This is a genomic window from Novosphingobium sp. IK01 (genome assembly GCF_033242265.1).
GTDB lineage: Bacteria > Pseudomonadota > Alphaproteobacteria > Sphingomonadales > Sphingomonadaceae > Novosphingobium > Novosphingobium pituita.
The window spans coordinates 2,532,501-2,589,600 of record NZ_BTFW01000001.1 but is presented as its reverse complement, the minus strand read 5'-3'; the positions used below and the strand labels follow the sequence as shown (position 1 = coordinate 2,589,600).

Annotated in this window: 47 protein-coding genes, 3 tRNA genes and 2 rRNA genes (2 of these 52 only partly in view); 21 read left to right on the top strand and 31 right to left on the bottom strand. The window is 66.9% G+C overall.

Annotated features, from left to right (window positions below):
- The 3 genes from SBI20_RS11905 to SBI20_RS11895 form a co-directional block, all read left to right on the top strand.
- Positions 1 to 120 carry the 3' portion of a NepR family anti-sigma factor gene (locus SBI20_RS11905; RefSeq protein ID WP_317975231.1) on the top strand. Its footprint begins 39 nt before the window's first position, so the window shows 120 of its 159 coding nt (coding positions 40-159); its start codon lies off the left edge, out of view; its stop codon occupies positions 118 to 120.
- Positions 113 to 787 carry a sigma-70 family RNA polymerase sigma factor gene (locus SBI20_RS11900; RefSeq protein WP_317975230.1) on the top strand — a complete coding sequence of 225 codons (675 nt, stop codon included), beginning with the start codon at positions 113 to 115 and terminating at the stop codon, positions 785 to 787. The genes SBI20_RS11905 and SBI20_RS11900 overlap by 8 nt, the downstream gene beginning before the upstream one ends.
- 164 nt (positions 788 to 951) lie before the next feature.
- A complete protein-coding gene (locus SBI20_RS11895; protein WP_317975229.1) occupies positions 952 to 2,202 on the top strand; it encodes an AI-2E family transporter in 1,251 nt (416 codons plus the stop codon).
- Between the two features lie 110 nt (positions 2,203 to 2,312).
- Here the strand turns inward: SBI20_RS11895 and SBI20_RS11890 are convergent, their stop codons facing one another.
- Positions 2,313 to 2,927 (bottom strand): superoxide dismutase, encoded by a 615-nt coding sequence (locus SBI20_RS11890; RefSeq protein ID WP_317975228.1) that lies wholly within the window; start codon positions 2,925 to 2,927, stop codon positions 2,313 to 2,315.
- Between the two features lie 145 nt (positions 2,928 to 3,072).
- Positions 3,073 to 4,305 (bottom strand): dicarboxylate/amino acid:cation symporter, encoded by a 1,233-nt coding sequence (locus SBI20_RS11885; protein ID WP_317975227.1) that lies wholly within the window; start codon positions 4,303 to 4,305, stop codon positions 3,073 to 3,075.
- A gap of 206 nt (positions 4,306 to 4,511) precedes the next feature.
- On the opposite strand from SBI20_RS11885, the gene glmM reads away from it, so the two are divergent.
- The 3 genes from glmM (at position 4,512) to SBI20_RS11870 (ending at position 7,512) form a co-directional block, all read left to right on the top strand.
- Entirely contained in the window at positions 4,512 to 5,852 is a 1,341-nt protein-coding gene (gene glmM / locus SBI20_RS11880; protein WP_317975226.1) for a phosphoglucosamine mutase, read from the top strand.
- A gap of 168 nt (positions 5,853 to 6,020) precedes the next feature.
- The gene (locus SBI20_RS11875) at positions 6,021 to 6,245 is read left to right on the top strand and encodes a DUF1272 domain-containing protein (RefSeq protein WP_317975225.1); all 225 of its coding nucleotides are present in this window, start codon (positions 6,021 to 6,023) and stop codon (positions 6,243 to 6,245) included.
- A gap of 25 nt (positions 6,246 to 6,270) precedes the next feature.
- Complete coding sequence (locus tag SBI20_RS11870) at positions 6,271 to 7,512, top strand: DUF3422 domain-containing protein (protein ID WP_317975224.1); 1,242 nt, start codon at positions 6,271 to 6,273, stop codon at positions 7,510 to 7,512.
- 185 nt (positions 7,513 to 7,697) lie between these two features.
- Here SBI20_RS11870 and SBI20_RS11865 read toward each other — a convergent pair whose 3' ends face one another.
- On the bottom strand, positions 7,698 to 9,836 hold the full coding sequence (locus SBI20_RS11865; protein ID WP_317975223.1) for an acetate--CoA ligase family protein: 2,139 nt from the start codon (positions 9,834 to 9,836) through the stop codon (positions 7,698 to 7,700).
- Positions 9,837 to 9,981: 145 nt separating this feature from the next.
- Between SBI20_RS11865 and SBI20_RS11860 the strand changes: the two genes are divergently transcribed.
- Positions 9,982 to 10,055 (top strand) — tRNA-Gly (locus SBI20_RS11860).
- 373 nt (positions 10,056 to 10,428) lie between these two features.
- Positions 10,429 to 12,147 carry a methyl-accepting chemotaxis protein gene (locus tag SBI20_RS11855; RefSeq protein WP_317975222.1) on the top strand — a complete coding sequence of 573 codons (1,719 nt, stop codon included), beginning with the start codon at positions 10,429 to 10,431 and terminating at the stop codon, positions 12,145 to 12,147.
- Positions 12,148 to 12,187: 40 nt separating this feature from the next.
- Here SBI20_RS11855 and SBI20_RS11850 read toward each other — a convergent pair whose 3' ends face one another.
- The 12 genes from SBI20_RS11850 to SBI20_RS11795 form a co-directional block, all read right to left on the bottom strand.
- Positions 12,188 to 15,595, bottom strand: a complete 3,408-nt coding sequence (locus tag SBI20_RS11850; RefSeq protein ID WP_317975221.1) for a glycosyltransferase — start codon at positions 15,593 to 15,595, stop codon at positions 12,188 to 12,190.
- Between the two features lie 402 nt (positions 15,596 to 15,997).
- Positions 15,998 to 18,376: a TonB-dependent receptor gene (locus SBI20_RS11845; RefSeq protein WP_317976121.1), complete on the bottom strand. Its 2,379-nt coding sequence runs from the start codon at positions 18,374 to 18,376 to the stop codon at positions 15,998 to 16,000.
- 354 nt (positions 18,377 to 18,730) lie between these two features.
- The gene (locus tag SBI20_RS11840) at positions 18,731 to 20,773 is read right to left on the bottom strand and encodes a TonB-dependent receptor (RefSeq protein ID WP_317975220.1); all 2,043 of its coding nucleotides are present in this window, start codon (positions 20,771 to 20,773) and stop codon (positions 18,731 to 18,733) included.
- A gap of 286 nt (positions 20,774 to 21,059) precedes the next feature.
- Positions 21,060 to 21,473 (bottom strand): DUF3035 domain-containing protein, encoded by a 414-nt coding sequence (locus SBI20_RS11835; protein WP_317975219.1) that lies wholly within the window; start codon positions 21,471 to 21,473, stop codon positions 21,060 to 21,062.
- Positions 21,473 to 21,994 carry a signal peptidase II gene (gene lspA / locus SBI20_RS11830; RefSeq protein WP_317975218.1) on the bottom strand — a complete coding sequence of 174 codons (522 nt, stop codon included), beginning with the start codon at positions 21,992 to 21,994 and terminating at the stop codon, positions 21,473 to 21,475. The genes SBI20_RS11835 and lspA overlap by 1 nt, the downstream gene beginning before the upstream one ends.
- Entirely contained in the window at positions 21,991 to 24,759 is a 2,769-nt protein-coding gene (ileS, locus tag SBI20_RS11825; RefSeq protein ID WP_317975217.1) for an isoleucine--tRNA ligase, read from the bottom strand. Before ileS ends, lspA begins: the two co-directional genes overlap by 4 nt.
- Positions 24,760 to 24,912: 153 nt before the next feature.
- A complete protein-coding gene (locus tag SBI20_RS11820; RefSeq protein WP_317975216.1) occupies positions 24,913 to 25,842 on the bottom strand; it encodes a bifunctional riboflavin kinase/FAD synthetase in 930 nt (309 codons plus the stop codon).
- Positions 25,839 to 26,387, bottom strand: a complete 549-nt coding sequence (locus tag SBI20_RS11815; protein ID WP_317975215.1) for a dihydrofolate reductase — start codon at positions 26,385 to 26,387, stop codon at positions 25,839 to 25,841. Before SBI20_RS11815 ends, SBI20_RS11820 begins: the two co-directional genes overlap by 4 nt.
- The gene (locus SBI20_RS11810) at positions 26,365 to 27,432 is read right to left on the bottom strand and encodes a 5-(carboxyamino)imidazole ribonucleotide synthase (protein WP_317976120.1); all 1,068 of its coding nucleotides are present in this window, start codon (positions 27,430 to 27,432) and stop codon (positions 26,365 to 26,367) included. The genes SBI20_RS11815 and SBI20_RS11810 overlap by 23 nt, the downstream gene beginning before the upstream one ends.
- On the bottom strand, positions 27,429 to 27,926 hold the full coding sequence (gene purE, locus SBI20_RS11805) for a 5-(carboxyamino)imidazole ribonucleotide mutase (RefSeq protein WP_317975214.1): 498 nt from the start codon (positions 27,924 to 27,926) through the stop codon (positions 27,429 to 27,431). Before purE ends, SBI20_RS11810 begins: the two co-directional genes overlap by 4 nt.
- A gap of 30 nt (positions 27,927 to 27,956) precedes the next feature.
- Complete coding sequence (gene gpmA / locus SBI20_RS11800; RefSeq protein WP_317975213.1) at positions 27,957 to 28,643, bottom strand: 2,3-diphosphoglycerate-dependent phosphoglycerate mutase; 687 nt, start codon at positions 28,641 to 28,643, stop codon at positions 27,957 to 27,959.
- A 107-nt stretch (positions 28,644 to 28,750) separates the two neighbouring features.
- The gene (locus SBI20_RS11795; protein WP_317975212.1) at positions 28,751 to 28,972 is read right to left on the bottom strand and encodes a hypothetical protein; all 222 of its coding nucleotides are present in this window, start codon (positions 28,970 to 28,972) and stop codon (positions 28,751 to 28,753) included.
- Positions 28,973 to 29,122: 150 nt separating this feature from the next.
- On the opposite strand from SBI20_RS11795, the gene SBI20_RS11790 reads away from it, so the two are divergent.
- The 4 genes from SBI20_RS11790 (at position 29,123) to arsB (ending at position 31,317) form a co-directional block, all read left to right on the top strand.
- Positions 29,123 to 29,197 (top strand) — tRNA-Thr (locus SBI20_RS11790).
- Between the two features lie 145 nt (positions 29,198 to 29,342).
- Positions 29,343 to 29,762: an ArsR/SmtB family transcription factor gene (locus SBI20_RS11785; RefSeq protein WP_317975211.1), complete on the top strand. Its 420-nt coding sequence runs from the start codon at positions 29,343 to 29,345 to the stop codon at positions 29,760 to 29,762.
- Positions 29,759 to 30,262, top strand: coding sequence for an arsenate reductase ArsC (locus SBI20_RS11780; RefSeq protein ID WP_317975210.1), 504 nt, complete (start codon positions 29,759 to 29,761; stop codon positions 30,260 to 30,262). The genes SBI20_RS11785 and SBI20_RS11780 overlap by 4 nt, the downstream gene beginning before the upstream one ends.
- Positions 30,262 to 31,317: an ACR3 family arsenite efflux transporter gene (gene arsB, locus SBI20_RS11775; protein ID WP_317975209.1), complete on the top strand. Its 1,056-nt coding sequence runs from the start codon at positions 30,262 to 30,264 to the stop codon at positions 31,315 to 31,317. The genes SBI20_RS11780 and arsB overlap by 1 nt, the downstream gene beginning before the upstream one ends.
- 111 nt (positions 31,318 to 31,428) lie before the next feature.
- On the opposite strand, the gene SBI20_RS11770 is transcribed toward arsB, so the two are convergent.
- The 4 genes from SBI20_RS11770 to SBI20_RS11755 all read right to left on the bottom strand — a co-directional run bounded on the left by SBI20_RS11770 (position 31,429) and on the right by SBI20_RS11755 (position 36,149).
- Entirely contained in the window at positions 31,429 to 31,734 is a 306-nt protein-coding gene (locus SBI20_RS11770) for a GNAT family N-acetyltransferase (RefSeq protein WP_317975208.1), read from the bottom strand.
- Positions 31,735 to 31,794: 60 nt separating this feature from the next.
- Positions 31,795 to 34,110 (bottom strand): CDC48 family AAA ATPase, encoded by a 2,316-nt coding sequence (locus SBI20_RS11765; RefSeq protein ID WP_317975207.1) that lies wholly within the window; start codon positions 34,108 to 34,110, stop codon positions 31,795 to 31,797.
- Positions 34,111 to 34,413: 303 nt separating this feature from the next.
- Positions 34,414 to 35,181, bottom strand: a complete 768-nt coding sequence (locus SBI20_RS11760; protein ID WP_317975206.1) for a methyltransferase — start codon at positions 35,179 to 35,181, stop codon at positions 34,414 to 34,416.
- A 188-nt stretch (positions 35,182 to 35,369) separates the two neighbouring features.
- On the bottom strand, positions 35,370 to 36,149 hold the full coding sequence (locus SBI20_RS11755) for a universal stress protein (protein WP_317975205.1): 780 nt from the start codon (positions 36,147 to 36,149) through the stop codon (positions 35,370 to 35,372).
- A 196-nt stretch (positions 36,150 to 36,345) separates the two neighbouring features.
- Here SBI20_RS11755 and SBI20_RS11750 point away from each other — a divergent pair, with 196 nt between their 5' ends.
- Positions 36,346 to 37,029, top strand: coding sequence for a glutathione S-transferase family protein (locus SBI20_RS11750; protein ID WP_317975204.1), 684 nt, complete (start codon positions 36,346 to 36,348; stop codon positions 37,027 to 37,029).
- A 65-nt stretch (positions 37,030 to 37,094) separates the two neighbouring features.
- Here SBI20_RS11750 and SBI20_RS11745 read toward each other — a convergent pair whose 3' ends face one another.
- Positions 37,095 to 37,484: a DUF983 domain-containing protein gene (locus SBI20_RS11745; RefSeq protein ID WP_317975203.1), complete on the bottom strand. Its 390-nt coding sequence runs from the start codon at positions 37,482 to 37,484 to the stop codon at positions 37,095 to 37,097.
- Between the two features lie 47 nt (positions 37,485 to 37,531).
- A complete protein-coding gene (locus SBI20_RS11740; protein WP_317975202.1) occupies positions 37,532 to 38,857 on the bottom strand; it encodes a hemolysin family protein in 1,326 nt (441 codons plus the stop codon).
- A 223-nt stretch (positions 38,858 to 39,080) separates the two neighbouring features.
- Here SBI20_RS11740 and SBI20_RS11735 point away from each other — a divergent pair, with 223 nt between their 5' ends.
- Positions 39,081 to 39,770 carry an OmpA family protein gene (locus SBI20_RS11735; RefSeq protein WP_317975201.1) on the top strand — a complete coding sequence of 230 codons (690 nt, stop codon included), beginning with the start codon at positions 39,081 to 39,083 and terminating at the stop codon, positions 39,768 to 39,770.
- A 179-nt stretch (positions 39,771 to 39,949) separates the two neighbouring features.
- Positions 39,950 to 40,969, top strand: coding sequence for an aldo/keto reductase (locus tag SBI20_RS11730; RefSeq protein WP_317975200.1), 1,020 nt, complete (start codon positions 39,950 to 39,952; stop codon positions 40,967 to 40,969).
- 16 nt (positions 40,970 to 40,985) lie between these two features.
- Here SBI20_RS11730 and SBI20_RS11725 read toward each other — a convergent pair whose 3' ends face one another.
- Positions 40,986 to 41,879, bottom strand: coding sequence for a 3'(2'),5'-bisphosphate nucleotidase CysQ (locus tag SBI20_RS11725; protein ID WP_317975199.1), 894 nt, complete (start codon positions 41,877 to 41,879; stop codon positions 40,986 to 40,988).
- Positions 41,880 to 42,084: 205 nt separating this feature from the next.
- Between SBI20_RS11725 and sucC the strand changes: the two genes are divergently transcribed.
- Entirely contained in the window at positions 42,085 to 43,299 is a 1,215-nt protein-coding gene (gene sucC, locus SBI20_RS11720) for an ADP-forming succinate--CoA ligase subunit beta (RefSeq protein WP_317975198.1), read from the top strand.
- Between the two features lie 3 nt (positions 43,300 to 43,302).
- Positions 43,303 to 44,187 carry a succinate--CoA ligase subunit alpha gene (sucD, locus tag SBI20_RS11715; RefSeq protein ID WP_317975197.1) on the top strand — a complete coding sequence of 295 codons (885 nt, stop codon included), beginning with the start codon at positions 43,303 to 43,305 and terminating at the stop codon, positions 44,185 to 44,187.
- 178 nt (positions 44,188 to 44,365) lie between these two features.
- Here the strand turns inward: sucD and SBI20_RS11710 are convergent, their stop codons facing one another.
- The 4 genes from SBI20_RS11710 to SBI20_RS11695 form a co-directional block, all read right to left on the bottom strand.
- Positions 44,366 to 46,798 carry a ligase-associated DNA damage response DEXH box helicase gene (locus SBI20_RS11710; protein ID WP_317975196.1) on the bottom strand — a complete coding sequence of 811 codons (2,433 nt, stop codon included), beginning with the start codon at positions 46,796 to 46,798 and terminating at the stop codon, positions 44,366 to 44,368.
- A gap of 109 nt (positions 46,799 to 46,907) precedes the next feature.
- Complete coding sequence (gene pgmG / locus SBI20_RS11705) at positions 46,908 to 48,299, bottom strand: phosphoglucomutase/phosphomannomutase PgmG (protein ID WP_317976119.1); 1,392 nt, start codon at positions 48,297 to 48,299, stop codon at positions 46,908 to 46,910.
- Between the two features lie 269 nt (positions 48,300 to 48,568).
- A complete protein-coding gene (locus SBI20_RS11700; protein ID WP_317975195.1) occupies positions 48,569 to 48,889 on the bottom strand; it encodes a DnaJ domain-containing protein in 321 nt (106 codons plus the stop codon).
- Entirely contained in the window at positions 48,886 to 49,734 is an 849-nt protein-coding gene (locus SBI20_RS11695) for a division plane positioning ATPase MipZ (RefSeq protein WP_317975194.1), read from the bottom strand. Before SBI20_RS11695 ends, SBI20_RS11700 begins: the two co-directional genes overlap by 4 nt.
- A 158-nt stretch (positions 49,735 to 49,892) precedes the next feature.
- Between SBI20_RS11695 and panC the strand changes: the two genes are divergently transcribed.
- Genes panC through arsC form a run of 4 tightly spaced genes read left to right on the top strand, consistent with a single transcriptional unit; the run spans position 49,893 to position 53,100 of the window.
- A complete protein-coding gene (panC, locus tag SBI20_RS11690; protein WP_317975193.1) occupies positions 49,893 to 50,747 on the top strand; it encodes a pantoate--beta-alanine ligase in 855 nt (284 codons plus the stop codon).
- Between the two features lie 30 nt (positions 50,748 to 50,777).
- A complete protein-coding gene (gene dacB, locus SBI20_RS11685; RefSeq protein WP_317975192.1) occupies positions 50,778 to 52,211 on the top strand; it encodes a D-alanyl-D-alanine carboxypeptidase/D-alanyl-D-alanine endopeptidase in 1,434 nt (477 codons plus the stop codon).
- A gap of 14 nt (positions 52,212 to 52,225) precedes the next feature.
- A complete protein-coding gene (locus tag SBI20_RS11680) occupies positions 52,226 to 52,735 on the top strand; it encodes a (2Fe-2S)-binding protein (protein WP_317975191.1) in 510 nt (169 codons plus the stop codon).
- Between the two features lie 23 nt (positions 52,736 to 52,758).
- On the top strand, positions 52,759 to 53,100 hold the full coding sequence (gene arsC, locus SBI20_RS11675; protein ID WP_317975190.1) for an arsenate reductase (glutaredoxin): 342 nt from the start codon (positions 52,759 to 52,761) through the stop codon (positions 53,098 to 53,100).
- 16 nt (positions 53,101 to 53,116) lie between these two features.
- Here the strand turns inward: arsC and cueR are convergent, their stop codons facing one another.
- The 5 genes from cueR to SBI20_RS11650 all read right to left on the bottom strand — a co-directional run.
- Complete coding sequence (gene cueR, locus SBI20_RS11670; RefSeq protein WP_317975189.1) at positions 53,117 to 53,503, bottom strand: Cu(I)-responsive transcriptional regulator; 387 nt, start codon at positions 53,501 to 53,503, stop codon at positions 53,117 to 53,119.
- Positions 53,500 to 55,872: a heavy metal translocating P-type ATPase gene (locus SBI20_RS11665; RefSeq protein WP_317975188.1), complete on the bottom strand. Its 2,373-nt coding sequence runs from the start codon at positions 55,870 to 55,872 to the stop codon at positions 53,500 to 53,502. Before SBI20_RS11665 ends, cueR begins: the two co-directional genes overlap by 4 nt.
- A gap of 169 nt (positions 55,873 to 56,041) precedes the next feature.
- Positions 56,042 to 56,118 (bottom strand) — tRNA-Met (locus SBI20_RS11660).
- 94 nt (positions 56,119 to 56,212) lie between these two features.
- A 5S ribosomal RNA gene (gene rrf, locus SBI20_RS11655) occupies positions 56,213 to 56,327 on the bottom strand.
- A 113-nt stretch (positions 56,328 to 56,440) separates the two neighbouring features.
- Positions 56,441 to 57,100: ribosomal RNA gene (locus SBI20_RS11650) — 23S ribosomal RNA — on the bottom strand (it continues 2,131 nt past the right edge of the window).

The window sequence follows — 57,100 nt, the reverse complement described above, 5'->3', positions numbered from 1 at the left end:
GGCAAGTCGCCCGAGTGGGCCGACGGCCTGCGCCGCCTCTACGATTCTGTCGTGGAAGAACCCCTGCCCGACAGCTTCGCCAAGCTGCTCGACCAGCTGGATGACGATGCGCATGGGTAATGCAGCAGCCCCAACACCCACCGACAGCGCGCCGCAGGGCGCGTCCTCCTCCGGCACCACCCCATCCGCCGCCCCGGCCCGCGCGCCCCGCAGCGCGCACGATGCCATCGCCTTCAAGCGCGAGCTGACCGGCGTGATCCCGCACTTGCGCGCCTTTGCCCGCGGTCTGTGCGGTCGCCCCGACCTGGCCGACGACCTCGTGCAGGAAACCCTGCTCAAGGCCTGGGCCGCGCAGGAACGGTTCGAACCGGGCACCTCGATGCGCGCATGGACATTCGTGATCCTGCGCAACGCCTACCTCACCGACATGCGCCGCAACCGCTTCCGCGCCGACTACGACGAGACCGTGGCCGAACGCGTGCTGGTCGCCCCGGCCGGACAGGAAGGTCCGCTGCACCTCTCGGACATGCACCGAGCGCTGCTCACCCTCCCCCCCGAACGGCGCGAGGCGCTGCTGCTGGTGGGCGCAGGCGGCTTTTCCTACGAGGAAGCCGCGCAGATCTGCCAGTGTGCGGTGGGCACGATCAAGAGCCGCGTGGGCCGCGCCCGTGCCACGCTGTCCCAGATGATCGATGCCGGCCAGATTCCCCGGCGCAGCACCGACGATTCGGTGGCCCATGATGCCATCATGGACGAACTCGACGCCACCGTGCAGCTGGACCGCTGAAAACCTCCGCCGCCAACCGCCTGGGCGCGCCTGTGCAATGCGGCATCAGTCCCGCCGCAAAACACAGGCATACCGCCGCTGTGCCCCTGCCCGCCTCTTGATTGCGCCCCCTGGCACGCGCAAGACGGAACAAGGCGAATCACCGCCTTTGCAGGCCTCCGCCCGTGTCGAGAAACGCCCCCGATCCCGCTCCGGCCCTGCCCGAAATCAACGACCCTTGCGTGCAGACCCAGCAGGCGCGCCTGCAATCGGCCATCGTGCTGATCCTCGGGCTGGGGCTTTTGTGCGCGCTGCCCTTCGTGCTCTCGATCGGCTCGGTGGTGTTCCTGCCCCCGGTCACGGCGGTGGTGCTCACGATCATCCTCGCCCCGGCGGCTGATCGCATGGTGCGGCTGGGCATGCCCAACATGCTCGCCTCGTTCCTCGCGCTGCTGCTGATGGTGGCGGTCGTCGTCGTGGCGCTCACGCTGATCCTCCAGCCGGCCTATGTCATGGTCGACCAGGTGCCCGCGATGGTTCGCCGGGTGGCCTTGCGCTTTGCCGAACTGCGCAACAACCTGGCCTGGATGAACGAGCTGAACCGCCAGATCGCCCGCGTCACCGGCACCCCGACCACGCGCGAGGTGGTGGTGGCCACGCCTTCGGTGATCGAGCAGGTCGCCTTTGCCACGCCCAGCGTCCTGCTCGAAGTGCTGCTCACCTTCCTGCTGACGTTCTTCATGATCGAATCGCGCATCCGCACCAAGCGGCGCCTGCTGTTCGACCGCCAGAGCTTTGGCGCCTCGGTGCGGATCGCGCGGGTCATCCGCGCCGTGCAGGACCGCGTGGCCTCCTACATCCTCACTGTCGCCCAGATCAATCTGGGGGTCGGGCTGATCGTGGCAGGCGGTGCCTGGGCCTTCGGCTTTGCCGCGCCGATCATGTGGGGCGGGCTGGCCTTCGCGCTCAACTTCCTGCCCTATCTCGGCCCGCTCACGATGGCCGGGCTGATCGCGCTGGTGGGGGTCGGCACGTCGAGCACGGTGGCCGTGGGCGTGCTGCCCGCGCTGGCCTTCCTCGCGCTCCACGCGACCGAGGCCAATTTCGTCACCCCTTCGATCCTGGGCGCGCGGCTCACGCTCAACCCGGTCTCGATCCTCATCTCGATCAGCTATTTCACGTGGATCTGGGGCACGCTGGGCGCGCTGCTCTCGGTGCCGATCCTGCTCACGCTGACCGCGCTGGTCGACCACCTCGGGCGGCCCAACCTCGTGGGCTTCCTGTTTGGCGAACCGCTGTTCCAGCCCGGCCAGATCGCGCAGGACGACCTGCTCGATCCCGAAGACCCCGGCGCCAGCCCGCCCCCGCCCCCCGACACTCCGCCCGCCGACAACGACACGGCCCCCGAAGTGGTCATCCAGCCGATCCGGGCCTGACCGATCAGCGCCTGAACGCACACCGGCCACAAAAAAGGCAGGCGCCCTTGCCAGGTCGCCTGCCTTTTTGGGGATGATCCGGGCCCGCAAGCCGGGCCCGGAAAACCGGATCAGGCCGGGTAGGCCCAGACCGAGCCGCGACCGAAGTTCTCGGCAGCGAAAGCCCAGTTCAGGTGCTTTTCGATCACGCCCTTCAGGTAGTCGGGGCGCAGGTTCTTGTAATCGACGTAATAGGCGTGTTCCCACAGGTCGATCACGAGCAGCGGGGTGCCGCCCAGATCCGAGAAGGTGGCCGCGTCGTGGGTCTGTTCGACCACGAGCTTGCCGTCCTTGGCCACCAGCCACACCCAGCCCGAAGCAAAGTGCGCGGCGCCCTGCGCGGCCAGTTCGGCCTTGAGCGCGTCGAGCGTGCCGAACGAGGCTTCGATGGCGGCGGCCAGTTCACCGGTGGGCTCGGTCGTTTGCGCGGTCAGGCTGTGCCAGTAGAAACCGTGGTTCCAGGTCTGGGCCGAGTTGTTGAACAGGCCCTTGTCGCCCTTGGCCTGCGCAGCCGCGACGATTTCTTCCAGGCTCTTGCCAGCCAGGTCGGTGCCTTCGATGGCCGCGTTGGTCTTGTCGACATAGGCCTTGTGGTGCTTGCCGTGGTGGGTCTGCAAGGTCACCGCCGAGATGGTGGGGTCCAGCGCGCTATCGGCATAGGGCAGCGGAAGAAGGGAAATCGCCATGGTCGCTCCATTTCGAATGTGGCTGTTGGCAATGCCAACTGCAATGCCAACCAACGTCCCAAAGGGCCATCGGTTGCCGTGGGCCTATCCCCTTTTGCCCCGATTGCCAGTGAATTTTTCTGATCGTGAAAAAAGGGATAACTGATCAATCCTCGCGCGCGGCCACCACGGCGGTCACGGCTACGTCCATCGTCACGTTGCCCAGCGTACGCATCAGATCGGGCAGCATTTCCACCGCCACGAGCAGCGCCAGCGGCTCGACCGGAACCCCCATCGTCAGCGCAATCGGCCCGATCGAACTGACGAAGCTGATCGTGCCGGGCAGGCTCACCGCGCCAAAGCTCATCACCGAGGCCACTGCAAACCCGGCCAGCATGTGCCCGCCATCGACCGGTATGCCCAGCCAGTGCGCGACATAGATCGCCACGGCAAAATTCATCGCCGGCCCCGTCGCCCGGAACAGCGCGACGGCCAGCGGCAACACGAATTCGCTGCTCGCATCGCGCAGGCCCAGCGTGCGGCAGGCTGTCAGCATCGCGGGAAGCGAAGCGAGCGAGGATTGCGTCGAAAGCGCCAGAGCCTGTGCGGGCAGGATCGCGCGGGCAAAAGCCCCCGGCCTGAGCCGCCCGCCCAGCACCGCCAGCGGATAGGCTGCCAGCAGGACCACGCTCCCCGTCAGCGCCACGATCATCACATAGTGCGCCAGCGCCCCGATCGCCGCCGTCCCGCTGCGCGCGGCGAGCGCCAGGCTCAGCGCAAAGACCCCCACCGGCCCGCACCACAAAATCCAGCCGATCACCACCAGCATTGCCCCAGCCACGGCTTCGAAAAACAGCGTCAGGCTACGCCGTTGCGCCGCGCCCAGCCGCGTGGCCGCCACCGCAAAGACCGCCGTGAACAGGATCACCGGCAAAATCGCATCGTCCACCGCCGAGGCCAGCACATTGACCGGCACCATCGAGGCCACGAAATCGGCCAAACCGGGCATCGGGCCATGACCAGCCGCCCCCGCCCCGACATGCATCAACAGGGCCGCCCCGGCTCCTTGCGGAATCGGAAACAGCGCGAGCAATGCGGGCGTAACCAGCCCGGCCATCGCCGAACCGCCCACCAGCACCGCCATGAACCACCCCAGCGCCCGCCGCGCCATGGCCCCGGCCCGCGCCGCGGCCATCATCTGCACGATCCCCGAAAACAGCAGGCCGACCACCAGGGGCAGGATCGTCGCCCGCAGCGCACGCAGCCACAGGTCGCCCACCGGCTGGGCCACGGCCAGCACCGCGGGCAACGCCGAAGGCCGAACCAGCGCAAGCCCCAGGCCCAGACCAAGCCCGGCCACCAGCGCGACAAAGATCCACAGCGCGGGAACCCTGGTCATCGCGGGAAGCCCGGAGTCGGCCTGACTCGAATCAGCCTGACTCGAAACAGCCCCGCCGGAATGGGAAGAAGACGGCCCTTGCGAAGAATCTGGAAGGGATGACGGATCGGTAATCGGATGGTTCATGCCATGGTGAGAATAATGGTGTAGGGAGCAAGCGCAATGCACGCCGCACGGGCGCTGCGAAAAGGGACAAGATCTTCGCGATGGGACGCAAATTCTTCGGCACCGACGGTATCCGGGGCCGGACCAATGCCGGGGTGATGACCGCGGCAACCGCCATGAAGGTAGGCCAGGCCGCCGGCACTTATTTCCAGCGTGGCGAACACCGCCATCGCGTGGTGATCGGCAAGGACACGCGCCTGTCGGGCTACATGCTCGAAAACGCGATGACCGCGGGCTTTACCAGCGTGGGGATGGATGTCGTCCTGCTCGGGCCGATGCCCACCCCGGCCGTCGCCCTGCTCACGCGCGAGATGCGCGCCGACGTGGGCGTGATGATCTCGGCCAGCCACAACCCGTTCGAGGACAACGGCATCAAGCTGTTCGGCCCCGACGGCTTCAAGCTTTCCGATGAAGACGAACTGGCCATCGAGGCCATGCTCGAAGAAGAGCTTCCCCTCGCCCCGGCCACCGACGTTGGCCGCGCCCGCCGCATCGAGGACGCGCGCGGACGCTATATCCACGCGGTCAAGGCCTCGCTCCCGCACAACCTGCGCCTCGACGGCCTGCGCATCGTGGTCGATTGCGCCCATGGCGCGGCCTATCAGGTCGCCCCTTCGGCGCTGTGGGAACTGGGCGCCGAAGTGATCGCCATCGGCGTCGAACCCAATGGCCGCAACATCAACATGGGTGTCGGCTCGACCCATCTGGAAGCCATCAAGGCCAAAGTGCGCGAAGTGCGCGCCGATGTCGGCATTGCCCTCGATGGCGACGCCGACCGCCTGATCGTCGTCGACGAAAAGGGCCAGACGGTCGATGGCGACCAGATCATGGCGCTGATCGGGAGCCAGATGGCCAAGCGCGGCGCGCTCACGGGCGGCGGGGTGGTGGCCACGGTCATGTCGAACCTGGGCCTCGAACGCTTCCTGCGCAGCAAGGGCCTCGACCTCGTGCGGACGGCCGTGGGCGACCGCCACGTCCTCGAAAAGATGCGCGAGGGCGGCTACAACGTGGGCGGCGAGCAATCAGGCCACATGATCCTGACCGACCACGCCACGACCGGCGATGGCACCATCGCCGCGCTGCAAGTGCTGGCAGCGCTGGTGTCGAGCGGCAAGCCTGCCAGCCAGACGCTCCACCTGTTCGATCCGGTGCCCCAGTTGCTCAAGAACGTGCGCTTTGCCGGGGGCAAGCCGCTCGAAGCCGAAAGCGTCCAGGCCGCCATCGCCCAGGCCGAGGAACGCCTGGCCGGACACGGCCGCCTCGTCATCCGCCCTTCGGGCACCGAACCAGTGATCCGCGTCATGGCCGAAGGCGACGACGCGCAGGAAGTCGAACAAGTGGTCGACGCCATCTGCGACGCCGTCCGCAAAGCCGCGGCGTAATTCTCAAGATCCGAAACTGTCGTTTCGGATCGTTCGGCACCGGCCCGCTCCCCCACCCGGCCTCCCTACGATAGTACCCTATGGGAGGCCGGGTGGGGGAGCGGGCCGGTGCCGAACCGAAATTCGCCCCAAGGCGAATTTCGACCAGACGAGCGAAGGATAAAAGCAATGCTGGAAATGCGCCCCGATTGCGAACACTGCGGCACCGAGCTTCCCGCCGAAGCCCCCGGCGCCTTCATCTGTTCGATGGAATGCACCTTCTGCGCCGAATGCGCCGAAGACCTCGACGACCGCTGCCCCAATTGCCAGGGCGAACTGATGGACCGCCCCACCCGCGCCAAGGCTCTCCACGCCCAGCATCTCCCCTCGACAGAGCGCCGCTTCCGTCCCTAAAATCAGGCGTCGAGAGGGAAAGTACATGCACGAACACGAATGGCGCCGACAGATCGTCAGCGAGATGCACTTGCGTCGCTGGCCCCAGATTCACGCACCGATGCTGGTGGTCCAGCTCGTGCGCCTGGTCGACAATACCGATCGCGACGCCGAATGGGCCGCATGGCGCGCCATGCCCGAAGGCGGCATGGTCCGCCGTGCCTATCGCCGCCATGTCTCGGGCAACCTTGCCGGCGGGATCGACTTCACGTGGGAACGCCACAGCGAGGCGAGCACCCACACCCTGTTCGCCCCCGCCGACGCTGGCGAAGCCCTCGAAGCGGCCGTCGCCTGGATGGAAAGCCTGCCCGGCGCCACCTTGCGCGCCACCCGCATCGCCATCGTCCCCGACGATGAAGCCGCCGCCCAGATGCTTCCGGCCATGGCCTTCGACCACGAGGAACTCGTCTCGTGCCACGTGGCCGGCCCCATGCGCATCTGGTCCGATTTCCGCATCGGCGACCAGGGCTATGGCCAATTGCTGATCGCGGCCAACGGCCTCGACGGCGGCCCGCTCAGCCGCGCGGTCCAGCGCATGCAGGAACTGGGCAACTACCGCAACCTCGCGCTGATCGGCCTTCCGGTCGCCCGCGCGGCCTGGCCCCGCCTCGACGAAGCCGAATCGGGCCTGCGGGAGCTGGGCGAAAGCCTCAACCGCGCCGATGTGCGCGACGACGACCTGATGACGCAACTTTCCGCGCTCAGCCTCGAAATCGCCGCCGTCGCCAGCTCGACCGACTATCGCATGGGGGCAACTGCCGCCTATGCCCTGCTGGTCGACGAACGCCTCCACGAACTGGCCCCCACCCCGATCCCCGGCTTCATCTCGCTGTCGGAATTCACCCAGCGGCGCTTCCTGCCCGCCGTGCGCACCTGCGCGGCCTTTTCAGCCCGCGAACGGCAGGTCGCCGCCCGCGCCAGCCAGTTCACCTCGCTGCTGCGCACCCGGATCGAGACCCGCATCGAAAACCAGAACGGGGCCCTGCTCGCCTCGCTCGAACGCAGCGCCACCCACCAGTTGCGCCTGCAACACCTCGTCGAAGGGCTCTCGGTCGTCGGCATCAGCTACTACGCGACGGCCCTGATCGGCCACGTCCTCGAAGGCGGGGAAAGCCTCGTCCACTTCGACGCCCGGCTGGCCATCGGCGTGCTCACCCCGATCGTGATCGCGGCGACATGGCTGGGGCTGGGCCGCGCACGCAAGCGGCTGCTCGAAGGCGGGCATTGAGTGTGATAGTATTTTTATAAGAAGTATAAATGCAGGGGCCAATGCCCCTGCACCCCGTTAGCTTTGGCTGGCGCTGCGTTTGCGGCAAAGGCACCCTTCCCGACAAACGTCTGGATGGAGGCAAGACGCCTGCCCCCTTGCGCATGGGGAGCAGGAGTCCCGGGGTCGAAGGGGCAATGGCCCCTTCATTTTTCCCTTTCTTTTCCTTCCACCAGCATCAGGGCATCGAGCGCCACTACGCCCTCCCCTCTGGGATGGAGGATCACCGGATTGAGGTCGATCTCGCGGATAGAAGGCTCGGCCCGCAAGACCTGCCCCACTTTCACGATCAGCGCCGCCAGCGCGGGCACGTCGAGCGCGGGCGCTCCGCGATAGCCGGCCAGCAGGGCCGCGCTCGCAAGCTGCATCAGTTCGGCCTCGACCGCCTCCTGTGTCAGGTCGGCGGTCAGAAGCCGCACGTCCTGGAGGATCTCGGCGGTCACCCCGCCAAATCCGGCCAGGATCACCGGCCCCCATTCGGGATCGTTGCGCGCGCCCACGATCATTTCGAGGCCGCGCTTGCCCATGCCCTCGATCAGCACGCCATCGAGCGCGATTGTCCCGTCATAGGCGGCCACATTCGCGTGGATGCGGCTCCAGGCCTCATGCACGGCGGCGCCATCGGCAAGGTTCAGGATCACCCCGCCCGCGTCGCTCTTGTGACCGAGCGCGGCGGCCTGCGCCTTCATCGCCACCGGATAGCCGACCGCCTCGGCGGCGGCGACCGCCGCCTGCGCGCTCGCCGCGAACTGCCCGCGCGGGAACGCCACACCGGCAGGCCCCAGCAGCGCCTTGGCCCTGTATTCGGGGATCACCCCCATTTCGTCCGCCAATCCGGGCAGCCCGAGCGGCGGCGCCTCGGCAACGCCATGGTCGCGCGCCGCCCAGTGGGTCAGCCGGGTGATCGCCCGCAAGGCGCGCTCGGTCGTCGGGAACCAGGGAATGCCCGCCGCGCGCAAGGCGGCGATGCGTTCGGGGGGAACCGGCGCCCCTTCGTCGAGCCCGGCAAAGATCAGCGGCTTGGTCAGGGTCTTGCCCTCGACGGCAGCGAGGATCGCGGGATACTTGATCGCGCAGGTCACCGCCTCGGCCTGGATGATCCCGGCCATGACCGTGCCCACGCGCGGATCGTCGAGCAGGGCTTCGAGCGTGCGGGTATAAATCTCGGGCTCCGACAACCCTTGCGCGGTAATGTCGAGCGGGTTGGACACCGGCACGAACGGCGGCAGGGCCGCGCGCAGGGCGGGCGAATCCGCATCGTGCAGCGACGCAAGGGGGAGCCGGAGTTCCTCGGCCAGATCGAGCGTGAGCGCCTTGAACGCCCCCGATTCCCCCAGCACCGCCGTTTGCCCCGAGGGCAGGATCGGGCAGCGCGCGGCGATCTCGGCAATGTCGGCCAGTTCTTCGAGGGTTTCGGCAAAGATCACCCCGGCCCGTGCGACCATCGCGCGCATCAGCTTGTAATCGCCGGCCATGGCCCCGGTATGCGTGGCCGCCGATTCCCGCGCCGCGCTCGACTTGCCCGGATGGAGCAGAACGACCGGCTTGCCCGCCGCATGGGCCCGCCGGGCCGCCGCCAGAAACGCCTGCGGCTTGCGGAACTGCTCGACGATCATGGCAATGGCATGGGTGTGGGGATCATCGACCAGCCAGTCGACGAAATCCTCCACCCCGCTGGCCGCCTCGTTGCCGGTCGAAACCGAGTAGGACACCCCGCATTCCCGCGCGAGCAGCGTCGTGCCCAGCACCGCCGCCATGGCCCCCGACTGCGAGACGATCCCCACCGCGCGCCGTCCGGCAGGCGGCACCGCATCGACCTCGACGAACGTGAGCGGAATGCGGTCGACATAATTGACCATGCCCAGACAGTTGGGTCCTTCGACCACCATCCCCGCCCCGGCGGCCAGCCGCGCGATCTCGCGCTGTTCGGCAAGCCCTTCCTCGCCCCCTTCGGCAAATCCCGCCGAAAAGATCACCACGCCGCCCACCTTGCGCGCGGCCAGCCCCCGCACCGCATCGAGCACCCCGGCCCGCGGAATCGCGAGGACCGCCACGTCCACCCCCTCGGGCAGCGCCTCGACGCTGGCATAGCACTTGCGGCCACCGATCTCGTCGCGCCGGGGGTTTACCGGATAGATTGCCCCGGCAAAGCCATTGCGCTCCAGATTGCCCAGCAAAGCCGCCCCCAGCGCCCCCGGCTTGTCCGAAGCACCAATGATTGCAACCGATTGTGGGCGCAGAAAGCGAGCAATCGCGTGGCGCGAAAGAGCGCATTGAACAGCCATGACATCCTCCGTGTTTTGCTATGTTGTATAGCAATCATTTTTGGGCGACAAGAGCCGCCATGGCACGCCTGCGCCATCCACATCTTTTCGCAAACATGAGAGGTTGACGAGCCCGCCCGCCCCGTGGCAAGCGCAGAGCCAGCGGGCGGGTATAGCTTAGTGGTAAAGCCCTAGCCTTCCAAGCTAGTTATGCGGGTTCGATTCCCGCTACCCGCTCCATCTCTGGCGCCACCTGCCGCATCCTCCCCTGTAGAAATCGGCGCTGGCTGCACCCAGCTCTTCCGGCAGCCTTCCCCCACTTGGAATATCACCGGCCCAACTGCGCGGCCTATGTAAATGCGCTTATAAGGCAATGGCACAAAGCTTTATGCTGCGGTTCTATGCCCGCGCTGAAGCCTGGTCCGAACCTTCGGAAGAGGCGGTCTGGCAGGTCTTTTGGGCCACCACGGCAACAGCGGTTCGCCACGATGACTGCGGCATCGCCCGGCTCAGCCTTGCCATGGTGATGCCCCCTCGCCAACCCGCCGCCGTATTTCGGATCGGGCTCCTGAACCCATAGCATCGAGAATGGTCAGTGAGCATTCGGCGCAAAATGAACGGCCTGACGATCCTGTCAGGGATCAGCCTGATTTTCATTTCCTGCTTCAGCATCTGGACGCTGGGCATGATCATGGAAAAGGATATTGCCGATTCTACCAAGCATACGGTGGAAACCGCGTATGGAATATTGGGCCATTACCAGAAGCTGGAACAGCAAGGCACGCTGAGCCACGAGGCCGCCCGGCACCAGGCGCTGGAAGCCATCCGCACGCTGCGCTTCAACACGAGCGACTATTTCTGGGTCACCGATCTTGATGGCCGGATGGCCATGCACCCGCTCAAGCCCGCACTGGAAGGCACCGATGTCCGTTCGCTGACCGACAGCAACGGGAACCGCATGTTCGCCGACATGATCGCAGTGGTCAAAGCCAGGGGGGCGGGCTTTGTCGAATACCACTGGGACAAGCCCGATGGCACCAGGGGCGCGCCGAAGATCAGCTATGTCCGCGGATTTGCGCCATGGAACGTGCTGATCGGCACGGGCGTTTACAAGGACGACATCCGCGATGCCCTGCTCAGGCAGACAGGGCTGCTGGCCGTGCTGGCCATCGCGATTATCGGCGGCGTGCTGCTGGTATCGCGCCGCATCGCCGCCAGCGTTGCCACCCCGATCGAGGACCTGACCCGGCGCATGGCCGGGCTGGCCGGGGGTGACACGCAAAGCCCGGTCCCCAATCTGGACCGGCAGGACGAAATCGGCGGCATGTCCCAGGCACTGGAGGTGTTTCGCCAGGCCGCCATCGCGCAAAAGACGGCAGAGCATGACCTGCACACCGCCATCGACACCGTGGGCCAGCACCTGCATGCGCTGGCCAATGGCAATCTGGGAGCCCGGATGCATTACATCCCGCCCGCCTATTCCGTGCTGCTCGACCATTACAACCGCGCGGTCGAGGGGCTCAACACGGCGCTGGGCGTGGTGCACAGCAACACCGCCGCCATTACCGAGGCCGCTACCGGCATCCGCGATGGCTCGGTCGATCTGGCCCAGCGCACCGAACAGGAAGCTGCCGCACTGGAACGCACCGCGCGCGATCTGGCCGATGTGACGCGAGAAGTGCGCATGGCCGCCCAAAGCGCGGCCAATGCCGGATCGCTGGTGGAAAGCACCGTCACGGCAGTTCAGGAATCGGGCATCGTGATGGAACAGGCGGTCGAAGCGATGAAGACCATCGCCCAGTCCTCGGAAAACATCCGCCAGATCATCGCGCTGATCGACGGGATTGCCTTCCAGACCAACCTGCTGGCGCTGAACGCCGGGGTCGAGGCCGCCCGTGCGGGCGAAGCCGGGCGCGGATTTGCCGTGGTGGCAGACGAAGTGCGCGCGCTGGCCCTGCGCAGCGCCCGTGCCGCCAAGGACGTGGAAACCCAGATCATGACCTCGGTGGCACAAGTGCAGTCCGGGGTGGGGCTGGTCGCCAATGTCGAGAACCGGCTGGGCCATATCTCGGATCAGGTGGAGGAGCTGGGGACGCTGGTGATCTCCATTTCCGAGAGTTCGCAGCGCCAGGCCGCCAGCGTCGACCAGATCAACCGCGCCATGCAGGGGCTGGAACAGACCACCCAGCACAACACCGCCATGGCCGAGGAAGCCACTGCGGCCTGTGTCAGCATGGCCCGCAATGCCTCGATGCTGCGCAGCGAGGTGGAGAAATTTGACCTCGGCACGACGGACTCGCGCTTTTGTGCGCCTGTGCAGCAGGCCGCCTGACCGGCCCTGAGCGGCCCCCTGAATGGTCGGGGGCGCCCGATCAGGCGCCCGGACGCCCGCCCGTCCCCGCTCCGGCGCCCGGCGTGCTCACGCGGCCGGTGCGTTCGAGCTTGCCCCAGCCGATGCCAAGGCCTGCCAGCGCCGCGCTCACGGCGCGGATGACCACGCCGTACATGAGCTGGCGATAGACGAAGCGCTGGCTGAGCAGGAGCAGTGCGGGCAACCGCTTTTCGCGCACGTCGAGGCGGAAGGCGACGAGGCCGCAGGCCAGATCGATCAGGGTGAAGCCCAGCCAGTAGGCGCCCATGCGCAAGACATCCGTCTCGGTCTGGGCCCAGCCGTGCTGGAGCACGCGCACGATGGTGCCCACAATCGAGATGCCCAGCGCCAGATCGATCAGCGGCGAGGCGATGGCAAAGGCGATCTGGAACAGCCAGGCCTGCGGCATGCCCACGAAGGCAAGGCCCGAGGGGCGCTGGCGGGCCATGATCACCCGGTGCTTCCACAGGCACTGAAGCGTGCCGAAGGCCCAGCGGAAACGCTGCTTGCCCAGCGCGCGCAGGGTTTCTGGGGCCTCGGTCCAGGCCACGGCGTCCTCGTCGTAGGCGATCTTCCAGCCTTCGCGCTGGATCGCGATGGTCAGGTCCTGATCCTCGGCCAGCGTGTCTTCCGGGTAGCCGCCCACGTCATTAAGCGCCTCGCGGCGCCATGCCCCCACCGCGCCGGGCACGACCATGATCGCGTCGAAGCGGGTGAGCGCGCGGCGTTCGATGTTCTGCGCGGTCACATATTCGACCGCCTGCCAGCGGGTGACGAGGTTGACCCGGTTGCCGACTTTGGCATTGCCCGCCACCGCGCCGATTTCGGGCTTCTCGAACCAGCGCACGAGCTTGCCGATGGTCTGCGGCTCGAACTGGGTATCGGCGTCGAGGGCGACGATGATTTCCCCGTCGGCAGCGGCAAGGGCGCGGTTGAGCGCGCTGGCCTTGCCCCCGTTGGTCAGGGTCATCAGCCGCACGCGCGGCTCCTGTCCGAAGGCCTGCGCGACGATGGCGCTCGTGCGGTCCTTCGAGCCGTCGTCGGCGACAATCACGTCGAGTTCGGGATAATCACTGGCCAGGATGCGGTGGACCGAAGCCTCGATCACGCGCTCCTCGTTGTAGGCCGGGATGATCACCGTCACGCGCGGAAGATAGGGGGGCAGATCGGCCGCCCGGTTGATCCACGGCAGATCCTTGCGCCGCTGCGGGAACAGCGCCAGCCCGGTCAGGCCGACCGCGCGCAAGGTGCCCAGCGCGATGGCGAAGAAGAACGTCCAGTTGAGCGTCGAAAGGGCTGCGGCCAGGACCGCGAAGATGCCGATGTCGGCGCGCACGGCGACCAGATCCCAGCCGCTGACTTCGGGCATGACATCGTCGCGGCGCATCCCTGCCAGCGTCGAGACCGGCACGAAGCGATAGCCCTTGGCCTGCAACTGCTCGATGATCCGGGGCAGCGCGGCCACCGTCTGCGACCGCTCGCCCCCGCCATCGTGAAGCAGGATGACATTGGCCGTGCGGTCGGCATTGCTGTTCTCGATGGCACTGACCGCGATCTGCACGACCTGATCGGCCGGGCGGCGCATCCAGTCGCCCGGATCGGCATGGAGCCCGACGATGGTATAGCCCTGCTTCTGGGCGACCAGCGCGGGGTCGAGCTCGTCGGCGGTGGTCGGCTCGGCGTCACCGAAATAGGGCGCGCGGAACAGGCGGGTCGAACGGCCGGTATAGGCCTCGATCAGGCGCTGGGTGGCGTTCAGCTCCAGCTTGATGCCGGTCGGCGTGCTGTTGGCCATGTTGGGATGGGTGTAGCTGTGGTTGCCGATCTCGTCGCCATCGGCGACCATGCGCCGCAACAGGCCGCGATTGCCCACCCCGTTCTCGCCGATGACGAAGAACGTGCCCGGAACATGATACTTTTCGAGGATGGCCAGAATCTGGGGCGTCCACGTCGGATCGGGGCCGTCGTCGAAGGTCAGCGCCACAAGCTTGGGCCGGTCGCCGGTCCGCCGCACGACATAGGGCGTGGGCAGGCTGGCATAGTGTTCGTCGGTGACGATGCTCAGGCCCAGCCCGGTGCGCCGGTCGGTGACCAGGCTGCGCGTGCCGGCGGTGGGGGTCGAATCGATGCGCAGGATCTCGCCATTGCCCTCGACATCGACATTGCTGCTCTGGGTGATCCGCGAAAGGTCGGGCGGGGTCTGTGCGCCGCCGTGCCAGGCCTTGAGCACGTCCCAGAAGCCGGGGTCTTCGGAGCCCAGCCGCCACAGCGCGACCGATCCCACGCCCAGATGGCGCAGCATCTGCATCTGGTTCCAGCTGGTGGCCGCATCCATCATCCACACGTCGTGGCGGATCGCGGGGGTGCCCGCGTCGGCATCGGCATCGTCGGTATAGGCAAAGCCGGTGTTGCCGCTGGCCTTGTCCCACGCGGGCGCCGTGCCGCTGTCGTGGGCAGCCAGCCAGGCTTCTTCGACGGTCAGCGCGTCGGCATGGCCCTGGTGCCAGTCGTAGGCATAGTTGCCCAGCGCCACCACCACCTTGCCCGGCGCCACGCCCTTGAGCGCGTCGGTGACATGGTCGACGAACCAGCCGTTCGAGGCGATCGGTCCGGCCTCCCCGCCCTGCCAGTGTTCGTCATAGGCCATCAGCACGACCTTGTCGGTCACGGCGGCAAAGACGCGCGGGCTCCAGGCCGGGTTGTCGACCGGCAGGGTGATCGCCACCAGCCGGTGCTTGGGGGCAAGGCGCGCATGAAGATCGGCGGCAAACTGGCGCAGCGCGGGCAGGCCTGCATCGGGCAGGTTTTCAAAGTCGATCATCACCCCGGCATCGCCCGAGGTATCGAGCGCGGCGTCGATGGCCTTGACCAGCCCCGCGCGGCGCGCCGGATTGGCCAGCACGCTGGCCGTGCCCGCGCCATCCCAGCCGCTCGGGCTCACGTTCTGGAGCACGGGCACGACAAGCGGGCGATGGATCGACCCGGCCACGATACGGCGCAGGGGCGCATCGTCGGTCACCGTCAGGTGCCCGCCATGGTCGATGGTCATCAGCGTGGGGGCCACCCAGTCGAGCTGGCCGACATGGCGCAGCAACGCACCCGCGCTCTCGTCGCTTTCGGCCTGATAGAAACCGATGGTGATCGGGGCCGCCTGCTGACCGCCACGCAGGACCGCCCGGCGCCCGAGCAGCGCGGCAAGGCGATGCGACAGGCGGCTGACCTGGCTCTTGAGCGGCAGCGGCGCGAGGCGCTCCTGCGCGAACGCCAGCGGTTCGCGCGGGACGATGGTCGCCAGCGTGGTCGCAAAGACCACGCACATCGCGACGAGAACCGCCAGAACAGCAAAAGCAAGGCGCCGCGTCCAGCGACGGCGGCGCCCGGTGGGGTCGAAAAAGATAGGGCGTGACACGGCCAAAGATCCCGGCTGCATGGTCCGGCCCTGCATTGTCCGACCCTGCATGGTCGACAGGGCGCCTCTCGGTGCGCGGACCTCTGGCAGATCAGATGCGATCAGGGAAGAGGGGCGGACGCCTCGGGCGTAGGGGGCGGCAGGTACAGACTTGAAGTTAACACAAGAAACAGGGGTGACGGTGGGCAGCACTTGGCGGAACCGAAACAGGGGACCGTCACGTCACGGATCCAGGGTCGCCCACCGTCGAAAGCGGTCTACGCAAGACCGGCTTCCTCGGGCGTGATCAAAACATTACCGTTTGGCCATGGTCGCCCGGCCTGTGCGCACTCCACGCAAAAAAACGGGCCGCCTCCCAAAGAGACGGCCCGCCAGGATGCAGGGTGGAAACCCGCGTAAGGATCAGAACGAGATCTGGACTTCGCCACCGAACGTACGCGGCGGGTTGAAGTTGCCATAATCACCCAGCGACGAGGCGTTCGCCGCCGAACGACGGTAGATGTAGGTGGTGTCGAACAGGTTGCGCACCCAGAAGCCGAAGGTGGCCTTGGTGTCGCCCTTCATCGGCACCGAAGCGAGCGAGATGCGGCCATTGACCACGAAGCTCGAGTCGGTCTTCACCGGTTCGTTCTGGAAGCTGTACTGCGACGAGGCATAGTTGGCGTCGAGGTGCAGGCGCGCCTCGGCCCCTTCATGACCGATCGGCAGGGCATAGTCGATCGAGCCCGAAGCCGCGTTCTCAGGCGTATAGACGGTGTAGACCTGATAGAGCGCGTTGTTCAGGAACGGGTTCGCCGTCGCCGGAATGTGCGTGTAGGTATAGGCATACGAGCCCGCCAGCGTCAGGCCGGCGACCGGGCGCACGGTGATATCGGCTTCCACACCGCGGATGCGCGACGTGCCGGGCGCGTTGCGGGTTTCTTCGGTGTGGAGGTTGTAGGTCGGGCTGGCCGGGTTGATGTCGACGTTGTCGAAGTCGGTCTGGGTGCCACGGCGATCCATCATGTAGCCGGCCAGGTTCAGGCGGACGTGATGGTCGAAGAGGTCCATCTTGCTGCCGATTTCATACGAACGCACCACTTCGGGCCCGAACGAGCTGAACGTCTGCGAGCGGTCGTTGGCGCCACCGGCGCGGTAGCCGGTCGAGTACTTGGCGTAGACGTTGACGGTGTCGGTCACATCGACGGCAGCCACGAACAGCGGGTCGAAGCGGCTCACGTTCTCGCGGAACAGGAAGTTCGAGGCCTTGCCCTGAACCAGGTAGAGCGTGCCGTGGCGGCGATCACTGGTGTAGCGGCCACCGACGGTGAGGTGGAACTTGTCGGCCAGGAAGTCAGGCGTGAAAGTGACCTGACCGAACGCGGCATAGCTCTTGGCATAGGCCACGCTGGCGCGCTGGAGGAACTGCTGGCCAATCGCCCAGCCCTGGTTGCCCGAAGTGACCGGACCGACGACCGTTTCGCTGTTGATCGTGTAGCCGGTGCCGTCCCCGTTCCAGCGGTTCGACGAAGGCGTCGAGGCCTGTTCCTGGGCGCGTTCGTTGAAGTAGTAGCCACCCAGAACGTAGTCGAACTGCGGGAAGCTGCCGACCAGCTGGAGTTCCTGGCTGAACTGGCGCTGGTTCAGGTAGGAAAGGCTGTAGCGGCTGAAGTTGGTGTTGGGCAGGAACACGGTGCGGTGGGCGCCGCCCGAGTTGTCCCACTGGTCGGTCGAGACGGTGCGCCACGCGGTGATCGAGCGCAAGTCGAGGTGCGGCGCAAGCTGGTAGTGCATGCGCAGCGAGGTGCCTTCGGTGCGGTCGACGCTGGGCTGCTGCGGCACGCCGATGTCGGCCACGCGCATGCGGTCACCCCCGCTCACCACCACCAGCGGCGAAAGCGGCGCGATCATGCCCGAGGGCAGCTTGTTGCCGTTGGCCGCGATCTGGGCCAGCGTGGCAACCGGCAGGTTCTTGGGGTTGTAGTTGATCAGCTGGCTGTAGTTCGGGGTGTTCTCGTCCTTGGCCTTGTCATAGGTCAGGATGGCCGAGAACGCCGGGATCGGCGCCCACTTGGCCGAAACGCGGCCACCGGTGCGGTTGTACTGGTTCCAGCCAGCCTGCCCCGCGAGCGGGTTGAGCACGGTGGGATCCTGGTGCTGGTGCACACCGTCGATCTTGATCGAGATGTTGTGGAATTCGGGAAGGTCGATGTGGCCTTCGACGTTGTGGCTGCCGTAGTTGCCAACGCCGGCGGTCACGCGGCCACCGAACACGCCGCTCGGGTCGCGCGTCACGATCGAAAGCGCGCCGCCTTCGGTGTTGCGGCCGAACAGGGTGCCCTGCGGCCCCTTGAGAACTTCGATGCGCTGCACGTCGAACAGGGCGGCGTTCAGGCCCTGCGAACGGGCGAGGTAGACGCCGTCGATGTAGACACCAACGCCGCTGTCGCGGGCGGTCTGGTTCTGGTCGAAGGGCACGATGCCGCGGATACCGATGGTCAGCGCCGACTGGCGGGCTTCGAAGGTGGCCACGCGCAGCGAGGGGACGCCACCATCGGCCAGGTCGAGCAGGCTCTGGATGTGACGATCAGCGATGATCTTGTCGTCGATCACCGAAATGGCGACCGGCGTCTTCTGAAGGTTGGTTTCACGCTTGGTGGCGGTCACGACGATTTCGTCGAGACGCGAGCCCTGGGCGGCTTCGGGAGCAGCTTCGGAGGCAGCGTCTGCCGCAGCGGCAGGTGCTGCATCAGCAGCCATCGCGATGCCGGCATGGAACAGCGCCACAGCCGGAAGCGGCATGGCGAGAATGGCCCTCTTGAATGTCACGTCTTAACCCTCCGAGACGAGGGAAGGCGATCCGTCTCGCCCCCACCCGATTTTTGGCATCACGTATCGTTTGATGTCCGGTGTCTTCCGATAGGCGGGCCACTATCGGTCGATTATTGCAGCCCAGTGACATCAGGGGTGATTCGCTGTCACAAAACCGGAGGGGTATTCTCGACCCTGCGCGCGCCATGTCACTCACGCACAAGACCATATATAATTTGGAAAAAATTGCCCTTCGCGCCCGACAGGCCCGATACAGAAACGCGCCGGCAGCCCGTTTCCGAACGGGCCACCGACGCGCGGCACTGTCACAATTCCATCGAATTTTTAGAGTGTGGCAACCTTGATCACGAACCGGACCGACCGGCCGGGCATGACCACCAGATCCTTGTTGAGGGCCGTGGCCAGACGCTGGGTATCGTCGGTCAGGTTCTGGCCGATCACCGAGAACTCGACCCCCGGACGGCGCGTGAACGGGCGCCAGGCCAGATTCATGCTCAGCGAATTGTAGCCGGGCGTGGGCGTATCGAAGAGCCCGGCCTTGTCCTGTCGGCCATAGTGGATGAGGGTCATCCCCGCGTCCATCTTGCGGCCTTCCCAGGTGAACCCGCCCCCCACGCGATAGGGCGGGATGCGCGGCACGTTGTTGCCATCGTCGAGCGTGGCGCGGGTATAGTCACCCAGCACCTTGGCCGAGAACGTACCCTCGGCCGTCTTGGTCAGGACCTGCTCGATCTGGCCTTCCAAGCCCCGGAAGTGCGCGCCCTGCTGGCGATAGAACAGCTCGCGCAATTCGCCATCGCCGCCCACCGCGCAGACCCCGGCATCGTCGCAGGTGCGCCCGGTCAGGTCGCCATAGATATAGTTGCGGAACCACGTCGAGTAGATCGAACCGGTCAGGCGGAAACCGCCCTCGTGTACGCGCAGGCTCGCCTCAAGCGAATTGGCGCGCTCGACCTTGAGGTTCGCATCGCCCATCTCGAACGTCTGCGGGCCATCGTGGGCGCCGCGCGCGAACAGTTCGGTAAGCGCGGGCGCGCGGCCCGTGCTCGAAAAGTTGAGGCCCAGCTTGACCCCGGTGATCGGCTCGTAGAGCGCGCCGATGGCCCCGCTCAGCGGCGTGAAATCGCGCGAGGTAAAGCGGTCGTCGGCCGGAGTGCCGGTGATGTGGGCATGTTCGACACGGCCACTGGCCTCGACATGGAAGCGCGAGGCGAGCTGGATCTCGCTGAACAGGTAGCCGGCAATCGATTCGTTGGTGGCCGGCGACAGGTAGTCGGTCGCCTCGCCCAGCCCCTGGAACTTGCGGTTGATATATTCGACGCCCAGCGCCGTGTTGCGCACCGGCCCGAGCGCGTTGAACAGCAGCTCGCCGCGCCCGTTCCATTCCTTGTTCTTGAAGGTAGAGTTGATCGAGCCGTCGGGATTCTTTTCCGAGTGCTTGTAATCGCCATAGGAGCCGTCGAGCGTCAGCGCCTTGAGCAGGCCGGTGCCCAGATCGAAGCTGTTGCGGCTCATCACCTTGGTCTGGCGCATGTCGATGTAGGTGGTGTCGCTCGGCACGCCATATTGCGAATCGTAGTGCGTGACCGCCAGCCCCATGTGGCTCTTGCCATCGCCCAGGAAATAGGACCCGCCCAGCGAGCCGCCCCAGCCGTGGAACCACGAATTCTGCTGGGTGCCGTCGGGCGTGTCGTAGTTGTCGGTCGTGCGCCAGAAGGCATCGGCATGGAGCGCGAACTGCCCGGCCTTGCCATCGACGAGCCCCGCCACTTCGGCGCCCTTGTTGACGGTCGTGTACGACGAGCTGGCCTCTGCCGAGATCGTCTCCTTGGGCAGGCTCATCGGCACGCGGTTGTTGATCGTGTTGACCACGCCGCCGATGGCCTGGCTGCCATAGCGCAACGTGGCCGCCCCGCGCACGACCTCGATCGAGCGGGCCGAGAGCGGATCGATGGGAATGCCGTGGTCAGGCCCGATGTCCGAGACGTCGGAGCTGGAGGTGCCATCTTCGAGCAGGCGGACGCGGGTGGCATCCATGCCGCGAATGATCGGGCGGCTGGCCCCGGTGGCAAAGCCGCTGACCGAGATCCCCGGCGTGTCGCGCAGCGCATCGGCGATGCTGGCGCCGCCCGCGCGCGAGATCTGCTCGGCATCGATGTGGACGGAGATCGTGGGCGTTTCGTCGGTGGTGTGGCCAAAGGGCGTGGCCGTCACCACGATCGGCGCGGCGGCAGGCCCGGTGTGAACCGGCACATCGGAGCCCGCATCAGCAGGCGCCGGGCTGTCGGCCAGAGCAAGGCCGGGAACAGCGGCGACAGCCACCACGACGGCCAGCGACGCACAGCCCCGCATCAAAATCGAACGCATCAAGAAATCTCCTCCATGACCACCCACACTGGCACCCAAACTGGCCCCCGGCGCACCCGCGCCATCCACGCGCCGATGCACCGGGCCAAGCATGGCCCTCGGTCAATTCTGAAATGATATAACGTTTCATTGGGAAGGCGCAAGCGGCCTTTCTCGTGCCCCCATTGAGGCCATCGCGCACATAAACGCACGATGAAGAAAGCCCGCCGGGATCACCGGCGGGCTTTCAGGAAACAAAAGCTGACAAATCGGGCGCGAGGCCCCATCCGGGATCAGCCCAAAAGGGTCAGCCCGGAATCGAGGCGTGCGCTTCGGCGCCATCCCCCTGCGGGGCGGCGAGAATATCGCGGACCTGCGAACCCTTGGCGATGGTCCTGGTCTGCGGATCGCCCACGGTGCTGCGGATGGCAGCCGCCGATGCGCCCGCCTTGCCCAGCGTGTCGGTCTCGATCGCGCTGCGCGGGGCCGGCCCGCCGAACAGGACATCGAGCGCCTGACGCGAGGAATCCACGTCCTGCGGGCGCGGTGCGCCGGGGTTGGGCGGAACCAGCGAAAAATCGGGCGGAACCACCAGCGGGGCCTGACGGCTCACCGCGAATTCGTCGGGACGCGCATGGTTGAACAGCGAACTGTTCGTGCTGCACGCAGCCAGCAGGCTCCCGGCCGAAACGAGAGTGGCGAGGGCAACGGCTTTGCGCATCAATGGGTCTCCGAAGGGCTGGGCATGCCCGATGCGGGCTTTTCGCGCGAAATCAGCGAGCGGGCAAGCAGGATCAGCACGCCCAGAGAGATGGCCACGTCGGCCAGATTGAAAATGAGGAACGGACGCCATTCGCCAAAATGCAGATCGGCATAGTCGATCACATAGCCGCGCATGAACCGGTCATAGATATTGCCCAGCGCCCCGCCCAGCACGAGCGCCAGCGCGAGCAGTTCGCCCTGCACCTTTTCGCGCATCATCCACACGAAGACACCCAGCGCCAGAAGCCCGGTCATCGCCAGCAGCGCCAGCTTGCCCTCGCTCGAACTCGCGCTGAACAGACCGAGCGAAACGCCCAGATTCTGCGTCCAGCGCAAGTTGAAGAACCCGGTCACCGCAATCGGCCCGCGCTCGGCCAGCGCGAGGGGCCCGGCCACCCAGGCCTTGACCCCACGGTCCAGCCCGAACGTGACCAGCGCCAGCGCGAAGCCGATCAGGCGCTCACGGGTCAGCAGGCTCATGCAGCCGCCTCATCCTGCGCGGCCACCACGTCCTCGCAGCGGCCACACAGCGCGCCGTCTTCCGACACTTCGGGCAGGTGGCGCCAGCAACGGCCACACTTGGCGTCCTGCGTGCGCTCGACGCCAAGGCTCTCCCCGCGCACGACGGCGGCAGTGATGAACAGTTCGGCCAGACCGCCCGCGATGCTGGCGGGCGCTTCGGGCGCATCGGCGGGCACCGTCACCCGCGCTTCGAGGCCCGAACCCAGCACCTTTTCGCGGCGCAGCGGCTCGATCGCCTCGTTGACGCTCGTGCGCAGCGCGCGCAGCGCATCCCACTGCGTCCCGTCGACGCTGACGGCGGGAAGCTCGGGCCATTCGAGCAAGTGGACCGAAGCCCCGGCATAACGGCTCTGCCAGACTTCTTCCGCCGTGAAGACCATGACCGGCGCGGCATAGCGCACGAGGGCATGGAACAGCGTGTCGAGCACGGTGCGATAGGCACGGCGCCGGGGATCGGCGGGCGCGTCGCAATAGAGGCTGTCCTTGCGGATATCGAAGAAGAAGGCCGAGAGGTCTTCGTTGCAGAACTCGCTGAGCGCGCGGACATACGTATTGAAATCGAAGTCCGCGACGGCCTGGCGCAGCGTGGCGTCGAGCCCGTTCAGGCGGGCCAGCATGTACTGTTCCAGCTCGGGCATCTCGGCCACGGGCAGGCGCTCGTCCTCGCCAAAGCCGTCGAGCGCGCCCAGCAGATAGCGGAACGTGTTGCGCAGCTTGCGATACTGGTCGGCAACGCCCGCCAGGATCTCCTTGCCGATGCGGTGGTCCTCGGTGAAATCGACCGAGAGCGCCCACAGACGCAAAATGTCGGCACCATAGTCGCGCATGAGGTCGAGCGGGCTGATCGTGTTGCCCAGGCTCTTCGACATCTTCATGCCCTTGGCGTCCATCGTGAAGCCGTGGGTCAGGATGGCGTCATAGGGCGCGCGACCGCGCGTGGCGCAGCTTTCGAGCAGCGAGGACTGGAACCAGCCGCGATGCTGGTCCGAGCCTTCAAGATAGAGGTTGGCAGGCCAGCTCAGCTCGGGCCAGCGGCCCGATTCGAGCACGAAAGCATGGGTCGAACCCGAATCGAACCAGACATCGAGAATGTCGGTCACGCGCTCGTAGTCGTCGAGCTTGTAGGCCTCGCCCAGATAGTCCTGCGCGCGCTCGTCGTCCCACGCGTCGACACCCTCGGCGCGCACGCCCGCGATGATGCGGGCGTTGACTTCGGGGTCAGCCAGATACTGGCCGGTCTGGCGATTGACGAACAGGGTGATCGGCACGCCCCAGGCGCGCTGGCGCGAAAGCACCCAGTCCGGGCGCCCCTCCACCATCGCGCCGATGCGGTTGCGGCCCTTTTCGGGGACGAAGCGCGTATCCGCGATCGCCTTAACGGCCTTTTCGCGCAAGGTGCCGCCCTCGCGGGCCTGATCCATCGGCACGAACCACTGGGGCGTGCAGCGGAAGATCACCTTGGCCTTCGAGCGCCACGAATGCGGGTAGGAATGCTTGTAGTCGGCGCTCGCCGCCAGCAGAGCGCCCACTTCGGCCAGCGCCGAACAGATCGGCCCATCGGGCGCATTGAACTTGGGGTTGATCACGCTGCCCTGACCGCCGAGCCAGCCCCAGTCCTCGCGATACTTGCCATCGCCCATCACGGCGAACTTGGGCTCGATGCCATGGGCCTTGCACAGCGCGAAGTCGTCCTCGCCATGGTCGGGCGCCATGTGGACAAGGCCGGTACCGCTTTCGGTGGTGACGAAATCACCCGCAAGCAGCGGGCGCGGCTCGGCAAAGAAGCCGCCCAGCGCGTGCATCGGATGGCGCGCGATGGTGCCGGCCAGATCCGCGCCCTTGCCCTCCCACAGCGGGGCGGCCAGTTCGACGCCATAGCGCTTGGCCGCTTCGCCCGCGAGCGGGGCGGCGAGCAGCACGCGCTTGTCGCCCACGGCCACCAGCACGTAGTCAACCTCGGGCCCATAGGCGAGCGCCTGGTTGACGGGGATCGTCCACGGGGTCGTCGTCCAGATCACCGCATAGGCGCCGACCAGTTCGGGCACGGCAGACGCGGTGATTTCAAAGGCCACGTCGATCTGGGTGGAAACGATGTCCTCGTATTCCACTTCGGCCTCGGCCAGCGCGGTCTTTTCGACCGGGCTCCACATCACCGGCTTGGCGCCGCGATAGAGCTGGCCGCTCTCGGCAAACTTCAAAAGTTCGCCAACGATGGTCGCCTCGGCCTGAAAATCCATCGTCAGGTACGGGCGATCCCAGGCCGCGTTGATGCCAAGGCGCTTCAACTGCTCGCGCTGCACGTCCACCCACTTCTGGGCATAGGCGCGGCATTCGGCGCGGAATTCCTTGGGGGGAACCTCGTCCTTGTTCTTCTTCTTCTTGCGGTATTCTTCCTCGACCTTCCATTCGATGGGCAGCCCGTGGCAGTCCCAGCCCGGAACATAGGGCGCGTCCTTGCCCAAGAGGGTCTGGGTGCGCACGACCATGTCCTTGAGGATATGGTTGAGGGCATGGCCAATATGCATGTCGCCATTGGCATAGGGCGGGCCATCGTGGAGGATGAACTTTTCACGGCCCGCGCGCGCGGCGCGCACCTGACCGTAAATGTCTTCCTCCTGCCAGCGCGCAAGAATACCCGGCTCCTTCTGGGGGAGTCCGGCCTTCATCGGGAAATCGGTCTTCGGCAGGAAGACGGTGGCTCGATAGTCGCGCTGGTTGGTCATGATCGGCGGGCCTTAGCCCGGCGCGCGGATTCCTGCAAACGCCTGTTGCGTCCGAGCGAAAGGCAAGCGCGACGGGCATGACACCGGCACCAGTTCCCGGGGGTCCGGGGGCGATGGCCCCCGGGATAATATTCTGGTTTTCTTTTTACGCGGTCACACCCCTTCGAGCAGCCGCCGCGCCTCCAGACAATCGCGCGCGATCTGCGCCACGAGCGCGTCCAGACTGTCGAACTTGGCCTCGGGCCGCAGGAAGTGATGGAACACGACCTCGATTTCCTGCCCGTAGAGATTGCCCGAAAAATCAAAGAAATGCGGTTCAAGCAATTCCTTGGGCGGATCAAATGTGGGGCGGATGCCGACATTGGCCGCGCCGAGCAGCTCGCGCCCGTCGGGCAGGCGTCCGGTGACGGCATAGATGCCATAGGCCGGGCGCAGATACTTGCCCATGGCGAGGTTGGCGGTCGGGAAGTTGATCGTCCGGCCCACCTTGTCGCCATGCTGGACCACCCCGCGAATGGCGAAAGGCCGTGTCAGCAGGGCCGTGGCCGTTTCGCAATCGCCCGCCTTGAGCGCCTCGCGCACCCGGCTCGACGAGACGATCCTGTCGTCATAGAGCACGGGACCGACCGCGCGCGCAGCCAGCCCATGGGCCGCGCCGAGCGTACGCAACATCTCGATATTGCCGCCGCGCTTGCGCCCGAAGGTGAAATCCTCGCCGGTCACCACGCCCGCCGCGCCGATCCGGTCGATCAGCAGTTCGCGCACGAAATCCTCCGCGCTGGTGCGGGCCAGCGTATCGTCGAATTCGAAGACCAGCATGCCATCGGCCCCGGCGGCGGCGAACAGTTCCTGCCGCTGGTCGAGCGAGGTCAGGCGGAAGGGCGCCGCCTTGGGATCGAAATGGCTGACCGGATGGGGATCGAACGTGGCGACCAGCGCCAGCCGCCCCTCGCTGCGCGCCCATCGCACGGCCTGTTCCACGACCGCCTGATGGCCGAGATGGAACCCGTCGAAATTGCCGAGCGCCACGATGGCGCCGCGCCAGTTCTCGTTGATGCGCTCGCGTGCAAAGAGCCGGATCATGCCTTGCTGCTTTCTTCCTGCGGGGGGGCCCGTTCCAGCGTGACGAAGGAATAGGCAGGATAGGTAGCCCCGGCAGGATGGTCCTGCCGCGCCACTTCGACCCACTGGGGGCCCGAACCGGATTGGCCCGGATAGGGTGCCTTCACGTCGCCTGCGAAGTCGCCATGCACTTCGGTCAGTTCAAACCGCGTGGCCAGCGGGGCGAACAGGGCCAGTATTTCCGCGCCCCCGATCACGGCGGCGGGCCCCTCGCCCACCAGCGCGAGCGCCTGTTCGACGCTGTGGACCACGTCAGCCCCCGGCGCGGCCCAACCGGCATCACGGGTGAGCACGATATGGCGGCGGCCGGGCAGCAGCCCCGGCAGCGAATCGAACGTCTTGCGCCCCATGATCATCGGCAGGCCCATGGTCAGGGCCTTGAACCGCTTGAGATCAGCGGGGATGTGCCAAGCCAAGTCTCCCTTGTGACCAATCGTGCCGTCCTGCGCACGAGCCACAATCAGGAATAATGAAACCGGCACCTTACCGCACCAGCCGGGTAACATGACCCATCTTGCGACCGGGCCGGGTTTCGGCCTTGCCGTAAAGATGGAGGTGGTTGGCCGGATCGGCGAGCAGGTTGGCCCAGTCGTCGGCCTGATGGCCGATCAGGTTGTCCATCACCGCCCCGCCGGGGCAAACCAGCGCGGTGCTGCCCAGCGGCAGGCCGAGGATCGCGCGGACATGGTTCTCGAACTGGCTGGCAAGCGCGCCCTCGATGCTCCAGTGCCCCGAATTGTGGACGCGCGGCGCCATTTCGTTGAACACCGGGCCCTCGTCGGTCGCGAAGAATTCGAGGGTCAGCACGCCGACATAGTCGAGCGCCTCGGCAACCTTGCGGGCCAGCGCGCGCGCGGGCGCCACTTGCGCCTCGATCGCCGCCGGGGCGGGCACGGTCGAGCGGGCCAGAATGCCGTTCTCGTGGACGTTCTGCGCGCTGTCCCAGAAATCGACGGTGCCATCGGCCTTGCGCACGAGGATCACCGAGAACTCGCCAAAGAAGGTGACGAAGCCCTCGTAGATCAGCGGCACATCGGGAAGCGTCAGCGCGGCGGCGTCCTGCGCCGTCATGATCCGCCACTGGCCCTTGCCATCATAGCCGTCGCGCCGGGTCTTGAGGATGCCGGGCGTGCCGATTTCTGCCACGGCACGGGCCAGATCCTCGGCGCTGTCGACCTGCCTCCACGGCGCGGGCCGTCCACCCAGCCCCTCGACGAACGATTTCTCGTTCACCCGGTCCTGCGCCACTTCGAGCGCGCGCGCCGGCGGGCAGAGCGGCACATGCGCGGTGATCGCCGCGAGCGGCGCTGCCGCCACGTTCTCGAACTCGTAAGTCACCACGCTGACCTGACGGGCGAAGGCGGCCAGCGCCGCCTCGTCGTCATAGGCGCCCTGCGTATAGGCCGCGCTCACTTGCGCCGCGACCGAGCTTTCGCGCGGTTCGGGGGCATAGACATGGGCGCTATAGCCAAGCTGGGCCGCGGCCATGGCCATCATCCGCCCGAGCTGCCCGCCGCCCAGAATGCCGATCACCGCGCCCGGAGCAATCATTGCGGGCACGGCGCCACCGAATCGGTCTGGGCCTGACGGAAGGCGACCAGCCGCCCGGCCAGGTCCGCGTCGCTCGTGGCAAGGATGGAGGCGGCCAGAATGCCCGCATTGATCGCGCCGGGAACGCCGATGGCCAGCGTGCCCACGGGGATGCCGCCGGGCATCTGGACGATCGAGAGCAGGCTGTCCATGCCCTTGAGCGCCTTGGATTCGACCGGAACGCCCAGCACCGGCAGGTGCGTCATCGAGGCGACCATGCCGGGCAGGTGGGCCGCGCCCCCTGCCCCGGCGATCACCACTTTGAAGCCCTGTTCATGGGCGGTCTTGGCGAATTCGACCAGACGGTCGGGCGTGCGATGGGCCGAAACGATGCGGCAGTCGTGCGCCACGCCCAGCTTGTCGAGCACGGCGGCGGCGTTCTTCATCGTTTCCCAGTCGGACTGGCTGCCCATGATGATGGCAACCGGCGCGCCGGACGTCTGGCTTTCACTCATCCCGTTTCCCCTTTTCGAGAAGCCTGCTGCTCAGCGCTCGGACAGGTAGTAGCGCTCGATTTCGGCCAGATTGTCGTCGAGTTCGTAGACGATCGGCTGGCCGGTCGGGATTTCGAGGCCGGTGATCTCGTCGTCGGCAATGCCCGAGATGTGCTTGACCAGCGCGCGCAGCGAATTGCCGTGGGCCGAGACGATCACGGTTTCCCCGGCCTTGAGCGCGGGCACGATCAGCTCTTCATAGGCCGGCAGCGCACGGGCGATGGTGTCCTTGAGGCTTTCGGTCGCGGGCACGGGGATCCCGGCATAGCGCGGGTCGGAGGCCAGATCGAACTCGCTGCCCGCGTCGAGCGGCGGGGGCGGAATGTCGAAGCTGCGGCGCCACACCTTGACCTGCTCGTCGCCATGCTTGGCGGCGGTCTCGGCCTTGTCGAGCCCGGTCAGCCCGCCATAGTGACGCTCGTTGAAGCGCCAGTCCTTGGTTTCGGGAATCCACAGGCGACCGGCCGCTTCGAGCGCCAGATGCAGCGTCTTGATCGCGCGGGTCTGGAGCGAGGTGAAGGCGACCGTGGGCAGCACGCCCTTGTCCTTGAGCAGCTGGCCGGCGGCAAAGGCCTCGGCCGCGCCCTTTTCGGTCACGTCCACGTCCCACCAGCCGGTGAAGCGGTTTTCCAGGTTCCACTGCGATTGGCCGTGACGAATCAGGATCAGACGAGGCATCGAGGCTTCCTGTTGCTAGATGGGAAAACAAGATAAAACACGGAACGGAACGCGAAGGCGGGCCCTAGCGGGCCGGGGCGCGTTTGGAAAGGCAGATCAGGCGCAGATCAGGCCCCATCGCCCTTATCATCGGGCGCCGCATCCGATGCGCCCTCCGTGGCCGAAAGCGCGCGCGCCTGCGCCTTGCGACGGCGCAGATTCTCGCGCAGTCGCTGCGCAAGGCGTTCTTCGCGGCTGGCCTCACGGCTGGCCACACCCTTGGCGTTGGAAGGGGCCACCTCGCCCCCCTGATCGGACGCGGCGGCGGGAAAAGTTTTCGACAGGCTCATGGGGATTGTTCTTTGCCGCGTGAACTTTTTGTCCGCAACCCTGCTTGACATCCCGAAGCCTTGGCGCCAATAGCGCGCCTCCACCGGCGACAACCCGCCGCTGGAACGAAGCCCAACGGTTTTATAACCGGGCTTTCGCGGAAATGGTGTGCTGCTGTAGCTCAGTGGTAGAGCGCATCCTTGGTAAGGCTGAGGTCGGGAGTTCAATCCTCCCCAGCAGCACCATTTCCCCCTCCCCTGAAATTTCGGGCAAGAGCCCATCAGGCCGCCGGGCCCTTTTTGCGCGAATTGTGACAATCCGCGCACATGGCTTGCGCGGGCCTCGCGGCTTCCATATTTCAATAGTTGTTGAACTATGGAAAGATTCGCGATGGCCAGCAGCCCCGCGCCCGATACAGTGTCAGATACGGCGTCAAACACGGCAGGCACAGAAAGCGCGCGCGTCGTGCGGGCGCTCGGTGCGCTGGCGCAGGAGCATCGGCTGGCCGCCTATCGCCAACTGGTTCAGGCCGGGCCGGAAGGCATGGCCGCAGGCGTTCTGGCGCAGCGGCTGGGGCTGGCGGCTTCCTCGCTCAGCTTTCATCTGGCGCAACTGGTCCACGCCGACCTGATCGTCGCGCGCCGACAGGGCCGCTCGATTGTCTACAGCGCCGATTTTACCGCGATGAACGCCCTGATGGGCTTCCTCACCGAAAACTGCTGCGGCGGCGTTTCCTGCGCCCCGGTTCCCGCCTGCCCGCCTGATTCCTCCTGCATGCCAAACTCCTCCTGCATGAAAGACAGGACATGACCGCTCCATTCCGCATTCTGGTGCTCTGCACCGGCAATTCGGCCCGCTCGATTTTGGGCGAGGCGATCCTCGGCCAGCTCGGATATGGGCGCATCGAGGCCTTCAGCGCGGGCAGCAAGCCCAAGGGCGCGCCCCACCCCGGCGCGCTGCGCCTGCTGGCGGCCAAGGGCATCGACACCGCCCCCTTCCGCTCCAAGAGCTGGAACGAATTCACCGTTCCGGGTGCGCCGCCCATCGATCTGGCGATCACCGTGTGCGGCAATGCCGCTGGCGAGGCCTGCCCGGTCTTCCTGGGCGCCCCGTTGAAGGCCCACTGGGGCCTGCCCGACCCGGCCGACGTGACCGGCAGCGATGCCGCAATCGACGCTGCTTTCGCCCGGACCTGGGACTGGCTCGCCCTGCGCGCGCAGGCCCTGCTCGCGCTGCCGTTCGAAACGATGGACCGCGCCGAACTGTCCGCCCACCTCGCCCGCATCGGTGCCATGGAAGGAGCCGCCTGATGGGTACCAACTTGCCCGCGTCCTCACCCCATCTGGCCTTTCTCGACCGTTTCCTGACCGTCTGGATCTTCGCGGCGATGGCCGTGGGGCTTGCGCTCGGGCGGATGGTCCCCGCCGTGCCCCATGCGCTGGCGGCGATGTCTTCAGGGGCGACCAATATCCCCATCGCGGTGGGGCTGATCTGCATGTTGTTCCCGCCGCTGGCCAAAGTGCGCTACGAGGCGCTCGGCCAGGTGTTCCGCGATACCCGCGTGCTGGGGCTCTCGTTCGTGCTGGCCTGGGTGGTGGCGCCCGCCTTCCTGTTCGCGCTCGCCGCGCTGACCCTGCCCGACAAGCCCGCCTACATGACCGGCCTGATCCTGATCGGGATCGCTCCGTGCATCGCGATGGTGCTGGTGTGGAACCAGCTCGCGCGCGGCAGCGCCGAATACGTGACCGGGCTGGTCGCGTTCAATTCGCTGTTCCAGATCGTGTTCTATGCGCCGATGGCGTGGTTCTACCTCGCCGTCGTGCCGCCGCTGTTCGGGCTTCAGGCGCAAGTCGCCCATGTCGATTTCGCGCTCGTTGCCCGCGCGGTGCTGACCTATCTGGGCATTCCTTTCGCCTCGGGCTTCCTGTTCCGCACGGCGATGGTCCGGGCCAAGGGCGTGGACTGGTATGAAAACGTGCTGGTCCCCGCGATCAGCCCGCTCACGCTGCTCGCGCTGCTGTTCACGATCATCGCGATGTTCAGCCTCAAGGGTGATACCATCGTCGCGCTGCCGGGCGACGCGCTGCGCGTGGCGATCCCGCTGGTGATCTTCTTTCTGGTGATGTTCGTGCTCGCCTTCGTGGGCGGGCGGCTGCTGGGGGCAGGCTATGCGCGGACGACGGCGCTCGCCTTCACAGCGGCCTCGAACAATTTCGAGCTGGCCATCGCGGTGGCCGTGGCGGCCTTTGGCCTCGCCTCGCCGGTCGCTTTCGCGGCGGTGATCGGGCCGCTCGTCGAAGTTCCGGTGATGATCGGTCTGGTCAATCTGGCGTTCTGGTTCGAACGCCACTGGTTTGCCGATTGACCGCCCTCGACCGGGAACCGGCTTGATCCGGGGCATGGCCCCGGATCGTCCGGCACCGGCCTGCGCTTCGGGGGGAGCACAGGCTGGTGCCGGGCACAGGCTTCAGGCCGTTCAGGCCGTTTGTGCGAGCAGGTCGCTCCATTCGGGGTGGCGGCGGAACTGCGCTTCGACATAGCTGCACGCCGGGACGATCTTCCACCCGCGCACGCGCGCCTCGCCGATCAGGGCATCGACCAGCAGCCCGGCCACGCCGCGCCCGCCAATGGCCTTGGGCACCAGCGTATGATCGGCCACGATCACGCCGGGCGCGGTTTCCCGCCAGGTCAGTTCGCCCTGCTCGGCCATGCCTTCGACCACGGCGCGAAAGGCGCCCTGGTCACCCCGGTCTTCGAGTGTCACGCTGACAGGTTCGGACACGCGCATTCTCCTTCGATATGATGGCAGCAGGCCGCCCCGCAAGGCCAGCCTGCCGCCTGTTCAGCGATGCTTGCTCTCGCGCGTGGACTGCACCATGCCCGGCGCGAGGAAGCCGACAACCGGGCCGGGTTCGACGGCACGCTTCTTCAGTTCGCCCTTCATCCGGCCATATTCGGCTTCCATTTCCTCGGTCACGGTCGCGCGCGAATCGGCCAGCGCCCCGGCGAAATCGCCTGCCGTAACCGATTGCACATCGCCTCCGGCCCGGCGGATGGCGTTGAGCCCCGCCCGGCGCACCACGTCTTCCAGATCGGCGCCGGTAAAGCGCTCGGTCTGCCGCGCCACGTCCTCAAGGTCCACGTCCGCCGCCAGCGGCATGGCCCCGGTGTGGATTTTCAGGATCCGCACCCGCCCGGCCAGACTGGGCGTGCCGACATAGACCAGTTCATCGAACCGGCCGGGGCGCAGCAGCGCGGGATCGACCAGCGTGGGCCGATTGGTCGCGCCGATCAGCACAACCGATTGCAGCTCTTCCAGCCCGTCCATTTCCGCCAGAATGGTGTTCACCACCCGCGCGGTCACTTGCGGCTCGCCCACCCCGGTCCCGCGCGCGGGCACGAGGCTGTCGATCTCGTCGATGAAGATCACGCAAGGGGCCACCTGCCGCGCGCGCGCGAACAGGCGGGCGATCTGCTGTTCGCTTTCGCCATACCACTTGCTGAGCAGGTCGGACGACTTGATCGCGATGAAGTTGGCCTCGGCCTCCTTGGCGACAGCCTTGGCCAGCAGCGTCTTGCCGGTTCCGGGCGGACCATAGAGCAGGAAGCCCTTGGCCGGGCGGATGCCCAGCCGATGAAACGCCTCGGGCGTCTTGAGCGGCAGCTCGACCCCTTCGCGCAACTTCGCCTGTGCCTCGTCCAACCCGCCGACATCGTCCCAGCCGATCGTCGGCGCCTGCACCATCACCTCGCGCATCGCCGAAGGCTGCACGCGCTTGAGTGCCTCCAGAAAGTCGTCGCGCACCACGCGCAGGCTGTCGAGCACTTCGACAGGGATCGTCTGCCGCTCGAAATCGAGCCTTGGCATGATCCGGCGCACGGCCTCGATGGCTGCCTCGCGCGCCAGCGCGGCCAGATCCGCGCCCACGAAACCGTGGGTCGTGCGGGCCAGCTCGCGCAAGTCGATGTCTTCGGCCAGGGGCATGCCGCGCGTGTGGATGCCCAGAATCTCGCGACGGCCCGGCTCGTCGGGCACGCCCACGACGATCTCGCGGTCGAAGCGACCGGGACGGCGCAACGCCTCGTCGAGCGCGTCGGGCCGGTTGGTCGCGGCGATGACCACCAGATTCGAGCGGCTCTGCAACCCGTCCATCAGCGTGAGCAACTGGGCGACGAGGCGCTTTTCGGCCTCCCCGGTCACCTGGCTGCGCTTGGGCGCGATGGAATCGATTTCATCGATGAAAATGATCGAGGGCGCGTTCTGCGTGGCCTCCTCGAAGACCTCGCGCAGGCGCTTTTCGCTCTCGCCATAGGCCGACCCCATGATCTCGGGGCCGTTGATGGTGAAAAAGCTGGCGTCGCTCTCGTTGGCGACCGCGCGCGCCAAACGCGTCTTGCCGGTCCCCGGCGGGCCATGCAGCAGCACGCCCTTGGGCGGATCGACCCCCAGCCGGGTGAAAATTTCAGGATAGCGCAACGGCAGTTCGACCATCTCGCGCAACTGGCGGATGGTGTCGCCCATGCCGCCCACGTCGTCATAATTGACGTCGGCACGGCTCGAGCGCGGCTCCTCGTATTCGGCGCGCAGTTCGACTTCGGTGTTCTCGTCGATGTGGACCACGCCCTTAGGCGTCGTCGAAACAACGGTCAGACGAATCTGGGTGAGCGCGAAGGCCGGCGCATTGAGCATCTGGCGCAGTTGCGCGGGCATGTCGCCCCGGTTGACCTGCTGCTGCCCCGAAGTCGCCACCAGATCGCCCGTCAGCAGCGGGCGCCCGGCAAAGTTGCGCTTGAGCGCGGCGGCGGGGCCCTGAAGGCGCAAGTCGCGCTGGGCAGGCGCAAAGACCACGCGCTGCGCGGGGCGCGATTCGATCCGGCGCACCTCGACATGCTCTCCCGAGCCGACATCGGCATTGGCACGCTGAAGCCCGTCGAGACGGATCAGTTCGAGACCTTCATCCTCGGGATAGGGGAGCACGGCCCGCGCGGCGGTGCTGCGCTTGCCGATAATCTCGATCACGTCGCCTTCGGCCACGCCCAGACGGCCCATGACCGCGCGGCTGATCCGCGCGATGCCGTGGCCGGATTCCTCCTGCCGTGACCCTGCGACCTGCAAGCGGGCGATCTTCTGATCGCCCAGTGTTGCTGCCTCTGCCATTGCTTCGCTATGCCCTTGGGGGTTCTTCGTGCGAGCGGAATGCCCGCGTCTGACCCAAGTTAGGAAGCACGCCTCCGCTTTTCAAATGCCCGCGTTTCAAAACGGGCGGGGCCAGCGGGCGCAAATGCCCGGATTCAGGACAAAAAAAGGGCCCGGCTGTTGCCAGCCAGGCCTTTGGAAGTTTTGGGAGAGGATGCCTGAAAGGCAGTTTTTCTATGCGCCTGCCCCCGGCTTCTCGCAAGTGCGAAACACAGCGAGAAAATTGCGTTTTTTGCAATTATTCGTCAAATCCCAGCCCGTAACTCAGCCAGGACGGCGGAAACGCAGGACAAAGCGATCGGTCTTGCCCCGCAAGCCGGGGGCGAAGACCACGGCGGTATGGTCGTCATTGCTGCGGCGCAATATGTCGCTCTCGCCATCGAGCACGAACCCTGCGGCGGCCATGTCCGCCTTGACTTGCGCCGGGTCGATCCGGTGTACCGTGCTGCCCACGACCGCCGGATTGCCCGGCAGGCCGACGTGATCGACGATCACCACCATGCCCCCCGGCCTGAGCGCGGCGAACCAGTTGGCCAGAACCTGCGCGACAGGGCGCGCAGGCTCGGTCCCGCCGCGCGTGGCAGGCGCATAGAGATCGTGGAATTCGAGATGGGCGAAGATCGCGTCAAGGCTCGCCGGAGGCAGTGCCATGGCCGCCTCGGGCGCCACCAGCGGGCGCACATTGGCATGGGCCTTGGCCACCACGTCGAGCGTGCCGGGCTTGAGATAGGCCGGATCGGACAGGGCATAGACCGCCCCGCGCGGCCCCACCAGATCGGCGATCAGTTCGGAATAATAGCCGCCGCCAGCGCCCCAGTCGGCCACGACCTGACCGGGCGCGAACCCGGCGAAGGCCAGCACATGGGCCGGATCGCGGCTTTCGTCGAGCTTGCGGCTGGCCTCGCTGCGCGCAGGATCGGCCAGTGCGCGGGCGATCGCCGCAGCCGGGGAAGGCGCCGCAGCCGCCGCAAAAGCCGGGGGCCCGGCCACGAGCGCCAGAGCGCAAACCGCCGCGGATACTGCGCCGGGCACTGCCCCGGACCCTGCCCCGAACAGGGACCGGGAAAGCGAAAACGAACGGAATGAATGTCGATGGAACAAGCGCATGAAACGTGTCTCCCAAGGCGGCGGAGCCCCCGCGCCACCGCCTTGAGAGACACCATGCCAGACCTCGCAGTTACCGCAAGGTCATGGCAACCTGGTACAACGGCAATCCGGCCTCAGTGCGCCAGCAGCAGCGGCAGGGTCGAATTGTCGAGCATCGCGCGCGAGACGCCGCCCAGCAGAAGCTCGCGCAGGCGGCTGCGCCCGAACAGGCCCATCACGATCAGCCCCGCGCCCAGACGGCGCGCGGCATCCGCCAGCGTGGCCGCAATCGGGCCATTGGCGGTGAGCCCGTGGACTTCGGCGTGGATGCCATGGCGCGAGAGGTAGGTCGCCGCATCAAGCGCAGGCAGGGCATCGGGCTTTTCATCGACGGTGAGGATATGGACCGCCCCGGCCTGATGCAGCAGCGGCAGGCTGGCCCGCAGCGCATGGGCGGCCTCGATCCCGCCATCCCACGCGATCACTGCGGGCTTGGAAAAGTCGGTCATCGCGGTGCCCTTGGGCACGGCGAGCACCGGGCTGCGCACGCCCAGCACGAGTTCCTCGACCAGCGGATCGGCCAGACTGGTGACGACCACATCGGCAAAGCGGGCCCCGGCATAGGCCGCCGGAATCGGCGCCTGGGCGGTCTGTTCCACGTCGAAGGGGACATCCTGCGGCGCCAGACGCGCATCGACCTTGGCAGCCAGCGCGGTATCCTCGCGGCGGACCTGATCGATCACCTCGGCCGTCAGCGCAGCGCCGCCGAACGGCTCCCACACGGCGAGTTCGGCAAAGGGGCTGGCGATCTGCACGCTCACATGGCCATCCATGACGCGGGCCAAGGCAAGAGCGGTTTCGAGGCGGTCATCCATCGTGACGGCGCCGTCGATCGGGCAGAGAATGGAGCGCATGTGGGATCGTCCTTCTTCTTTCGTTGGGGTGATTGTGGCAGCAGATCGGCACAGAGCCATGATCTGAATCAAGGTATTGACGATATTGGCCCTTGTTTCATCCAAATCCGTCCTGCACCAGTGCCTTGCCGGGCCAGATCGTCCGGTCAGCGCGTGATGTCGTCGCCACGGCGGCCACCCATGGAGAGCACGCAGGATGCCTTATACCCTGATCACCGCCAACCGGAACTATTCGAGCTGGTCGCTGCGCCCCTGGCTGCTGATGAAGGCGCTCGGCATCCCGTTTGCCGACCGCCTCGAACCCTTTGCCAAACCGGTCAATTACGAGGCCTTCCGCAGTTTCTCGCCCACCGGGCAGGTGCCCGCGCTGATCGACGGGGCCACGACTGTCTGGGATTCGCTGGGCATCACGCTCTATCTGGCCGACCGCCATGCCGGGGTCTGGCCCGAAGAACCCGCCGCACGCGCCTTTGCCCAGAGCGCGGTGTGCGAGATGCACGGCGGCTTTTCCGCGCTGCGTTCGACCTGCACGATGAACGTGGGGGTGCGGGTGGCGCTTCCCGCGATGAAGCCCCCGCTGGCGCGTGACGTGGCCCGCCTGCGCGAGCTGTTCGAAGAGGGACTCGACCGTTTCGGCGGCCCCTGGCTGGCCGGGGATACCTTTTGCGCGCTCGATGCGTTCTTTGCGCCGGTGGCCTTCCGGGTACGGACTTATGGCCTCGATGTCGGTCGCGGGCAGGCCTGGGTGGACCATGTGCTGGCCCACCCGGCCATGCGCGCCTGGGAAGACGCCGCTCTGGCCGAAAGCTGGCGCGAGGAGAGCCACGAGGCCGAGCTTCTGGCCGCCGGCGCCATCACCGCCGACTATCGCCTCGCCTGAACGGGCCCAATAGCGGGCGCCGCACAGGGAAAATCCAGGGGGCCGGTCAGAATTCAGGGGGCCGGTCAGGGGGCCGGATCGTCCGGCCCCTCTGTTCCGGCCTGATGCGCGCCGTTCACATATTGCGAGGCGACCAGCCAGCCCTTGAACGGACGCAGCGAGCCCAGACAGCCGATGGCCAGAATCGGCACTGAAGTGAGCAGATGGACCCACCAGGGCGGGCTGTAGGCCACTTCGACCCCGACGGCGACGAACGTGAGCGGAAAGGCGGTCAGGCACAGCGCGAAGAAGGCCGGGCCATCATCGGCGCGGGCAAAGCGGAAATCGAGCCCGCAGACATCGCAGCACGGCGCCAGACGCAGCCAGCCCGCAAACAGGTGGCCCTTGCCGCACCGCGGGCACAGCCCCTTCCATCCGCACCGCGCGATCCAGCCCAATCCGGCGTGTTCCGCCATCCGTCCTCTCCCCCCATGCAGCGCCGGAACGGATGTTCAGGCCCCACTCAACCGTCGAGTTCGTCCACCGGCGCCACGGCCTTGACGCGGGCTACCAGCAGCTTGTCGATCTTGCGGCCATCCATGTCGACGACCTCGAACCGCCAGCCCTGCTCGGTAAAATGCTCGCCCTCGACCGGCAGCTTGCGCAGGACCGAGAGGACGAAACCGGCCACCGTCGCATAGTCGCGGTCTTCGGGCAGCTCGATCTCCAGCCGGTCGGCCATGGCATCGGCGGGAAGACCGCCGGCCAGCAGCAGCGAGCCGTCCTCGCGCTCGGTGATCATCGGGCTGTCGCCCTCGTCGCCATGGGCCACGAAAGTTCCGGCGATGGCCGCCAGCAGGTCGGCCGGGGTGACGATCCCTTCGAGATGGCCATATTCGTCGTGGACCAGCGCAAGGCCGACTTCGGCCTGCTGGATCACGCGCAGGGCGTCCATCGTGTCGAGCCGGTCGGGCAGGATCGCGGGCTTGCGCATCAGGCTTTCGAGCGCATGCTCGTCGCCACGCAGGCGCGCGGCCAGCACGTCGCGAACCTTGACCACGCCGACGATGTGATCGGGCGAGCCATCGGCCACCAGCAGCAGCGAATGGGGGCTGTCCTCGATGGCGGCGGTCAGGTCTTCGGGGCTGGCGTCCAGCTCGATCCAGTGGAGTTCGATGCGCGGGGTCATCACCTCGCGCACGGGGCGGTCGGCCAGACGCATCACGCTGGTCATCAGCGCGCGCTCCTCCTCCTCGATCACCCCCGAACGGGTGGCCTCGGCGAAGATCATCTGGAGTTCCTCGGCGGTGACTTCCTGCTCGCCCCCCCGCGCCAGCCCGAGCAGACGCAGGATCAGGCTCGATGACCGGTCGAGCGTCCACACGAAAGGCGCGGTCACCCTGGCCATGATCACCATGGGCCGCGCGGCCAGAACCGCAATCGATTCAGCCGCCGCCAGCGCCAGTTGCTTGGGCACGAGTTCGCCCACCACCAGGCTGAGATAGGTCGTCAGCGCGATGACCAGCGCGAACCCGGCCTCCCCGGCATAGGCGCCCGGCACACCCAGCGCGGCCAGCCGCTCGCCCACCGGCCCGCCCAGGCTGGAGCCCGAATAGGCGCCTGCGATGATGCCCACGAGGGTGATGCCGATCTGCACGGTCGAGAGGAACTTGCCCGGATCGGCAGCCAGTTCGAGCGCCACGCGGGCCCCCCCGCTGCCCCCTTCGGCCAGAACCTTGAGCCGGGCCGGACGTGCCGAGACAATGGCCAGCTCCGACATGGAAAACAGACCGTTGAGCACGACAAGGCCCAGGATTATGAGCGCATCTGGCCATGGAAATGGGGTCACGGGGCAAGCCCCTAGCAGATTTGCGCGGCGCCGCGAAGTCCTTGCGAAGCCTCGCGTGATACCCGCAGCCCGCCCGATACCGTTCATTATTCGGGAACCATTCAGCCCGTGGCCGTGTATTGGACGCAAAGCAGGCTGCCGTGATCCGCTCACGGTTCGCCGCCTGCCTGGCTCCCGCCCTGCGATCAGGCGCGGGAGAGGGATGCAACGAAGGGGAATACCAATGAAGATTCGTCGGGTGCTCGTTTCCAGCCTTTGCGCGGTGTCGCTGATCAGCCTCTCGGGCTGCGTGACCGACCCCAACACCGGCCAGCAGAAGGTCTCGCGCACGGCGCTGGGCGCGGGCGCGGGCGCGCTGGGCGGCCTCTTGCTGGGCGGGCTGATCGGCGGTGGCACGGGCCGCATCGTGGGCGCGGGCATCGGCGGCGTCGCGGGCGCGGCCGTGGGCTACACCATGGACAAGCAGATCAGGCAGCTCAAGGAACAGACCGCCGGCACCGGCGTCGACGTGACCCCGGTCGACAACGGCAAGGCCATCCTCGTCAACCTGCCCAACGGGGTGACGTTCGACACCGACAGCACGCTGATCAAGCCCGCCTTCCGCGACACGCTCGACAAGGTGGCCGGCTCGCTGGTCCAGTACCCGGATTCGCTGATCGACGTCTATGGCCACACCGACTCGACCGGCTCGGACGCCTACAACATGACCCTGTCGCAGAACCGCGCCCAGTCGGTGGCCGATTACCTGTCCTCGCGCGGGGTCGCCCCGGCGCGCATCCGCTCGCAGGGCTATGGCAAGACCCAGCCGATCGCCTCGAACGCCACCGAGGAAGGCCGCGCCGCCAACCGTCGCGTGGAAATCAAGATCGTGCCCGTCACGCAGGACGACGTGGCCCGCGCGCGCGGCCAGTAATGCGCGGCCAGTAAGCAGCCAGCGCAGGCAACCGGCACAAGGGCCCGGCGCTTTGCCGGGCCGGCGGCCAGAACAGGGCGCCTTCCCACGCGGGAGGGCGCCTTTTTCGTGATTCCCGCACAGGTTGACGGCTGGGGCATCCCGCTGGCATCCATCGGGGAACAAGGAGTTCCCCCCGCATGTCGATCCTGCCCCCCGCCTCTCCCTTTCGCCGGCCCCTCGCCGGACGGGCCCTTGCTCCCATCGGGCTTGGCTGCATGTCGCTCAGCTGGGCCTATGGCGAGCGCCCGTCCGAGGAGGACGGCATCGCCCTGCTCCACCGCGCGATCGAGCTGGGCTATGACCATTTCGACACCGCCCGCCTCTATGGACAGGGCCACAACGAGACGCTGGTGGGCCGCGCGCTCAAGGGCAAGCGCGACAAGGTCTTCCTCGCCAGCAAGATGGGCATCTTCGCCAGCGGCGAAAAGCGCGGGATCGACTGCCACCCCGACACCATCCGCGCCGAGCTGGAAAAGTCGCTGACCCTGCTCCAGACCGACCACATCGACCTCTACTACATGCACCGCCGCGACTTCACGGTGCCGATCGAGGACTCGGTGGGCGCGATGGCCGACCTCGTCCGGGAAGGGAAGATCGGCGCCATCGGCCTGTCGGAAATGTCGGCAGACACTTTGCGCCGCGCCGCCGCCACCCACCCCATCGCCGCGATGCAGACCGAATATTCACCCTGGACGCGTCAGGCCGAGATCGCCGTGCTCGACGCCTGCCGCGAGGTGGGCACCACGTTCGTCGCTTTCTCGCCGGTCGCGCGCGGGGCGCTGGCCAATGGCGTGCGCGACCCACAGGCGCTGGAAGAGGGCGACATCCGCAAGGCCATGCCGCGCTTCATGGCCGACAACTGGCCCCGCAACCTCGCGCTGATCGACCGTTTCAACGCCCTCGCCCACGAAGCGGGCGTCACCCCGGCGCAGCTTTCGCTGGCCTGGGTGCTGGGCAAGGGCGAACACATCGTGGCCATTCCCGGCACCGGCAAGATCGCCCATCTCGAAGAAAACATCGCCCGTCAGGACTGGACCATCCCGGCCGACCTGACCGCGCAAGTCGACGCGCTGATCAACCAGCAGACCGTGTCCGGGCACCGCTATGCCCAGACCATGCACGCCACGATCGATACCGAGGATTTTGAACCTGCCTGATACCGGGTCACCCCGGTCAGTCGTTCCTGTCCGGTCCGGGCCCGTCCGGTCCCGCTCCGTCCTTTGCGACAGGCCTGACGGGCAGCGACAGGTCGACACCCTGCGGCGGGTTTCCCAGCCCGCGCAGGGACTTGGCCGTGGTCGGCGCCACCCGCGCGCGCGCCTCGTCATGAATGGCTGGCGCGCTCACCAGCACGCCAAAGGCGCGCGGATCGGGCTTGTTGAACACGAGGCCCGCGCCATGGGCATCGGTGACTGTCGCGCCCGCTTCCTGCGCGATCAGGGCGGCGGCGGCGATGTCCCACTCATAGCCCCAGCGCCAGGTGGCCAGAAGGTCCGCCTCGCCCGAAGCGACCATCGCCATGCGCAAGGCGATGGAATTGGGCTTGTCCACCATGGTCAGCTCGACGCCCGAAGGCAGGCGCAAGTCCATCGGCATGCGCGCCCCTTCGAGCCGGGTGCGCGTGCTCGTAGCCAGTGGCAACCCGTTGCGCGTGGCGCCAAGACCGGCCCCGGCCACCCACAGTTCATCGCGCGCCGGCGCATCGAGAACCGCCAGAACCGGACGCCCCCGCGCGATCAGGGCCACCGAAACCGCCCAGCCGGGCGCCCCGCGCACGAAATCGCGCGTCCCGTCGACCGGATCGACCACCCAGCACAACTCGCGCGCCAGCCGGGCGGGATCATCGACGGTTTCCTCGGAAAGCCAGCCCGCCTCGGGCAGGAGATCGCCCAGCGCCTGATGCAGGAACCTGTCGACGGCAATGTCGGCCTCGCAGACCGGGTTGTCGGGCCCCTTCTCCCAGATCCGCGGCGCGTGGCCATGGCCCGGCCAGAGGTCGAGCGCCAGTTGCCCGGCCTGACCGACGATCGGGCCGACAAGAGGCGCAAGTGAGGCAGGATCAATCATGCAACGCCAAGAATTGAGCCAGAAATTGCCCCTTGGCAAGCAAAATAGCATACTTATGCAAGTGCACCGCAATTGCGATAAATTTGCCACCCGTAGAATTTGATAGCGGCGTCAAGGACGTTGCAACTACCTGTGGGTGTGCTTAAGGCAACGCAGAATCGCGGCGCAAGCCATCCCTTTTCTCATCTGCAAGCGGGGATTTTTCATGAACGTCCATGAATACCAGGCCAAGGAATTGCTGGCTAAATACGGCGTCGGCATTCCCGCCGGCATCGCAGCCCTGACCGTCGAAGAAGCCGTCGCTGCCGCCAAACAGCTTCCCGGACCGATCTATGTCGTCAAGGCGCAGATCCACGCGGGTGGTCGCGGCAAGGGCAAGTTCAAGGAACTCCCCGCCGACGCCAAGGGTGGCGTGCGCCTCGCCAAGAGCATCGAGGAAGTCGAGGTTTTCGCCAAGGAAATGCTCGGCAACACCCTCGTGACCGTGCAGACCGGCGAAGCGGGCAAGCAGGTCAACCGCCTCTACGTGACCGACGGCGTCGACATCGCCAAGGAATACTACCTCTCGATGGTGGTGGACCGCGCTTCGGGCCGCGTGGCGATGATCGTCTCGACCGAGGGCGGCATGGACATCGAGGAAGTCGCCCACGCGACGCCTGAAAAGATCGCCACGATCACCATCGACCCGGCGCAGGGCTTCATGCCCCACCATGGCCGCGCGGTGGCCTATGCGCTCAACCTCACCGGCGATCTGGTCAAGCAGGCCGCCAAGCTCGCCCAGCAGCTCTACACCGCGTTCATGGCGCTCGATTGCGACATGCTCGAAATCAACCCGCTGGTGGAAACCAATCCCGATTCGTCCGGGGCCGCGAAGCTGCTGGTGCTCGACACCAAGATGAGCTTTGATTCCAACGCGCTCTACCGTCACCCCGAAGTCGTCGCCCTGCGCGACGAGACCGAGGAAGACCCCGCCGAAATCGAAGCCAGCAAGTACGACCTGGCCTACATCAAGCTCCACGGCGACATCGGCTGCATGGTGAACGGCGCAGGGCTGGCGATGGCCACGATGGACATCATCAAGCTCAACGGCATGTTCCCGGCCAACTTCCTCGACGTGGGCGGCGGCGCCACCACCGAAAAGGTGACCGCGGCCTTCAAGCTGATCCTGTCGGACCCGGCGGTGAAGGGCATTCTGGTCAACATCTTCGGCGGCATCATGAAGTGCGACGTGATCGCGCAGGGCATCGTGGCCGCTGCCAAGGAAGTGAATCTCCAGGTTCCGCTCGTGGTGCGCCTCGAAGGCACCAACGTGCAGGAAGGCAAGGACATCCTCGCCCATTCCGGTCTCCCCATCGTTCCGGCCAACGATCTTGGCGATGCCGCCCAGAAGATCGTCGCCGAAGTGCAGAAGGTCGCCTGATCCATGAGCATTCTGGTCAACAAGAACACCAAGGTCATCACCCAGGGGATGACCGGCGCCACCGGCACGTTCCACACCCAGCAGGCGCTGGCCTATGGCACCCAGATGGTCGGCGGCGTGACGCCGGGCAAGGGCGGCACGACCCACATCGGCCTGCCCAACTTCAACACCGTCGCCGAAGCCAAGGCCGCGACCGGTGCGACCGCCTCGTGCATCTACGTTCCGCCGCCGTTCGCCGCCGACTCGATCCTCGAAGCGATCGACGCGCAGATGGAACTGATCGTGTGCATCACCGAAGGCATCCCGGTGCTCGACATGGTCCGCGTCAAGCGCGCCCTTTCGGGCAGCAAGTCGCGCCTGATCGGCCCGAACTGCCCCGGCGTGCTCACCCCGGATGAATGCAAGATCGGCATCATGCCCGGTTCGATCTTCAAGAAGGGCTCGGTCGGCGTGGTCTCGCGCTCGGGCACGCTGACCTATGAAGCCGTGTTCCAGACCTCGAACATCGGCCTTGGCCAGACCACCGCGGTCGGCATCGGCGGCGACCCGGTCAACGGCACCAACTTCATCGACGTGCTCGAACTGTTCCTGGCCGACGAAGACACCAAGTCGATCATCATGATCGGTGAAATCGGCGGCGACGCGGAAGAACAGGCCGCACAGTTCCTGATCGACGAAGCCAAGCGTGGCCGCAAGAAGCCCATGGCGGGCTTCATCGCCGGTCGCTCGGCCCCTCCGGGCCGCCGCATGGGCCATGCCGGCGCCATCGTCTCGGGCGGCAAGGGCGACGCGGAAAGCAAGATCGCGGCGATGGAAGCAGCAGGCATCCGTGTCAGCCCCAGCCCGTCGCTGCTGGGCGAAACCCTGGCCGAAGTGCTCAAGGGCTAAGCTTTCACACAGATGCAAAAGGAGGCCGGAGGGGAAACCTTCCGGCCTTTTTTTGTGCCTTCTTCCCCTCCGTCAGCCCTGCGGCCTGCCACCTCCCCATTTCATGGGGAGGATCTCTATGGTCCTCCCCGCTTGCGGGGAGGTGGCAGGCCGCAGGCCTGACGGAGGGGCCCTTGGCCTAACAATCAGGCCGCATGGCCAACCCGCCCAGACTCTCGGCCTCCAGCACAAGCTCGTCATCGGCCGCCCCATCGGGCACGCTCTCGCGCCCGATCATCACCAGCACGGGCACGGCCAGCGGCGTCACCCGCTCCACCTCGACATGGACCAGTTGCGCCCCTGCCCGCTCCAGCAGGTCGGCCAGCCGCCCCAGATCGGTCATCCGCGTGCGCGCATCGGCCCAGGCCGCCTCGATCAGCACATGGTCGGGCTCGTGGCGGCACAAGACATCGTAGATCAGGTCGGTCGAGAAGGTGACCTGCCGCCCGCTCTTGCGCTTGCCCGGATGCTGCCGCTCGACGAGCCCCGAAATCACCGCCACCTCGCGAAAGGCGCGCCGCAGCAGGTGCGAGCCCTGCACCCATTCGACGAATTCATGGGCCAGAATGTCGGGCGAAAGCAGCGGCGCAGGGTCGGCTATCGGGCGCAGGCTCCAGACCGCCAGCGCATAGTCATTGGCCACGAAGCCCAGCGGACCAAGCCCCAGTTCCTCCATCCGCCGGGTGATCAGCATGCCCAGCGACTGGTTCGCGTTCCACCCCTCGAACGTATAGAACACGCTATAGGCCCGCCCCTGATGCGGGAAACTCTCGACCAGCAGTTCGCCCGGATGGGGCAGGCGGCTGCGCCAGTCCTGCATTTCGAGCCACTCGCGCACATCGTCGGGAAAGCGCGCCCAGCCGCTGCGGTCGGCCAGCATGGCCTGAACCCGCGTCGACAGATGGGTGGTGAGCGGCATGCGCAGGCCGCCATAGCTGGGAATGCGCCCGGCCTTCTTCGCCGCGCGGACGATCAGGTCGAGATCGCGCACGCCTTCGACCTCCAGATCGAGCCCGGCAAAGCGGAAGGTATCACCCGGACTCAATTGCGCGCCGAAGAATTCCTCGACTTTGCCCAGCGAGCGCCCGTTGCGAAAACGCACATCGAGCATCTCGGAATCGACGATGATCCCGGCGTTGAGCCGGTGCCGCGCGGCCTGTTCCGGGTGGGCCAGCCGCCATTGCCCGTCGCGCGTGCGCACGATCCGGCGGAACCGGTCATAGGCGCGCAGCGCGTAGCCCCCCGTCGCCACGAAATCGAGCACGCGCGCCAGAACGGTCGCGTCCACCCACGCATAAGGCCAGCACGAGCGGATTTCGGCCAGCAGGGCCTCCTCGTGGAACGGCCCCGAACAGGCGCAGGCCATGACATGCTGGGCCAGCACGTCCAGCCCGCCGGGCCGGAAATCCTCGCCATCGCGCTGCCCCTCGTTCACCGCGTCGCAGGCCGCCATGGCCTCGAGAAACTCGAAGCGGTTGCCCGGCACCAGCACCGCCCGGCTCGGCTGGTCCAGCCGGTGGTTGGCCCGCCCGATCCGCTGCAGCAGCCGCGAGGAGCCCTTGGGCGCGCCCATCTGGACGACAAGGTCGATATCGCCCCAGTCCACCCCCAGATCGAGGCTGGCCGTGCAGACCAGCGCGCGCAAGGCCCCGCGCGCCATCGCGCTTTCCACCTTGCGCCGCGCCTCGACCGAGAGCGAGCCATGGTGGATGCCGATGGGCAGCGTCTCCTCGTTGGCGTCCCACAGCAGCTGGAAGATATATTCGGCCAGAAACCGGGTGTTGGTAAAGACCAGCGTGACCCGGTTGGCGCGGATCAGGTCCATCAGTTGCGGCACGGCCCATGCCGCCGCATGGCCGCCCCATGGCACCCGCTCGCCCGCCGGAACCATGATCTCAACCTGCGGCGGTGCGCCCGTCTCCCCCTCGACCAGCGCGACGGTGTCCACCTCGCCCCAAGGGGCCAGCCAACTGCGAAAACCATCCTCGTGCGCGACCGTCGCCGACAGCCCCACCCGTTGCAGGCCCGGTGCCAGCGCCTGAAGCCGGGCCAGCGCCAGCGCCAGCAAATCCCCACGCTTGCCCGTGGCAAAAGCGTGAATCTCGTCGATCACCACGCGCTTCAACCCGCTGAAAATCTCGGGCGCCTCGGGATAGCTGAGCAGCAGCGACAGCGATTCGGGCGTCGTCAGCAAGACATGGGGCGGCCGCGCCCGCTGCCGCGCCTTGCGCTCCGAAGGCGTATCCCCGCTGCGCGTCTCCACCCGCAGGTCGAGCCCCATCTCCGCAATCGGCGCCAGCAGGTTGCGCTGCACATCATGGGCCAGCGCCTTCAAGGGCGAGATATAGAGCGTGTGCAGCCCTTCAGGGGCCCCCGCCCCGCCCAGCCGCGAGGGACAGAACGCCGCCAGCGTCGGCAAAAAACCCGCCAGCGTCTTGCCCGCCCCGGTGTCCGCCACCAGCAGGGCATGCCCCCCGGCATCGGCCACATCGAGCATCTCGGCCTGATGCCGCCGCACCCGCCACCCGCGCGAGGCAAACCATTCGGCGATTTCAGGAGGAAGCGCGGGCATGGAGCCTAGATAGGCATGGTGGGTCGCAAAAACAGAAAGAAAAGGAATCAGGAAGGGGCCATTGCCCCTTCGACCCCATTATCTTTGGCTGCGCCGGGTATGGCAGCCACTATCCCTTGCGCGACAGGCCCGAGGCGGCCAGTTGGGCGTCGATCTGGGCGAGGAGGCGGGCGAGGCCTGCTTCGCTGGTGCTTTCCGCGCGGGCGACCAGCACGTCCTGCGTGTTCGAGGCGCGCAGGAGCCACCAGCCGTCGGGCGTGGTCACGCGCACGCCGTCGATGGCGACCAGGTCGACCCCTTCGGCTTCGAGGCGGGCGCGAACTTCCTCGATGGCGGCGAACTTGCGGGCTTCATCGACCGGGAAGCGCAGTTCGGGAGTGTTGACCATCGCGGGCATCGCGCTGCGCAAGTCGGTCAGCGAAGTGTGCAGGCGGATCGTCGCGGCGATCAGGCGCAGCGCGGCATAAATGCCGTCGTCGAAGCCGTACCAGTCGTCGGCGAAGAACACATGGCCGCTCATCTCGCCAGCCAGCGGGCTGCCGGTTTCGAGCATCCGCGCCTTCATCAGCGAATGGCCGGTCTTCCACATCATCGGCTTGCCGCCCAGTTGCGCCACTCGGTCGAACAGCGCGCTACTGGCCTTGATGTCGGCGATCACCGTCGCGCCGGGCTGGCGGGCGAGCAGGTCCTGCGCGAAAATCATCAGTAACTGGTCGCCCCAGACCACGCGGCCAAGGCCATCGACCGCGCCCAGCCGGTCCGCGTCGCCGTCGAAGGCGACCGCGAAATCGAGGTGCTGCTGGGCCACCGCGCGGCGCACGTCGGCAAGGTTTGCCTCGACCGTGGGATCGGGGTGGTGATTGGGGAACGTGCCGTCGACCGCCGTGTGCAGCAGGACATGGCGGCCCGGCAGGCGCGCGACCAACCGTTCCAGCACGGGGCCGGCCGCGCCATTGCCCGCGTCCCACGCCAGCGCGAGGCGCGCGAGCGCCGCCGGATCGAGCCCGTCGAGCGCGCGCAGCAGCGCGGCGACATAGGCGTCCATCACGTCGGCGCTCGAAACCGTGCCGCTGCCGCTCGTCCAGGCCCCGGCTTGCGCCAGAGCGCCCAGTTCGGCGATCTGCGCGCCGAAGAACGGGCGCCCATGGAGCACGAACTTGAAGCCGTTGTGGTTGGCCGGGTTGTGGCTGCCGGTGATCATCACCGCGCCATCGACCCCATCGAGCGTGGCCGCCGCGAAATAGAGCATCGGCGTGGGGCCAAGCCCGATCCGCACGACATCGACACCGCCCGCCGCCAGCCCCTCGACCAGCGCATGTTCAAGGATCGGCGAAGACACCCGGCCGTCGAGCCCGACCGCCACGCAGCGTCCGCCGCCCCGGATCACCCGCGCGGCAAAGCTGCGCCCGATGGCGCGCGCATCTTCCGCGCCCAGCGTCTGGCCGAACACCCCGCGCACATCGTATTCACGCAGGATCGTGGGATCGAAATGGTGGGTCATCATGCGGGCCTGCCGATCGGACGAAAAAACCTTGGATTACGCGGAAAAATTCGCGGCTGTCGGGATTCTGCAAGACAGTACCGGGAGATGGTTGATCCATCTCCCGTCATTCCCGCGAAGGCGGGAATCCAGATTCCGTGCCCCGTGTGCATGCGCAGCCGTCGCAACTGGATCCCCGCCTTCGCGGGGATGACGAATACAATTCAGGCAACCCTGTTTTGTTCCAAACGTCAGGGTTCGCATCAAGGATCAGAATGTGTCCACGCCGCCTAGCGCTGCGCGGTTTCCGCAAGGCGGGCGAGCAGCAGGTCGCGCGCGGCATTGGCCTCGTGGACGGCCTCGTTGGTGCCGCCCCGGTCGGGGTGAACCATGGCGATGAGGCGGCGGTGCGCCTCGATGATCTGTTCACGGCTTGCATCGGGGGCCACTCCCAGAAGATTGCAGGCCTTGCCCTGCATACCCGAACGAAGCGTGCCCGAATGCGGGGCGCGCCCGGCCAGTTCCCCCCATTTCTTTTCCCAGGGCCAATGCCCGGTCAGCAGGCGGACCAGGGCGCAGACCAGCGCCGCCAGCCAGAGCAGCTTGATCACGCCGCGCCCCGCGTCTGGTCCATCAGATGGGCCTTGGCCGCCGCGATCGGCAGGTTGAGACCGGCGACGAGCGTGCGCAGTTCCTGCCGGGCGACCAGATGGCTGGTGCCCAGTTCGCCCAGATAGCCCTTGTCGAGCAGGGTCAACCCGCTGGGGAACAGTTCGCGATAGATCACGCGCTCGGACAGGCCGTTGGAGATGCGGAAGCCCACGCGGCGCGAGAGTTCGTTCAGCGCCTGGTCGATGCGCTTCTGGTTGCGCGCCTCGACATGCTGGGTGCGGTTGCGCACGACGACCCAGTCCATGTCCTTGCGCGCATCGCGGATCGTGGCCATCGCGCGCTTCTTGCGGGTTTCCCAGATCAGCTCGGCATAGAACGACAGGCGGCGGACGCGGAACGTCTCGGCATCGACCTGCCCGATCAGGTCGAAATCGACGAAACTGTCGTTGAGCGGGGTGACCAGCGTGTCGGCGCTGGTGGCGACATGGCGGGCGAGCATGTCGTCGCGGCCCGGCGTGTCGAAGATGATGAAATCGTGGTCCTGCGCGAAATCGGCGACGAGGGCATCGAGCGCCTCGGTGCTGTCCTCGCGGAAAACGGCATGGGTGGCGTTGGGCAGCGGGATCTGGCGGCGGCGCGCGGTCTCGTCGCGGTTTTCCAGATAGCGGTGGAGCGTGGCCTGACGGCTGTCGAGGTCGATCGCGGCGACACGCACGCCCTGATAGGCCAGCGCCACGGCGACATGGACCGCCGTCGTCGACTTGCCGGTTCCGCCCTTTTCGTTGGCGAAAACGATGCGATGCGGGCCCGCGAAAGGACCCGAAGCTTGAGGCTCTACCGACACGCGCTTTCTCTCTCGATGACTGGTTGCAAAGCGGCCCGGACATATCCCGGCCCTAAAACCCCGATCTTGCCGACCCTTGTACACGCGGACAGCCCTCGCTAGGGCAAAGCCCCGCCGCGAGGATCCGCTTTCCCCGGCTTAATGGAGAGCCCGCCAGCGTGCAAACCATCTCTCGTCTCGACGACTTGCGCCAAGCCCTTGCCCTTTCCAAAAGCGGGGGAAAAACAGTCGCACTGGTGCCTACCATGGGCGCGCTCCATCAAGGCCACCTGACCCTTGTACGCCAGGCCCGCGCGCGTGCCGACATCGTCGTGGTCTCGATCTTCGTCAATCCGCGCCAGTTTGGACCCAACGAGGATTTCGGCGCCTATCCGCGCCAGTTGGCCGCCGATGCCGCGCTGCTCGAAGCCGAGGGTGTCGATGTGCTCTGGGCCCCCACGCCCGAGGCGATGTACCCGGCTGGCTTTGCCACGACGGTCTCGGTCGCCGGGCTGGACGCGCCCTTGTGCGGCGCCAATCGCCCCGGCCATTTCGACGGCGTGGCGACGGTGGTGTGCAAGCTGTTCAACCAGGTCCGCCCCGATGTCGCGCTGTTCGGCGAAAAGGACTGGCAGCAACTGGCGATCATCCGCGCCATGGCCCGCGACCTCGACCTGACCGCGCCCCATGTCGATGCGATCATCGGCGTGCCCACCGTGCGCGAGGCCGACGGGCTGGCGATGAGCAGCCGCAACCGCTACCTCACCGCACAGGAACGCACCGCCGCGCTGGCCCTGCCCACGGGAATCGAGGCGGCCATCGCCACCTTGCGCGAAGGGGGCCCGGCCCAGCCAGCGCTCGACACCTTGCGCGCCGGGTTGCTCGCCGCCGGGTTTTCGCGCGTGGACTATGCCGACTTGCGCGATGCCGAAACCCTCGAAGCGCTCGACGCGCTGGGCAGCCGCCCGGCCCGCGTGCTGGTGGCCGCCCAGATGGGCAAGGCGCGCCTGATCGACAACTGGCCAGCCAATTGACCGGCGCGCCTTGACGCGGCAAGCCGGGGCATGATCGTCCGCCATCTTCTTGCCCCGCTCGGGTGCGTGGCCATGCTGCTGGCTGGTCCGGCTCTGGCCCCTGTGCAAGCCCGCACCCCTGCCGCCCGCACCGATCCGGTCGCCGTGGCGCTCGCCGCGCTGCCACAAGGCGCGCGGATGGGGTTGCTGGTGGTCGACGACAAGGGCGCCGTGCTGGCGCAGGCCAGTGCCGACCAGCGGATGGTCCCGGCCTCGACCACCAAGCTGTTCACCACCGCCGCCGCGCTCGCCCTGCTGCCCGATCCCACCGCGCCCGATGCGACCGGCGGGGCTGATGTCGTGCTCGAAGGCCCGGCGCGCGCGCCCGACGTGGTGCTGCGCGGCCATGGCGATGCCCGGCTGTCTTCAGCGAGCGACTGCACGCAAGATTGCCTGTCCACCCTCGCCGATGCCCTCGCCAGCCGGCTGGGCAGGGGCGCCCGCGTCGCGCGGGTGATCGGCGACGACAGCGCGATGGCCGATGAACGCTGGCCCTCGGGCATGAGCTGGGACAACATGGCCACCGGCTCGGGCACGGCGATCTCGGCGCTCACGCTCGACGACAATCTGGCCATCCTGCCCATCGCCAGTGGCGCGCCGGGTAGCCCCGCCGTGCTGGCCGCGCCCCCCGGCGTGACGATCAGCGGCACGGTAGTGAGCCAGACGGGCGGCGGCGCGCCGTTCACCCGGCAGATGGCCGTGGGCAGCGACACATGGCAGGTGGCCGGCACGATCCCGGCGGGGCAGGCCCTGACCGTGCCCCTCGCGCTGGCCGATCCGGCGGCCCATGCCGCCGCCGTGCTGCGCGCAATGCTGGTCGCGCGCGGGATCAGGGTTTCCGGCCCGGCGCTGGCCCGCCACCGCAGCGCCCCCCCGCAGCCCCCATCCTCAACGCCCCTCGCCCGGCTTGTCCCGCCGCCGCTCGCCGAAGATGTGGCGCTCACCTTGCGGCAAAGCCAGAACCTTCATGCCGAACTCTTGCTGCGGCGGCTGGGCGCCTCGGGCACGGTCGCCGATGGCCTTGCCGCGCGGCAGGCGGCGCTGGCCCCGGCGCAGCTTCCGCCCGGCAGCACCAGCCTTTACGATGGCTCGGGCATGTCGACCTACAACCGCACCAGCCCGCGCGCGCTCGTCGCGCTGCTGCGCTGGGGCCTCGCCCAGCCCTGGGGCCCGCTGTGGCAGGCCGGATGGCCCATCGCCGGGCAGAATGGCACGCTGAAGGGGCGGCTGCGCGGCACCGCGCTCGAAGGCCAGCTGCGCGCCAAGACCGGCACCCTGATGGGCACGCAGGCGCTGGCCGGAACCTTCCCCGCCGCCAGTGGCCGCGTGCTGACTTTCGCGGTGCTCGTCAACGACCTGCCCGAAGGGAAAAGCGCAACGCCTGCCATCGATTCGCTCCTGCTGGCGCTGGCCGCCGCGTTCTAGGCCCGAACCCTGCCATGGCCAGCCTCACCCTCAACTCCCAGCCCCTCGAAATCCGGCTGCCCGACGATACCCCGCTGCTCTGGGCGCTGCGCGACGCGGCCAACCTCACCGGCACCAAATATGGCTGCGGCACCGGCGAATGCGGGGCCTGCACGGTGATCGTCGACGGACAGGCCATGCCCAGTTGCACACTCTCGCTGGGCGAGGCCGAGGGCCGCAGCGTGACCACCATCGAGGGTCTCTCGCCCGACCGCAGCCACCCCGTCCAGCAGGCCTTCGTGGCCGAGCAGGCGATCCAGTGCGGCTTTTGCACGCCGGGCCTGATCATGGCCGCCGCCGCCCTGCTCGCCCACAACAGCGACCCCAGCGAGGCCGACATTGCCGCCGCGCTGCCCCATGTCTGCCGCTGCGGAGTCCAGCCCCGCCTCGTGCGGGCGGTCCAGCGCGCGGGCCACATCCTGCGCGGACAGGAACACGCAGCCCCCCTGCCCGCGCCCACCACCGCCACGACACCCGGCTTCTAGGCCGCCCCCATCAGGAGATCATCATGAAGGCCACGATCTGGCACAACCCCGCCTGCGGCACCTCGCGCAACACGCTCGCCCTGCTCCACGAAGCCGGGGCCGAAGTGACCGTGATCGAATATTTGAAGACCCCGCCGAGCGCGGAAAAGCTCGCCCAGCTCTACCGCGATGCCGGGATCACCCCGCAAGAGGGCCTGCGCCTCAAGGGCACCGACGCACAGGAACGCGGCCTGCCCGATGCGGACGACGCCACCGTGCTGGCCGCCATGGCCGCCGAGCCGCGCCTGATCGAGCGCCCGCTGGTCGAAACCGACAAGGGCGTGCGCCTGTGCCGCCCCAAGGAAAAGGTCGCCGAAATTCTCTGAGAGCCCGAAGCAGGATTCACCCCGTCAGCCGGTCGAGGATCGGGCAGTCGGGCCGCGAATCCCCGTGACAGGCCTCGGCCAGATCAAGCAGGGTCGCCCGCATGGCCTCGATCGAGGCCGCCTTGCGCCCCAGTTCCCCGGCCCGGGCGAGCGCCAGCGCCTTGACGTCGCCGCTCGCCCGGTCCCGGTCCTGCCAGAGATTGAGCAGGGCACGGATCTCCTCGATCGGGAACCCCAGATCGCGCGCATTGGCGATGAAGCGCAGGCGGTGGACATCGGCCTGCGCATAGTCGCGATAGCCGCTGTCGCGCCGGGGCGGCGGCGGGATCAGGCCGATCTTCTCGTAATGGCGGATCATGCGTTGCGAGACCCCGCTCGCCTCGGCAGCCTGCCCGATGTTCATGATCCCGCCCCCTCCAGACGCACCCCGTTCAACCGCAGCGCGTTGACGACGACCGTGAACGACGAAAGCGCCATCGCCGCCCCCGCGAACATCGGCGAGAGCAGCGTTCCGGTCACCGGATAGAGTACCCCGGCGGCCACCGGCACCCCCATTCCGTTGAACACGAACGAGAAGAACAGGTTCTGGCGAATGTTCGCCATCGTCGCGCGGGCCAGACGAACTGCCCGCACCAGCGCCGACAGGTCGCCGCTGGTCAGCGTGATCCCCGCGCTCTCGATGGCCACATCGGTTCCCGTCCCCATCGCCACGCCGACATCGGCCGCCGCCAGCGCGGGGGCATCGTTGATCCCGTCGCCGGCCATCGCCACGCGCGCGCCCCTGCCCTTGAGTTCACCGACGATCCGCGCCTTGTCCTCGGGCCTGAGTTCGGCATGAACCTCGTCGATCCCGCCAATCGCCGAGGCAACGGCTTGTGCCGTTCCCCGGCTGTCGCCGGTCAGCATGACGATCCGCAGGCCCTGCGCGCGCAAGGCTGCAATCGCCTCGCGTGCGGTATCGCGGATCGGGTCAGCCACCGCGACGAGCCCGGCGGCCCGGCCATCGACAGCCACCAGCATCACCCCGCCCCCTTGCGCGCGATAGCCCTCGGCCACGGCCTCCAGCCCGGCCGTATCGGCGCCGACACGCCGCATCTGCGCCGCATTGCCGACCGCGACCTCGCGCCCCTCGACCCGGCCACTGATGCCCATGCCGGTCTGCGAGGCAAAGCCCTCGACAGGGGCGGGGTGCAATCCCCGTTCACGCGCACCGGCAAGGATCGCGAGGGCCAGCGGGTGCTCCGAATTTGCCTCGACCGCCGCCGCCAGCGCCAGAACTTCATCTGCCGCAAACCCGTCCTGCACCTCCACCGCGATCAGCTTCGGCTTGCCCTGGGTCAGCGTGCCGGTCTTGTCGATCACCAGCGTGTCGACCTTGTCGAGCGCCTGCAAGGCTTCGGCATCCTTGACCAGAACCCCGGCTTGCGCGCCGCGCCCGGTCCCCACCATGATCGACATCGGCGTCGCCAGCCCCAGCGCACAGGGGCAGGCAATGACCAGCACGGCAATCGCATTGAGCAGGGCATGGCCGAAACGCGGCTCGGGCCCGACCAGATTCCAGACAACGAACGTGATGGCCGCCACCAGCACCACCAGCGGCACGAACCACCCCGAAATGCGATCCGCCACCGCCTGGATCGGCGCGCGGCTGCGCTGCGCATTGGCCACCATCGCCACGATCCGCGACAGCATGGTTTCGGAGCCCACCGCCTGCGCTTCCATGACGAGGCTTCCGGTCCCGTTGACCGTCCCCCCGGTCAGCGCCGCGCCGGGTGTCTTGAGCACGGGCGCAGGCTCGCCCGTCAGCATCGCTTCATCGACCGCGGAGCGCCCTTCGAGCACCACCCCGTCGACCGGCACGGCCTCTCCGGGCCGGACACGCAGATGGTCGCCCTTTTCGATCTCGGCCAGTGGCACGTCATGCTCGCCCCCATCCGCCCCGATCCGCCGCGCGGTCTTGGGCGCAAGATCGAGCAGCGCGCGGATCGCCCGCCCCGTCGCCGCCCGCGCGCGCAGTTCCAGCACCTGCCCCAGCAGGACCAGCGTCACGACCACGCCCGCCGCCTCGTAATAGACCGGCACCATCCCGGCATGATCATGGAACGACGCCGGAAACAGCCCCGGCGCCATCGTCGCCACCAGACTGTAGCCAAAGGCCGCCCCCACCCCGATCATGATCAGGGTGAACATGTTGTAGTGACGACTTCCGAGCGAGGCCCAGCCCCGCTCGAAGAAAGGCCGCCCCGCCCAAAGCACGATCGGCGCGCTCAGCAGAAGTTGTATCCAGGGAGACCAGGCCATCGGCACGAGATGAAGCCCCAGCATCTCCGCCCCCATCGAGAGCAGCAGCAAGGGCACCGCCAGCACCGCACTGACCTTGAGGCGGCGGGTGAAATCGACCAGTTCGGGATTGGGCCCATCATCGAGCGTGGGGGCCTCCGGTTCGAGCGCCATGCCACAGATCGGGCAAGTGCCCGGCCCCTCCTGCCGGATTTCAGGATGCATCGGGCAGATCCAGATCGAACCGGGCGGGGCTTCCACCGGCGGCGCCGGGCGATCACCCAGAAACTTGTCCGGATCGGCGATGAATTTCGCACGACACCCCGCACCGCAAAAATGGAAGGTCTTGCCCTGATGTTCGGCATGATGCGGGGTCACGGCCGGATCGACGATCATCCCGCAAACCGGGTCAGTCACCTTGCCCGGTTGGGAACCCGTTTCCGGCGCCTTGCCGCCGCAGCAATGCCCTTCATGGCGATGCGAGTCGTTCATCCATCACTCCTTCGCACCCCGAATAGCCCCTGACACAATGTCAAGGTCAACCCCGCTCCTCCCCGTTCACGGGGAGGGGGACCGCCCGCGAAGCGGGTGGTGGAGGGGCAGCGAGGCCGGAACGCAAAAAAGCCGCCTCTGTGTGGAGACGGCTTGGCGTGTGTTGGTATGGTTGCGGGGGCAGGATTTGAACCTGCGACCTTCAGGTTATGAGCCTGACGAGCTACCGGGCTGCTCCACCCCGCGATGATAGCAAAACGGCCCCTTGGCGTTTTTGCCTTGGGGCCGATTTGTTGAATGAGATTGTGATGGGTTTTTAATCGTGTGCGCCGGCTTCAATGCCTGGCGACGACCTACTCTTCCAACGCTTGAGCGTTAGTACCATTGGCGCGGACTGGTTTCACGGCCGAGTTCGAGATGGGATCGGGTGGTTCACAGACGCTATGGTCACCAGGCAATGGAGCGGGCGCACATGATTTGTTTTTAGATCGATGATTGGGTGTCTGGCTTTTGTATCGTCCGGTTATCACCGTAGCCTTTGCAGGGCTGATGGTGATGGTGGGGATTCTTCAAGCATGAACAGAGTTATTAGGACCGGTTAGCTTCATGCGTTACCGCACTTCCACACCCGGCCTATCAACGTGGTGGTCTACCACGACTCGATGATACCTTATCTTGAGGGAGGCTTCCCGCTTAGATGCTTTCAGCGGTTATCCCGTCCATGCATAGCTACCCTGCTGCGCTCCTGGCGGAACGACAGGTACACCAGAGGCATGTTCACCCCGGTCCTCTCGTACTAGGGGCAACTCCTCTCAAGTATCGACGCCCACGGCAGATAGGGACCAAACTGTCTCGCGACGTTCTGAACCCAGCTCACGTACCACTTTAATTGGCGAACAGCCAAACCCTTGGGACCTGCTCCAGCCCCAGGATGTGATGAGCCGACATCGAGGTGCCAAACGATTCCGTCGATATGAGCTCTTGGGAATCATCAGCCTGTTATCCCCGGCGTACCTTTTATCCGTTGAGCGATGGCCCTTCCACGAGGGACCACCGGATCACTATGACCGACTTTCGTCTCTGCTCGACTCGTCAGTCTCGCAGTCAGGCAGGCTTATGCCATTGCACTCTAGCAGACGGTTTCCAACCGTCCTGAGCCTACCATCGCGCGCCTCCGTTACTCTTTAGGAGGCGACCGCCCCAGTCAAACTACCCGCCACAGAGGGTC

What these genes read in the sequence shown, in the direction of transcription:
- SBI20_RS11665 (WP_317975188.1), bottom strand. Translation starts at nt 55,872, where the DNA reads ATGAACGACTCGCATCGCCATGAAGGGCATTGCTGCGGCGGCAAGGCG.
- SBI20_RS11725 (WP_317975199.1), bottom strand. Translation starts at nt 41,879, where the DNA reads ATGATTGATCCTGCCTCACTTGCGCCTCTTGTCGGCCCGATCGTCGGT.
- cueR (WP_317975189.1), bottom strand. Translation starts at nt 53,503, where the DNA reads ATGAACATCGGGCAGGCTGCCGAGGCGAGCGGGGTCTCGCAACGCATG.
- SBI20_RS11890 (WP_317975228.1), bottom strand. Translation starts at nt 2,927, where the DNA reads ATGGCGATTTCCCTTCTTCCGCTGCCCTATGCCGATAGCGCGCTGGAC.
- purE (WP_317975214.1), bottom strand. Translation starts at nt 27,926, where the DNA reads ATGAGTGAAAGCCAGACGTCCGGCGCGCCGGTTGCCATCATCATGGGC.
- SBI20_RS11870 (WP_317975224.1), top strand. Translation starts at nt 6,271, where the DNA reads ATGCACGAACACGAATGGCGCCGACAGATCGTCAGCGAGATGCACTTG.
- SBI20_RS11750 (WP_317975204.1), top strand. Translation starts at nt 36,346, where the DNA reads ATGCCTTATACCCTGATCACCGCCAACCGGAACTATTCGAGCTGGTCG.
- sucC (WP_317975198.1), top strand. Translation starts at nt 42,085, where the DNA reads ATGAACGTCCATGAATACCAGGCCAAGGAATTGCTGGCTAAATACGGC.
- ileS (WP_317975217.1), bottom strand. Translation starts at nt 24,759, where the DNA reads ATGACCAACCAGCGCGACTATCGAGCCACCGTCTTCCTGCCGAAGACC.
- SBI20_RS11755 (WP_317975205.1), bottom strand. Translation starts at nt 36,149, where the DNA reads ATGCGCTCCATTCTCTGCCCGATCGACGGCGCCGTCACGATGGATGAC.
- dacB (WP_317975192.1), top strand. Translation starts at nt 50,778, where the DNA reads ATGATCGTCCGCCATCTTCTTGCCCCGCTCGGGTGCGTGGCCATGCTG.
- SBI20_RS11820 (WP_317975216.1), bottom strand. Translation starts at nt 25,842, where the DNA reads ATGATCCGGCTCTTTGCACGCGAGCGCATCAACGAGAACTGGCGCGGC.
- SBI20_RS11845 (WP_317976121.1), bottom strand. Translation starts at nt 18,376, where the DNA reads ATGCCGCTTCCGGCTGTGGCGCTGTTCCATGCCGGCATCGCGATGGCT.
- SBI20_RS11810 (WP_317976120.1), bottom strand. Translation starts at nt 27,432, where the DNA reads ATGATTGCTCCGGGCGCGGTGATCGGCATTCTGGGCGGCGGGCAGCTC.
- SBI20_RS11785 (WP_317975211.1), top strand. Translation starts at nt 29,343, where the DNA reads ATGGCCAGCAGCCCCGCGCCCGATACAGTGTCAGATACGGCGTCAAAC.
- sucD (WP_317975197.1), top strand. Translation starts at nt 43,303, where the DNA reads ATGAGCATTCTGGTCAACAAGAACACCAAGGTCATCACCCAGGGGATG.
- SBI20_RS11735 (WP_317975201.1), top strand. Translation starts at nt 39,081, where the DNA reads ATGAAGATTCGTCGGGTGCTCGTTTCCAGCCTTTGCGCGGTGTCGCTG.
- SBI20_RS11765 (WP_317975207.1), bottom strand. Translation starts at nt 34,110, where the DNA reads ATGGCAGAGGCAGCAACACTGGGCGATCAGAAGATCGCCCGCTTGCAG.
- SBI20_RS11900 (WP_317975230.1), top strand. Translation starts at nt 113, where the DNA reads ATGGGTAATGCAGCAGCCCCAACACCCACCGACAGCGCGCCGCAGGGC.
- SBI20_RS11855 (WP_317975222.1), top strand. Translation starts at nt 10,429, where the DNA reads ATGAACGGCCTGACGATCCTGTCAGGGATCAGCCTGATTTTCATTTCC.
- SBI20_RS11815 (WP_317975215.1), bottom strand. Translation starts at nt 26,387, where the DNA reads ATGTTACCCGGCTGGTGCGGTAAGGTGCCGGTTTCATTATTCCTGATT.
- pgmG (WP_317976119.1), bottom strand. Translation starts at nt 48,299, where the DNA reads ATGACCCACCATTTCGATCCCACGATCCTGCGTGAATACGATGTGCGC.
- SBI20_RS11835 (WP_317975219.1), bottom strand. Translation starts at nt 21,473, where the DNA reads ATGCGCAAAGCCGTTGCCCTCGCCACTCTCGTTTCGGCCGGGAGCCTG.
- SBI20_RS11680 (WP_317975191.1), top strand. Translation starts at nt 52,226, where the DNA reads ATGGCCAGCCTCACCCTCAACTCCCAGCCCCTCGAAATCCGGCTGCCC.
- arsC (WP_317975190.1), top strand. Translation starts at nt 52,759, where the DNA reads ATGAAGGCCACGATCTGGCACAACCCCGCCTGCGGCACCTCGCGCAAC.
- SBI20_RS11875 (WP_317975225.1), top strand. Translation starts at nt 6,021, where the DNA reads ATGCTGGAAATGCGCCCCGATTGCGAACACTGCGGCACCGAGCTTCCC.
- gpmA (WP_317975213.1), bottom strand. Translation starts at nt 28,643, where the DNA reads ATGCCTCGTCTGATCCTGATTCGTCACGGCCAATCGCAGTGGAACCTG.
- SBI20_RS11730 (WP_317975200.1), top strand. Translation starts at nt 39,950, where the DNA reads ATGTCGATCCTGCCCCCCGCCTCTCCCTTTCGCCGGCCCCTCGCCGGA.
- SBI20_RS11840 (WP_317975220.1), bottom strand. Translation starts at nt 20,773, where the DNA reads ATGCGTTCGATTTTGATGCGGGGCTGTGCGTCGCTGGCCGTCGTGGTG.
- lspA (WP_317975218.1), bottom strand. Translation starts at nt 21,994, where the DNA reads ATGAGCCTGCTGACCCGTGAGCGCCTGATCGGCTTCGCGCTGGCGCTG.
- SBI20_RS11795 (WP_317975212.1), bottom strand. Translation starts at nt 28,972, where the DNA reads ATGAGCCTGTCGAAAACTTTTCCCGCCGCCGCGTCCGATCAGGGGGGC.
- arsB (WP_317975209.1), top strand. Translation starts at nt 30,262, where the DNA reads ATGGGTACCAACTTGCCCGCGTCCTCACCCCATCTGGCCTTTCTCGAC.
- SBI20_RS11710 (WP_317975196.1), bottom strand. Translation starts at nt 46,798, where the DNA reads ATGCCCGCGCTTCCTCCTGAAATCGCCGAATGGTTTGCCTCGCGCGGG.
- SBI20_RS11780 (WP_317975210.1), top strand. Translation starts at nt 29,759, where the DNA reads ATGACCGCTCCATTCCGCATTCTGGTGCTCTGCACCGGCAATTCGGCC.
- glmM (WP_317975226.1), top strand. Translation starts at nt 4,512, where the DNA reads ATGGGACGCAAATTCTTCGGCACCGACGGTATCCGGGGCCGGACCAAT.
- SBI20_RS11865 (WP_317975223.1), bottom strand. Translation starts at nt 9,836, where the DNA reads ATGGCTGTTCAATGCGCTCTTTCGCGCCACGCGATTGCTCGCTTTCTG.
- SBI20_RS11745 (WP_317975203.1), bottom strand. Translation starts at nt 37,484, where the DNA reads ATGGCGGAACACGCCGGATTGGGCTGGATCGCGCGGTGCGGATGGAAG.
- SBI20_RS11885 (WP_317975227.1), bottom strand. Translation starts at nt 4,305, where the DNA reads ATGACCAGGGTTCCCGCGCTGTGGATCTTTGTCGCGCTGGTGGCCGGG.